The 42,467-nt window shown below is 55.0% G+C and carries 38 protein-coding genes and 1 pseudogene; 2 read left to right on the plus strand and 37 right to left on the minus strand.

What is annotated here, in order from left to right; translation table 11 throughout:
• The 27 genes and pseudogenes from fliP to LBO03_00370 all read right to left on the minus strand — a co-directional run.
• A partial coding sequence (gene fliP / locus LBO03_00240; GenBank protein MDR3348028.1) for a flagellar type III secretion system pore protein FliP occupies positions 1 to 722 on the minus strand: 722 nt, incomplete at its 3' end.
• 1 nt (position 723) lies between these two features.
• Positions 724 to 1,254 (minus strand): flagellar biosynthetic protein FliO, encoded by a 531-nt coding sequence (locus LBO03_00245; GenBank protein ID MDR3348029.1) that lies wholly within the window; start codon positions 1,252 to 1,254, stop codon positions 724 to 726.
• Positions 1,255 to 1,258: 4 nt separating this feature from the next.
• A complete protein-coding gene (locus tag LBO03_00250; protein MDR3348030.1) occupies positions 1,259 to 1,621 on the minus strand; it encodes a response regulator in 363 nt (120 codons plus the stop codon).
• Positions 1,622 to 1,667: 46 nt separating this feature from the next.
• On the minus strand, positions 1,668 to 2,780 hold the full coding sequence (gene fliY, locus LBO03_00255) for a flagellar motor switch phosphatase FliY (protein ID MDR3348031.1): 1,113 nt from the start codon (positions 2,778 to 2,780) through the stop codon (positions 1,668 to 1,670).
• Positions 2,773 to 3,774, minus strand: coding sequence for a flagellar motor switch protein FliM (gene fliM / locus LBO03_00260; GenBank protein MDR3348032.1), 1,002 nt, complete (start codon positions 3,772 to 3,774; stop codon positions 2,773 to 2,775). The genes fliY and fliM overlap by 8 nt, the downstream gene beginning before the upstream one ends.
• A 36-nt stretch (positions 3,775 to 3,810) precedes the next feature.
• Complete coding sequence (locus LBO03_00265) at positions 3,811 to 4,311, minus strand: flagellar basal body-associated FliL family protein (protein MDR3348033.1); 501 nt, start codon at positions 4,309 to 4,311, stop codon at positions 3,811 to 3,813.
• Between the two features lie 174 nt (positions 4,312 to 4,485).
• The gene (locus LBO03_00270; GenBank protein ID MDR3348034.1) at positions 4,486 to 4,680 is read right to left on the minus strand and encodes a flagellar FlbD family protein; all 195 of its coding nucleotides are present in this window, start codon (positions 4,678 to 4,680) and stop codon (positions 4,486 to 4,488) included.
• Between the two features lie 82 nt (positions 4,681 to 4,762).
• Positions 4,763 to 6,460 (minus strand): flagellar hook protein FlgE, encoded by a 1,698-nt coding sequence (locus tag LBO03_00275; GenBank protein ID MDR3348035.1) that lies wholly within the window; start codon positions 6,458 to 6,460, stop codon positions 4,763 to 4,765.
• 140 nt (positions 6,461 to 6,600) lie between these two features.
• Positions 6,601 to 6,993: a flagellar protein gene (locus tag LBO03_00280; GenBank protein ID MDR3348036.1), complete on the minus strand. Its 393-nt coding sequence runs from the start codon at positions 6,991 to 6,993 to the stop codon at positions 6,601 to 6,603.
• A gap of 42 nt (positions 6,994 to 7,035) precedes the next feature.
• Complete coding sequence (locus LBO03_00285) at positions 7,036 to 7,665, minus strand: hypothetical protein (protein MDR3348037.1); 630 nt, start codon at positions 7,663 to 7,665, stop codon at positions 7,036 to 7,038.
• 14 nt (positions 7,666 to 7,679) lie between these two features.
• Positions 7,680 to 9,167, minus strand: a complete 1,488-nt coding sequence (locus LBO03_00290) for a flagellar hook-length control protein FliK (GenBank protein MDR3348038.1) — start codon at positions 9,165 to 9,167, stop codon at positions 7,680 to 7,682.
• 53 nt (positions 9,168 to 9,220) lie between these two features.
• Positions 9,221 to 10,096, minus strand: a complete 876-nt coding sequence (locus tag LBO03_00295) for a hypothetical protein (GenBank protein ID MDR3348039.1) — start codon at positions 10,094 to 10,096, stop codon at positions 9,221 to 9,223.
• A gap of 22 nt (positions 10,097 to 10,118) precedes the next feature.
• Positions 10,119 to 10,679: a lytic transglycosylase domain-containing protein gene (locus tag LBO03_00300; GenBank protein ID MDR3348040.1), complete on the minus strand. Its 561-nt coding sequence runs from the start codon at positions 10,677 to 10,679 to the stop codon at positions 10,119 to 10,121.
• A gap of 3 nt (positions 10,680 to 10,682) precedes the next feature.
• Entirely contained in the window at positions 10,683 to 11,141 is a 459-nt protein-coding gene (gene fliJ / locus LBO03_00305) for a flagellar export protein FliJ (protein MDR3348041.1), read from the minus strand.
• 174 nt (positions 11,142 to 11,315) lie between these two features.
• Positions 11,316 to 12,584, minus strand: a pseudogene (gene fliI, locus LBO03_00310) (flagellar protein export ATPase FliI).
• The gene (locus tag LBO03_00315; GenBank protein MDR3348042.1) at positions 12,581 to 13,762 is read right to left on the minus strand and encodes a hypothetical protein; all 1,182 of its coding nucleotides are present in this window, start codon (positions 13,760 to 13,762) and stop codon (positions 12,581 to 12,583) included. The pseudogene fliI and the gene LBO03_00315 overlap by 4 nt, the downstream one beginning before the upstream one ends.
• Complete coding sequence (fliG, locus tag LBO03_00320; GenBank protein ID MDR3348043.1) at positions 13,755 to 14,768, minus strand: flagellar motor switch protein FliG; 1,014 nt, start codon at positions 14,766 to 14,768, stop codon at positions 13,755 to 13,757. Before fliG ends, LBO03_00315 begins: the two co-directional genes overlap by 8 nt.
• Before the next feature lie 159 nt (positions 14,769 to 14,927).
• The gene (gene fliF, locus LBO03_00325; GenBank protein ID MDR3348044.1) at positions 14,928 to 16,640 is read right to left on the minus strand and encodes a flagellar M-ring protein FliF; all 1,713 of its coding nucleotides are present in this window, start codon (positions 16,638 to 16,640) and stop codon (positions 14,928 to 14,930) included.
• A gap of 41 nt (positions 16,641 to 16,681) precedes the next feature.
• Positions 16,682 to 16,984, minus strand: a complete 303-nt coding sequence (gene fliE / locus LBO03_00330; protein ID MDR3348045.1) for a flagellar hook-basal body complex protein FliE — start codon at positions 16,982 to 16,984, stop codon at positions 16,682 to 16,684.
• Positions 16,985 to 17,084: 100 nt separating this feature from the next.
• Positions 17,085 to 17,519 carry a flagellar basal body rod protein FlgC gene (gene flgC, locus LBO03_00335; GenBank protein MDR3348046.1) on the minus strand — a complete coding sequence of 145 codons (435 nt, stop codon included), beginning with the start codon at positions 17,517 to 17,519 and terminating at the stop codon, positions 17,085 to 17,087.
• Between the two features lie 16 nt (positions 17,520 to 17,535).
• A complete protein-coding gene (gene flgB / locus LBO03_00340) occupies positions 17,536 to 17,985 on the minus strand; it encodes a flagellar basal body rod protein FlgB (protein ID MDR3348047.1) in 450 nt (149 codons plus the stop codon).
• An 89-nt stretch (positions 17,986 to 18,074) separates the two neighbouring features.
• Positions 18,075 to 18,845 (minus strand): GTP-sensing pleiotropic transcriptional regulator CodY, encoded by a 771-nt coding sequence (gene codY, locus LBO03_00345; GenBank protein MDR3348048.1) that lies wholly within the window; start codon positions 18,843 to 18,845, stop codon positions 18,075 to 18,077.
• Between the two features lie 79 nt (positions 18,846 to 18,924).
• Positions 18,925 to 19,845: a tyrosine recombinase XerC gene (xerC, locus tag LBO03_00350; GenBank protein ID MDR3348049.1), complete on the minus strand. Its 921-nt coding sequence runs from the start codon at positions 19,843 to 19,845 to the stop codon at positions 18,925 to 18,927.
• A gap of 488 nt (positions 19,846 to 20,333) precedes the next feature.
• Entirely contained in the window at positions 20,334 to 21,668 is a 1,335-nt protein-coding gene (gene trmFO, locus LBO03_00355; protein ID MDR3348050.1) for a methylenetetrahydrofolate--tRNA-(uracil(54)-C(5))-methyltransferase (FADH(2)-oxidizing) TrmFO, read from the minus strand.
• Complete coding sequence (gene topA, locus LBO03_00360; protein MDR3348051.1) at positions 21,646 to 23,748, minus strand: type I DNA topoisomerase; 2,103 nt, start codon at positions 23,746 to 23,748, stop codon at positions 21,646 to 21,648. Before topA ends, trmFO begins: the two co-directional genes overlap by 23 nt.
• Positions 23,748 to 24,794, minus strand: coding sequence for a DNA-processing protein DprA (dprA, locus tag LBO03_00365; protein ID MDR3348052.1), 1,047 nt, complete (start codon positions 24,792 to 24,794; stop codon positions 23,748 to 23,750). The genes topA and dprA overlap by 1 nt, the downstream gene beginning before the upstream one ends.
• Positions 24,795 to 24,922: 128 nt before the next feature.
• On the minus strand, positions 24,923 to 26,071 hold the full coding sequence (locus tag LBO03_00370) for a hypothetical protein (GenBank protein ID MDR3348053.1): 1,149 nt from the start codon (positions 26,069 to 26,071) through the stop codon (positions 24,923 to 24,925).
• Between the two features lie 457 nt (positions 26,072 to 26,528).
• On the opposite strand from LBO03_00370, the gene LBO03_00375 reads away from it, so the two are divergent.
• On the plus strand, positions 26,529 to 27,575 hold the full coding sequence (locus tag LBO03_00375; protein ID MDR3348054.1) for a nicotinate phosphoribosyltransferase: 1,047 nt from the start codon (positions 26,529 to 26,531) through the stop codon (positions 27,573 to 27,575).
• Here LBO03_00375 and LBO03_00380 read toward each other — a convergent pair.
• Both LBO03_00380 and thrC read right to left on the minus strand, forming a co-directional pair.
• Complete coding sequence (locus LBO03_00380; protein MDR3348055.1) at positions 27,539 to 29,164, minus strand: B12-binding domain-containing radical SAM protein; 1,626 nt, start codon at positions 29,162 to 29,164, stop codon at positions 27,539 to 27,541. The genes LBO03_00375 and LBO03_00380 overlap by 37 nt on opposite strands.
• A gap of 42 nt (positions 29,165 to 29,206) precedes the next feature.
• A complete protein-coding gene (gene thrC / locus LBO03_00385; GenBank protein ID MDR3348056.1) occupies positions 29,207 to 30,694 on the minus strand; it encodes a threonine synthase in 1,488 nt (495 codons plus the stop codon).
• A gap of 235 nt (positions 30,695 to 30,929) precedes the next feature.
• Between thrC and nadE the strand changes: the two genes are divergently transcribed.
• Entirely contained in the window at positions 30,930 to 32,807 is a 1,878-nt protein-coding gene (gene nadE / locus LBO03_00390; protein ID MDR3348057.1) for an NAD(+) synthase, read from the plus strand.
• Positions 32,808 to 32,824: 17 nt separating this feature from the next.
• Here the strand turns inward: nadE and LBO03_00395 are convergent, their stop codons facing one another.
• From LBO03_00395 to LBO03_00430, 8 genes are all read right to left on the minus strand, one after another.
• A complete protein-coding gene (locus tag LBO03_00395; GenBank protein ID MDR3348058.1) occupies positions 32,825 to 34,357 on the minus strand; it encodes a CYTH domain-containing protein in 1,533 nt (510 codons plus the stop codon).
• Positions 34,358 to 34,372: 15 nt separating this feature from the next.
• Positions 34,373 to 34,615 (minus strand): hypothetical protein, encoded by a 243-nt coding sequence (locus LBO03_00400; GenBank protein ID MDR3348059.1) that lies wholly within the window; start codon positions 34,613 to 34,615, stop codon positions 34,373 to 34,375.
• 35 nt (positions 34,616 to 34,650) lie between these two features.
• Positions 34,651 to 36,678, minus strand: coding sequence for a response regulator (locus LBO03_00405; protein MDR3348060.1), 2,028 nt, complete (start codon positions 36,676 to 36,678; stop codon positions 34,651 to 34,653).
• A 9-nt stretch (positions 36,679 to 36,687) separates the two neighbouring features.
• Positions 36,688 to 37,851: an FIST C-terminal domain-containing protein gene (locus tag LBO03_00410; protein MDR3348061.1), complete on the minus strand. Its 1,164-nt coding sequence runs from the start codon at positions 37,849 to 37,851 to the stop codon at positions 36,688 to 36,690.
• 99 nt (positions 37,852 to 37,950) lie between these two features.
• Positions 37,951 to 39,453: a lysine--tRNA ligase gene (gene lysS / locus LBO03_00415; GenBank protein ID MDR3348062.1), complete on the minus strand. Its 1,503-nt coding sequence runs from the start codon at positions 39,451 to 39,453 to the stop codon at positions 37,951 to 37,953.
• Positions 39,454 to 39,459: 6 nt separating this feature from the next.
• Entirely contained in the window at positions 39,460 to 39,954 is a 495-nt protein-coding gene (gene greA / locus LBO03_00420; protein MDR3348063.1) for a transcription elongation factor GreA, read from the minus strand.
• Between the two features lie 257 nt (positions 39,955 to 40,211).
• Positions 40,212 to 41,792 carry a phosphoglycerate dehydrogenase gene (gene serA, locus LBO03_00425; GenBank protein ID MDR3348064.1) on the minus strand — a complete coding sequence of 527 codons (1,581 nt, stop codon included), beginning with the start codon at positions 41,790 to 41,792 and terminating at the stop codon, positions 40,212 to 40,214.
• A 292-nt stretch (positions 41,793 to 42,084) separates the two neighbouring features.
• On the minus strand, positions 42,085 to 42,467 hold a 383-nt coding region (locus tag LBO03_00430; GenBank protein ID MDR3348065.1), incomplete at its 5' end, for a hypothetical protein.

Raw genomic sequence — 42,467 nt, forward strand, 5'->3', positions numbered from 1 at the left:
AAAAGCACTTTGAAAGGCAAGGAAATCATTGCCGGCGGCAGCATCATCATGCCCATGGACATCAGCGTGCTCGCAACAACCATGTCAATGACAATAAAAGGAACGTAGACAAGGAACCCTATTTGAAAAGCGGTCTTCAACTCGCTGATCATGAAAGCCGGTATAAGCGCAAAAGTGGAAACGTCGGCCTGGGTTTCCGGCCGGCTGTCGCCGGCGACATCAACAAAAAGCGCAAGATCGTTTTCCCGCGTCTGTTTGAACATAAAAGACCGAATCGGCTGGAGCGCGGCGTTATAAGCGTCTTCCTGCGAAAGCGTCCCCGCTATGTAAGGCTGCAGCGCCTTGCTGTTTATCTCCGAAAAGTATGGGGACATAATGAAAAAAGTAAGAAATATGGCCAGGCTGACCAATACCTGGTTGGGCGGCATCTGCTGCGTCCCCAGCGCGTTGCGCACGAAGGAAAGCACCACCACGATCCTGGTAAAAGACGTAACCATGATCAGTATGGACGGCGCCAGGGTGAGTACCGTGAGGGCAAAAAGTATTTGCAGGCTTGCCGTCAGATCGGACGGGCCGGCTGGATCGCCGATCGCTATATTTATATTTGGTATGGGAAGAACCGGCGCGGCGGCCGCAAAAGCGCTGCCCGCCAGGCAGATCGCGGCGGCGGCCGAAGACAGCAAAAGCAAACAGCCAAAGCCAAATGCTTTTTTTGTATTCATGCTAAAAAGGTCCCCTTTTTTTGCCGCCGGGCAAATTGCGGAGCATTGGCTTGATTTTCTTTTGCAGGTTGTCCAGCGCCCGGCTTTGGTAACCGAAAACGCCTTCCTGATTTTTACCGGACAAGTCTTCCTTTATCCTTTCTATGTCCACGGAAGAGGATATTTCCTTGAGCAAAGAGACGCTGTGCTCGGTAACGCCTAAAACCAACACGGCGCCGTTCAATTCGACAAAAACTATCCTTTTGTTATGATCCAAAGGCATGCTGCCCAATACATTGCCGGCGGCTCTCATCCGCGCGGCGCCAAATTTGCCGCCGATAAGTTTTGAGGCCAAATAAGCCAGCAGCAACACTAAAAAAAAGGCAAAAATCAACGTCAAAATATAAAAAAAAGTCGAATAAGGCGCTGTATTGCCTGTCAGGGCAGACCCCCGATTTTCCAGGTACCCCGGGGAACCTGCGGCCGCCCCGGCCAGCTTGTCCCCCAAGGCGGCGGCCGATGGCGGCAAAAACGCCGGAGCAAAGCGAAACACTTCTTTACCCTAACGCTTTGCGCATTGCCTCTACCACGCGGTCAGGCTGGAAAGGTTTGACGATGAAATCTTTTGCGCCGGCCTGTATCGCCTCGATGACCATGGCCTGCTGGCCCATGGCGCTGCACATAATGATCTTGGCGGAAGAATCAAAAGCCCTTATGTCTTTGACCGCCGATATGCCGTCCTTTTCCGGCATGGTAATGTCCATTGTCGTAAGATCGGGCTTTAAGTCTTTATATTTTTCCAACGCTTCCGACCCGTTGCTGGCCTCCCCGACAACTTCAAAATCGTTCTTTGTGAGAATGTCTTTGATCATCATCCTCATAAAAGCCGCATCGTCAACAACCAAAACTCTTGTCGCCATTTAAAATATCTCCTTTACAATCATAAAAATTTGCGCCCCCCACAATTTATTGCAAATTATTGACCAGCTCAAGCGGGTTGACTATCTCGGTTATCCTGATGCCGAAGTTTTCGTCAATGACAACTACTTCGCCTTTGGCGATAAGTTTGGTATTTACATAAACGTCAATAGGCTCGCCCGCCAATTTGTCCAGTTCCACGACCGAACCTGGGCCAAGATCCAGAATCTCCCTGATAAGTTTCTTGGTCCTGCCGAGCTCTACCGTAACTTGCATCGGCACGTCCATCAACAGCCCGATATTGCCGGCAAGGGCGGGCATGTTTTGCGGCTGCAGCGGCGCGAACTGCACTTGCTGCACCGGCACGCTGGCCACCGGCGCCCCCGATGGCTTAGGCGGCGCGTAAGCCGGCTGGGCGGGCGGCGGGGGCGCCGCAGGTGCGGAGGCGGCCTGCTTGGGAGGCGCGGCCGGGGGCGCGGCGGCCGCCTGGCTGCGCTGCATAAGCCTCTCCACCAACCTTTTCGCGACGTCCACCGACATCAGCTGCATCATTTCCGAATCAATGAGCGATCCGACTTCCATGCGGAAAGCGACCTTCACGAGAGGATCCGGCGCGCCGGCCGCCATATTTTCCACATTGTCCTTTTGCGCAAAGTCGATCAGGGAAACCTTGGGCGGCGAAATGTCGAACTTTTCCTTGAACATGGTGGACATGGCCGTCGCGGTAGCTCCCATCATCTGGTTCATCGCCTCGGAAACCGCGCTCATGTATAGTTCGGAAATTTCCGTCGGCGGATTGGTCCCGTCGTTGCCCATCATAAGGTCGGCAATAATCAGGGCGTCGCGCTCTTTAATGGCGAAAATATTCGTGCCTTGCTGGACGCCCTGCGTATATTGCACCTCAATGACCAGGTAAGGCGTAGGATATTCGTTGCGGACTGTTTCCATCTTGGTGATCGTAACGCTCGGGGTCGTTATGCTTACTCTGTTCCCCAAAAGAATGGATAAAGTAGTGGCGGCGCTGCCCATGGAAATATTGCCGATCTCGCCGATAGTGTCTATTTCTTTGCTGGTAAGCGCGGCGGCGGCGGACGGCGGCGGACCCTCGTCAGCGTTCAATAACGCGTTAATCTCCTCCTGCGACAATAATCCATCATTCATCGCTGTCATCTCCTTTATTGCTGCATACGCGCGTTACCTGCACAGCCATGTGTTTGCCGGAAAGGCCGGGACGGCATTTAAATTTTTCTTTCTGCCCCACGACAAAAGACAATTCGCCGTCAAATCTTGAGTCAAGCGGCAAAACGTCGCCGGGCGCGAGGCTTATCAACTCCTGCACGTTGATCGATGCCTTCCCCAAAACCACGCTTACGGGCACAGGCGTCTTGATCAGGCGTTTTTTCAGCGCGTATGTTTCCGTCACGTCCCGCCTGTTGGAAGAAGACGCGACCCAGAAGGTGGTGGTGAGCTTGCTCATTATCGGCTCCAGTACCAAATAAGGAATGCAAACGGTCATCAATCCTTCCGTCTGCATTATTTTTGCCTGCAAAGTAACAATCACCACCATGTCGCTTGGCGGCACAATCTGGGTAAACTGCGGATTGCTCTCAAGCGTATCGAGGCGCGGCTCCACCTCAATTACTTGCTTCCATGCCTCCTGCATCTGTTCAAGCGCTTTTGCCATCACCCTTGAGATTATGGCTTCCTCAATGTCGGTAAGGGCGCGCGCTTTGCTAAAGGAACCGCCCACCCCGCCGAACAGTCGGTCGATCATGGCGAAAACCAGCGAAGGGTTCATCTCGAACACCGCGTTCCCTTTCAGGGGCGAAAGCTGAAATATGCCAATGACGCTAGGGCTAGGCAGCGAGCGGATGAATTCTTCATAAGTAAGCTGGTCCACCGACGCGACTTCAATGTTGATCATGGTGCGAAGGTGCGCGGACAGATATGTGTTCAAAAGCCTGGCAAAATTTTCATGGATCATGTAAAGGGTACGTATCTGATCTTTGGAAAATTTGTCGGGGCGCTTGAAGTCATATATCTTGATCTTCTTCTGTTCCTGCTCCGTGCGCATTTCGTTAACATCAACCGTGCCGGTCGAAAGCGCGGACAAAAGATCGTCTATCTCAGACTGTGAAAGAACGTCCCCAGCCAAACGCCATCCCCTCCTCTCTATTTTGCCGGCAAAGCGTCATTGAATGACGGCGTTGGTTATATAAACGGCCAATACCCTGTCGGCGCCCAGCGCTTCGTTCAGTTCTTTTTTTATGGCCGCTTTCAGTTCATCCTGCCGTCCGGCGAGGAAAGCGTCAATTTTTTGGGAACGCAGAAATTTTATTATGTTGTCATTTATCTTCATTTCATCTTGCGGCGTTATTGACAATTTGCCGGTTTCGTCCTTGGTCGGCTCCACTTCGAGCGTCATGAGTATTTTCAAATATCGCCCGGTAATCCCGCCGATATTGATGACAACGCCGTCTTTGGGGTCGCCGATCTTTAAGAGCTGGCCGGGTTCGCGTTTGACGATAACCGTTACCGGCTGCCGGTCGCCGGCAATCTTTGCGGCGACAAAAAAGGATATGCCGCCCGCGAGCACAATGCCCAAAATAGCGAGTACGACGCCAATGACAATCGACATTTTAGGTTTGGGTATTTTTGTTTTTTTCTCCTCAGCAACTTTTTCTTCCGCCAAAATCCACACCGCCTTATTCAACTTTATTGTAAATTAAACAGAGCGTCCAGTTCTGCGCCGCTATGGCAAAGTTCTACGCGCGCGCGCCGATTTCCTGTCAAAAACAACTGTACACGCAAATATAATATAAAATTTATCTGAACATGTCAAACCCATATAACAAAGCTCGGCACGTTATCTGGCAAATTTACCAAGCTCGCGGCGAAATTCCAGGATTTTTTTGACTATCTCCTTGGCCGATTCCTCCACGATAAGTTTGCGGCCGCTGGTCAAGGTAATCACGGTGTCGGGGGTTTCCTCAATCGTTTCGATAAGATCGGAGTTGAGGACGAATTCGTCTTTCGACTGAAATTTTGCCAATGTTATCATTTTCATTCACCTTATTAAAAATTTTTTTGCCGGCCGCAAAAGCCCCGGCGGGGGCGGGCCGCGCCCCCGCCCCGGGCTTTTATCAGCGTTTGAGGTTCATAAGTTCCTGAAGCAGCTCGTCCGAGGTTGTTATAATGCGGGAATTGGACTGGTAGCCGCGCTGGGTTACGATCATGTTGGTAAATTCTTCGGCCAAATCCACGTTGGCCATTTCCAGGACGCCCGCCTGCAAGGTGCCGCGCCCGCCAACGCCGGCCTCGCCGATAATGGGGTCGCCGGAGTTGTTGGATTTGGTGAAAAGGGTGGAGCCCGCCCGTTCCAAACCCTGCTGGTTGTTGAAGATGCAGGTGGCTACCTGCCCCAAGTTGAGCTGCTGGCCGTTGGAATAGGTGCCGACAATGACGCCGGCGGCGTTGATGGTCTTGTCCATAAGGTCGCCCGCGGCGTAACCGTCCTGGTAAGGGTCGCCCAAATTGAAGCCGCCCGCGTACTGGACCAATTCGCCGTAGTTGGGATCGGTGTAGCTTACGTTGATGACATGGGGGTTAGGGTTGACGGTGTTGTCCGGGATATAGGAAAGGGCCGTATTGCCGGCGGCCGTTACCGCCGGCGTGTTCAGATTTGTCGCGGCGGCGGCTACGCCAACCTTTTCCGTCAAGGCGGCAAGATTTACCGCCGTGCCGTCGCTTAGGGTAACTGTCGGCAAATTGCTTCCGCCCGGAACAAGGACGGATGTAGCGGAATAGCTCCCCGATCCTACGGTCTGGCCGTTTTCGGAAAATACCAGCTGCCATTCGGCGTCGCCCGCCACGCCGGTGGAGTCGCCCTTGGTACAAGTGGCCTTCACGCCTATGGCGCGCACCGCGCCGTTATAGTCGGTAAAAATTATCACGCTGCCGGCCGTCTGCCCCAAGACGCCTTGTGAATTTAGGTTGACGGCGCCGGAAAACGGGCTGCCGGAGGTGAAATTGCCCGTACTGCCAAGATCGGGCAAAGTCATGCTTAAATCCTGCACGTTCTGGAATTTGCCGTTGGGATCGAAACTCACGATTTTGACGTTGCCGACAATGTCGTCTTCGTTCGGCGTCGGCGGGCTGGTTGATCTCTTGGCGCCCGTTATGCTGGTGTAAGCCAGCCACTGGTTGTCGCCGACCTTGGTGTACATGGTGCTCAGCCGGTGGGCGTACCCTTCCGCGTCATAGACGTCCTTGGTCGCCGATTTCGCTTCGCCGAGCACGGCGTCCGCCATGAGGTTGCCGTTGAAGGTTACCGTCTTGGTTATTTTCGGCTCCATAGTGGCGGTGATGGATATCTTCAGCGGCTCAACGGGCGCGGATGTATTAATGGCGCCGCTGACCTTGTCCGCCGGCCAGCCCATGACGCGCAGGCCCTCGTTGGTAACGAAATTGCCCTCGGAGTCAAAGTAGAAGTTGCCCGCCCGGGTGTAGTAGGACTGGCCGCCGTTGTTTACGATGAAGAAACCGTTGTTGTTGATGGCAAGATCGGTGTTGACGTTGGTGGTCTGAAAGCTGGTCTTGGTAAAGAGTATGTCGATGGAGGCGGTTTTTACGCCGAGGCCGATCTGTTTGGCGTTTATGCCGCCGACGTTGGCGCGCGGGGCGGTCGCGCCCTGCATGGTCTGGCTCAGGGAATCCTGGAAAATCGTGCGGCTGCTTTTGAAGCCGATGGTGTTGACATTGGCGATATTGTTACTGAGGACGTCCATTCTGGTCTGATGGTTGGTCAGGCCGGACACCCCAGTATAGAGTGAACGCATCATATCTTATAAAAACCTCCCGTTTGCTGCCGGGCGCCCCCGGCGCAGAATAGATACACGGCGTTTTGCCAACCATGGTTTCCCGCCTATGCGGGGAAGTCCCTTCAGCCCTTCCCCCTGAGCTTCCTTGTCGAAGGTCCGGCTCATATGACTATGGCGCTGTCGATGTTGGTAAATACGTTGTCTTTTGCCGACGCGCCGTCCAAGGCGGTAATCACGGTGCGGTTGCTGACGCTCACCACGAAAGCCATTTGATTGTCCATCAATATCAGCGATTCGCGCGCCCCTTTGCCTGCCGCTTTGTCAACGGCCATCCGCAGCCTTTCCATCTGTTCAAAGTCAAGTTTTATTTCCCTTTGCGCCAGCCTTTGCAAAGCGTGCCGGGAAAATTTTACCTGCCTTAGCTCCTTTTGCAAAACATCCTGAAAGTTTACCGCCGGCGCCGCAGCCGATTTGCCGGCCGATACCGTATTGGCGCCGGCATTGGCTGATAAAATGGGGTTAAACGGGTAAAGAATCTTGGCATCGCCCATCATCGGAAAACCTCCCTGCCCATACATTTTCCCGATACCGGCCTTTCAGTCCGCAACATCTGTAACGCCTGACAAAGCTATGAATTTGTCGTTTCCTTTCTCGTCTTTGCCTACCAGGAGGTATACCTGCGCGCCCGCCGCCCGGACTGCCTCGACCCGGCCGGTTTTGCCGACCGACTTGCCGTCCGCGTCCGGTTCATACCAGGTAACTTTCTTGCCGATCAAAGCCGATGCCTGGCTGAGCTGGGAAGTAACCGCCGCGTTGGGATCTTCGATAAGTTTGACGTCGGAATATTTGATCTCCTTGCCGGTCTGCGCGTCCACCACCAGATAGACACTGCTCCCGTCCACCCGAACCGACTCGACCACCGCGTAATAGGTTTTGGTCGCGCCGCCGGACATTTCCTGCCAGGTTACCTGCTTGCCGATGAGTGCCGCCGCCTGGCTGGCCGACATGGACGAACTCATGTTCTGCATTTGTTCCAGCATGGAGAAGGTGGAAAGCTGCGCGATAAACTCCTTGTCTTCCGAGGGGTTGAGCGGATCCTGGTTTTGTATCTGCGCTACCAACAACTGCAAAAAGGCTTCTTTGCCAAGCTCGCCGTTTTTATTGGCAACGCTGCCGGTCGCGGCGGTTGCCGGCGCCACGCCGGTAATGCTGCTTACTGTCGCCATTTTTTCTCCTTTCTTTACACACGGTAGTCAACGCCGCCCGTGCCGCTTTGCGTCTCTCCTTCGTAAGCCGCCGCCTCCGCCGGCGTTTGTTCTTCGGCGGTCAACCGCAAACGGCCGATTTTGTTCGCTTTGCCTTCCGGCTGGCTGCCGGGCTGGTTTTGGGCAAAAGAATGAAAATCGCCGAGCCCGGCGTAAACGCCGACGTCGTGAACTTTCAGGCCGCTGCCGGAAAGCTCCTGCCGGATGGCCGGCAACGCTTCCTGCAAAATGCCGCGCACTTCGGAGTTGTTGGAATGAAAGGCCGCAGATATAGCGCCGCCGTTTTCGGCAATGATCCTGACGGTCATCTCGCCTAAATTCTGCGGCCTAAGGCGTATGGTCATTTCCGTGCTGCCCGGCCTTTGCGTAAGTTTTGCCTGTTCCACCAGGTGGTTGGCCAAATCCTGCGTGTCCCGGACGTCAAGCTCGCGCCCGGCAAAATGAAGTTTTTGCGCGAAACTGTCCTTAGCCGGCGCGTTGGCGGCGATTGGCTCCTGCCCGGCCGTTTGCGCCGCAGTTTCCGTTTGTGCCGCAACTTCCGTTCCCGCCGTTTCCGCTTCTTCCGCAGGTAATTTCAGGGAAAGCGGCGCGGCGGCTTTAGCCGGCGCCGAACGCTCCGTCGGCCGGCCGGCCTCCTCTATGCGGCCGGGGGCTTTCACGGCAAAATCCGGCGCGATTTTCTCCCCTGGCGCGGCAAGTTCCGGCCGGACATTTTCCGTCGGCCAGGCTTTTTTGTTTTCCGCCGGGGCGGCCAATACCGGCGCGCCGATGGCGGATACCGCTTTTTCCGCGGGCGCTTTCGGCAAAGGATCGCCCGGGGGAAGGACAGCGGCGTCTTTTATGACCACTAAGCGGTCGCCGAACAGTTCCCTGGCGTTCACGCTTTTTTCCGGCGCCTGCTCCAGCGCCTGTTCCGGCATCCGCTTCGGCGCGGGCGCAAAATGCGGCGCCAGAACTTCTTTGAGATCCAGAACTTCTTTTAGCTCCGGAACTTCTTTTAGCGGCAAACTTTCTGCAGGCGCTTCAGGCGCGGCCGCGCCCACCGCCGTTTTAAGCGGAGCGGGACGGATGCCTTCCTCCGGCAAAACAGCCGGCTGCTTCATGCCGAGCAGAGCCTGGCGCATACCGCCCGCCTTGCCAGCCAAAGACTCGACCACGGCTTCGGCTTCTTGCAAAGCGGCTTGCTCGGTAAATTCCCCGCCGTCCGCCGGGATCAATTGTACGGGCACAATACCGACCGGGAAGAAGTTCATGGCTGGCGCGGCGCCGGCCGTTTCTTCCTGCGAATTTTTCTTTTTTCCGCCGTCAGGCACGGCGTACAGCAATTTAAGCGCTTCGGCAAAAGGCATCGCGGCGCCTTTTTCCACGCCGGGGTCGCCGGCAGCCGCTGCCGGCGCGGCCTGCGCTTTTGCGCCGGCAACAATGTCCTGCGCCGCCGGCATAAGTATAATTCCCGTTTCCATGTCGTTCACCTCCTTTCTCCGTAAGCTTGGCGACTGCGTATATAGCGGACAAATTACAGCACCCCGGCGGAGAGGGTTGCTTCTTCCGTCGGCGATGGATGCAATTTGAGGATGTTTTTCGTGATGGCCGAGGCGCGCTCGGGCTCAAAACCCGCCAATATTTGCGAGGCCAGGGCATCCGGCATGTTGCTGAGGATCAAAATTATTTCGTCGTTTTCCATGTTTTTCAAGATCCTTACCGCATCGGCAGCCGGCATGGAAGAGTAGTAGAGGGCAAGTTTGCCCGCCCTTTTGTTCAGTTCCTGCTGGCGGGCGGCGATGGCCTTTTTCAGTTCATCGTCCTGCCTTTTGCGCTCGGATTCGCGTTTTCGCGTCTCGTCCTCGGCATTGGCCGCAGCCGGAGGCTCCTGCCGTCCGCCCTTTTCCCCCGCGGTCCGCTTTTCTTCCTCTATCGCCGCCAGGCGCTCTTCTTCCGCTTTTTTCGCTCTTATCTCTTCTTCTTCTTTGAGCTTCAGCGCTTCCTGCCGCTCCACGCGGTACTGTATGATTTCCCCGGCGGCGGAAAGGACGGAAACGGCCCATTCGGCCACCGGCAGCAGCTCGCGCGCTATCTTGTTGTCAGAGGCGCGCAGCGGCGGCATCATGCTTTCAAAGTTAAGCGCCGTCCCGGCGTTTAACAGTTTATAGTAGTTAGCGGCGTAGGCCCCTCCCAAAAAGAGGGAAAACAACAAAGTGAAAGCCAGCACCGGTTTCCACAGGCGCGACGCTATGTATTTTGCTATTTTTGTGGGCGCAAGCCCGTTTTTCAATTCCGAGAGCGTTGCGGCGGCGCGCTGCTTTTCCTCTGCGTAAAACTCGCTTTTGAGCGACGCTGCGTTCGTATTTTTTTCTTTGTCCGGAGTCTTTTTGTTCGGAGCATTGTCCGCCAAGGCAAAATCCCCTTTCGCGAAATTAACCGTCAGAGGCTATGTCGTCCAGGATGTTGCGGACATAGGCCTGAGTTTCTTGATAAGGCGGAATGCCGCCATAATTGCGGACAGCTTCCGGCCCGGCGTTGTAGGCGGCCAGCGCTTTTGCCGTGTCGCCGCCGAACATTGCCAGCATCTGCTTAAGATACCTTACGCCGCCGTCAATGTTTTCCTTGGGGTCAAAGCTGTCGGCCACGCCAAGGCTGCGCGCCGTGCCGGGCATAAGCTGCATGACGCCGACCGCGCCGGCGGAAGAGACGGCGTCATGCCGATAACCGGATTCGGCGTTGGCCACGGCCAACACCAATTCGCTGTCAACTCCATATTTTTGCGCGGTCTCCACCAGCATACGCTTTATGCCGTTTTTTCCATGGGCCGCCCTGGCCTTGCCCGGCGGCCTATGCGTTATCGCCGGCGGCTGCTTTTCTTTTTTCCCGGCCGCTTCCAGATATTGCGCAAAGGCCGCGCTCTCCGGCGCTTTCGGAGAAAATCTGTTCTCGATTTGCGCTATGCGCTCCCTTATTTTCATCATGCCTTCCAGCATAAATCAGAATTCATCCCCTTCTTGCCGCCGGTAGCGGGTAATCGCGATCTCATCGAGTATTTTCTGCTCGGCAAGCTGCAATTGGATTTTATACTGTTCAAACCGCCTCTCACGGAGCTTTTCAACCGATTTGCGGTCTTTCATGGCTTTTTCGGCGGCTTTGAGCGCGTCCGCGACTTCCCGCGCCAATTGTTCTACCGCGTCTTCCTGCTTTTTTATCTCTTTATCCATAAAATCAAGGAATTTGTGCCACAATTGCAGCTGCGCCACCAAGACTTCGCGCTTTTCCCTCTGCGCCTTGAATTCGTCCACCGCCGCCCGCCGCCGCCCGTTCAGCTCGTCCAGAAAATCCCTGGCGGCCTTCAAGCGGGCGCGCGCCTGCGCCAGAACGATGTTGGCTTCGTCTTCGCGCCTTTGGCGGATGGCAAGAAGCGTTTCGAGTTTAAATACAAATGGTTTCACGCCGGTTCACCCAAAACGCCATCAGCTTAGTTTTATGTCAAAAGCGCCGCCGCGAAAATCAGGCCGCAACCCGCTTCCTTCCTGCCGGGCGCCGGGCGCGGGCGAAGGTTCGCTTGCGCTTTTCGCCGGCTGCGCGGCGAAAAGCGCGCAAAGCCGCTTGATACAGGAACTGTAGTCGGTTCTCTCGTATACGCCCTGGCGCAAAAATTCCCTCGAGGGATTGATGAACTTTATGGCCTGGTCAATTTCGGGGTTGCTCCCCGCCATGTAAGCCCCTATATTGATAAGATCCTGCGCGTCGTTATAGACGGCGAGGACTTTCCTAAGCTCCTGCGCGGCGTCCCAATGCTCTTTGTCCACTATTTCCAGCATTATCCTGCTCACGCTGGCCAGTATGTCGATCGCCGGGTAGTGGTTTTGCGCGGCCAGCGAGCGCGATAAAACTATATGCCCGTCCAGTATGCTGCGCACCGTGTCGGCGACAGGCTCGTTCATGTCGTCGCCTTCGACCAGCACGGTATAAATGCCGGTAATGGCGCCGAGTTCGCCCGCGCCGGAGCGCTCAAGGAGCTTTGGCAGGATGGCGAACACCGACGGGGTATAGCCGCGCGTGGCCGGAGGCTCGCCGACCGTGAGGCCGACTTCCCGCTGGGCCATGGCGAAGCGCGTTACCGAATCCATCATCAACACTACGTTTTTGCCGTTGTTTCTGAAATATTCGGCGATCGCCGTGGCGGTCATGGCGCCTTTTATACGGATAAGCGCCGGCTGGTCGGAAGTGGCGACAACTACCACGGATCTTTTCAACCCTTCCTCGCCCAGGTCGCGTTCGATAAACTCCCTCACTTCACGGCCGCGCTCGCCGATAAGCCCGATTACGTTTATATCGGCTTCGGTGTTCCTGGCGATCATGCCCAAAAGAGTGCTTTTGCCAACCCCGCTGCCGGCCATGATGCCAATGCGCTGGCCGCGCCCCATCGACAAAAGCCCGTCTATCGCCCTTACCCCGACGGATATTTTCTCGTCTATCCTGGCGCGGGAAAGCGGCGGCGGCGGCGGCGCTTCCAAGGGATAAAATATGTCGGAGTCAATTTCGCCCTTGCCGTCGATCGGATTGCCCAGTCCATCGAAAACGCGGCCAAGCAACTGCTCGCCCACCTTTACGGTCAGGGTCTGCTCGGACGCCACCACTTCGCATCCAGGGCCGATGCCCGTCATTTCCCCCAAAGGCATCAGCAGGACGCGGCTCTCCCTAAAGCCTACGACTTCCGCCCTTAAAGGCGGCAGATGGGACGCCCGGGGATAAATATAGCAAGATTCGCCAATAATCACGTTGGGGCCATCGGTTTCTATGACCAAGCCGATGATTTGCGTCACTTTGCCGGTAAGCAGCATGGGACGCGAGGCCGCTACGGCGTTTACTATGCGATCGCAATCTATCATTGGCGCACCACCGCCTCAATGGTTTTTCGTATTTCCGCCACCTGCGTTTTAAGGCGCGCGTCAACATCGCCGCTGCCGCCAGTGCCGATGACGACGTCGGCCGGGCCGAAGCTGTCGTCGGCGGCAAAAGATATTTCCTGTTTGTTGCCCAGCGCCTTTTTTATATCGCCGCAGGCCGCGCACGCAATTTCGTAGTTGTCCGTGCTCACGGTAACAAACAGCCGCGGCTGGTCGGCCACTTTTTGCGCCGCTTCTTTTACAATCTGCAATATTATGAAGGGGTTTTCGCTGATTTCCTTGTTTAATATCTTTTCGGCCACCGCCATAGCTATTTGCACGATTTTGTCGTCGGCGTCGCCGATTATTTTCTCTTTTTCTTTTTCCGCTTCGATGATTATGTTATTGGCTTTTTGCGTGGCTTCGGCCAGTTGAACGGCCATTTCCCGGCGCGCGCCTTCTATCCCCTCGGACCGGCCGGCCGCTTCCCCGGCGTCCATCCCTTCTTTTTTGCCTTCCTCGCGCCCGGCCAGCTTTCCTTCGGCCATCCCTTTTTCAAAACCTTCTCTGTACCCTTCGTCCCGGCCCGCCTTAAAGCCCTCGTCCCGGCCGCCGGTTTTGGCCTCTTCAAACAGCTCCCGCGCTTTTTCTTGGGCTTCGGCAAGCAGCTTGCCGGCCTCGGCGTTAGCTTCGTCTATTATGTCCGTGGCGACGTTTTTGGCCAGTTCCTTTTTTACTTCCCCTTCGGATATTTCCGCCGACAGTTTCATGCTCAGCGTTTCCGCTTCCTGCTTGGCGATTTCCAAAATCCTCTCCGCCCTTTTCTCGGCGAGCGCGATTATTTTCCGCGCTTCTTCCTCCGGCGAAACATACGCTTTCGCCGCCGCAAACGCTTCCTCGGGCGCGCCTTCGTCCCCTTTCGCGCTTTCTTCCGCGGCCGCCTCTTCCGGCGCCTGTTTTGACTCATCGGCGCCGGTCACGGATTCCCCGTTTTCATCTATGTAATATTTTTTGTATTCGTCATCGCCGCCGTCCGCTCCAACGTCTTCCGCCGCTTCAAAAAAGCGCAGGCAATCGTCGTCGCCGCCGTCGCCGGCGTCTGCGGAAAACGCGCCTTCCGAAAGTTCAACGAGAAAAGGGCGCCCTTTTTCCACGGAAAAGGATTTGATAACTCTATGCAATTACCTCGTCTCCCTTGCCCCGCGAAATAACGATCTCGCCGCTGTCTTCCAGCCGGCGGATGACATTTACCACTTTCTGCTGGGATTCTTCCACGTCCCTGATACGGACGGGGCCCATAAATTCGATCTCTTCCCGGAGCATTTCCGAAGCGCGTTTGGACATGTTTTTGAATACTTTGTTGGACACTTCCTCGGAAACGCCTTTGAGGGCCAGCCCCAAGTCTTTGGTTTCGATTTCGCGAAGTACCATTTGCAGGGAACGGTCATCGAGCATAACGATGTCTTCAAAGACAAACATGCGCTTTTTAATTTCTTCCGCCAATTCCGGATCCTGCACTTCGAGGTTCTCCAGTATGGCCCTTTCCGTGGTGCGGTCAACCCTGTTGATAAGTTCGACTACCGATCCCAGGCCGCCGGTGGTGGTGAAGTCCTGAGTGGCCATAGAGGCAAGCTTGCGCTCCAAAATACGCTCCACGTCCCGTATGACGTCAGGGGATGTCCTGTCCATGGTCGCGATCCTTTTGACAACATCGGATTGCACTTCCGGCGAAAGAGCCGAGAGAATCATGGACGCTTTGTCCGGCGGCATATACGCGACGATCAGCGCCAAGGTCTGCGGATGTTCGTTTTGTATGAAATTCAAAAGCTGCGAAGGGTCGGCGGTACGGATACAGTCAAAGGGGCGTATCTGCAAGCTGGACGTCAGCCTGTTGATTATGCTGACCGCCCGTTCCGCGCCAAGCGCTTTTTCCAATATTTCCCGGGCGTAATCAATGCCGCCCGTGGACATGTAATCACGGGCAAGGCACAATTCATAAAAGTCGGAAATTATTTCATCTTTAAGTTCCTGCGAAACTTTGCGCTGGTTGGCTATCTCCATGGTGAGTTTTTCTATCTCTTCTTCTTTCAGCGACTTCATGACGCTCGAGGATATATCCGGCCCGAGCGTAATCATGAGTATGGCCGATTTTTGCTTTCCACTGAGGTTTTCGATCAATGTTCCCATAAAAGAAGCCTCCAGGAATAAAATTTATGCCGGCCACCGGCCAAAATACGATATAACATTCACAAGCCGCCGGCAAGCGCGAAAGACCGCCGAGGATCTAACAAAGCGGCGCGGCAACCCGGCCGCAAAGGCGCCGCGATTTCAAGTCAGGGGATGGCATCATGTTTCTTCCATCAGCCAGCTGCGCAAGGTAGCGGCGAATTCGTCCGGCTGGGTCGACGCCCATTCCACAATGGCCGCTTTTTTGGCGGCAATTTCTTTTTCTTCCTGGGTCAGCGGTTTGTCCATCGTCAAAACCAATTCTTCTTCTTCTCCATCCGCGCTTTCCGCCGCATCTTCCATGCCGCCCTCGCCCCGCTCGGCTCGCATCGCCATAGGCTGCGCGGCCAACCTCTCCTGTTCCATGGCCGTCCGCGCCGCCGCTTCGCGCTCTTGCGCCGCGACCCGTTCGCGTTCGGCCTCCGCCGCCAACGCGGCCGCTTTTTGTTTCTTGCGCCGCGAATAAAGCATCCAGCCCAACAAAAGCAAGAGCAGAAGCAAAACAGGTGCCCCGTACAAAGCGTAGCCCATTATCTGCCGCTCCGTCTCCTGAAGCTGTATCTGCGTCGCGGTCGCCGCGTTAAAGGGTATGCGCTCCACGGAAACCAAATCGCCGCGCGCCTCGTTAAAGCCGGCGGCGGAAGCGACAACGCGCGCGATGCCATCCTGCTGCGCCTGCGTGAGCGCCTCGTCAATAAAGACCGCTACGGTAACGCGTTTGATGGAAACAGGCTGCTGAATGATCTTTTCCTTTGTTTCGGTTATTTCGTAGTTCCTGGTGGCTTCTTTTTTCTCGTAATTTGACTGCCCGGGCTGGGCACCGGCCGGATAGCCGGGAATGTTGCTGGTGGTCCCGGGCGGGCCGCCCGGCTGGGCGTTAGAGCCCTGGTAATTCTCGGACACTTCCTGCATGCTGCGGAGTATGCCGCGGTCTTCAACGGTAGGCTCAAATATCTGCCGGTCAATAAGGCGCCGGTCAAAGTTAAGTTCAACGGTAACGCGCGCCACCGCGCGCTTTTCCCCCAGCGAATTGTCAAGCAGCGTCTGCACGTTCTCCTGCATTTCAGCCTGTATCTCGCGCGTCAGGGAAAAGTAAAATTTGGAGAGTTTGTTCGCCTCGGCGTTGGCGTTGGCGTTGTTGTCCCGTTCGGCGGCCGCTTTGTTCAGTTCTTCGTCTTCCGGCAGATTCAAGATTTTGGCGAATCCGTCGATTATGGTTATGTTTTCCGGTTTCAGCCCCTGAACGCTATGCGAAACTAAATTGACTATGCCTTCGACCTGGGGTTTGCCCAGCGCGGCGTTGCCCTTCAGTTGCAGCATTACAGAAGCGCTCGCCGGTTTTTCGTTCTTTTTGTAAAGGCTGTCCTCCGGCAGGACAATATGAACCCGCGCGGCCTCGATTTCCTGTATTTGTTCGATCGTCCGCGCCAATTCGCCTTGGACCGCCTGCAAATAGTTTACTTTGTTTTGGAATTCAGTAGTGCCAAACTTGCTTTCCTCAAAAAGCTCAAATCCCTTCTTCCCGCGCGGCAATCCGGCCGAGGCCAGATTCATGCGCACTTGGTAAACCTCGTTTTTCGGCACCAGCACAGATGATCCGTTATCCGCTATTTCGTAGGCTATTTTGTCTTCTTTAAGTTTGTTGACTATGTCGCCCGCGTCTTTGGCTTCCAGCTTGGTATAAAGCGGGGCATATTCCGCCCTCCCGCCGAACCAATAACTCCATCCCAGAACAACCGCAAAAACCGCTGCCATGCCCGCAACGGAAAATATTTTCTGTTGTTTGCTGAAACTATTCCAAAGACGCAAAAATTGCTCTTTGAACTCGGCCATATTCTACTTCCTTTCAGAGGGCAAATGCGAATATTTATATATCATACCTGCATACGCATGATTTCTTGGTATGCTTCCACCACTTTGTTGCGTACCTGCACGGTCAACTGCAAGGACAAAGCGGCCTTTTCGGCCGCGATCATCACTTCCGACAAGTCTTCGACCCTGCCGGCGACCAATTCAATATTTTTCGCCTGCGCGTTTTTTTGCAATCCGTTCACTTCGTTTACGGCGGCGCGCAACAGGTCGGAAAAACTCGGCGCGCTTTCCGGCCCCTGGCGATCCACCGGTTCCAAAAGACTGCCGCCGCCGGGAATCGGCGCCAAAAGCCCGTTTATTTTCATAAAATTCTGCCTCCCCCGTATAACTGCCTTGTTTTCATCCTTTGACCGAACGGCACTTATTATAAAGAAAGATCATTTCAGTAAATAATCCGGCAAACAATCAGCGCCCTATTTCTAGCGCTTTGGCCGCCATGGCCTTGGATGACGCGATGGACGCAACATTAGCTTCATAGGAGCGCGATGCCGTTATCATGTCAACCATTTCGGCGACTACGTTTATGTTCGGCATGTGCACATAACCTTGCGCATCGGCGTCTGGATGATAAGGGTCGTAGACCACCGGCGAAGGGGAGTTGTCTTCCACTATGCCGACAACCCGCACGCCCTTGCCCGCTTCCAGTTTCGCGGCCAGCATCCTGCCAAAATCGCTGTATTCGTCGCGCGGCATGTAAACTACTACCTGCCGGCGAAACGGCCCGCCTTTGTTGGTACGCGTGGTATTGGCGTTGGCAAGGTTGTTGGATATGACGTCAAGGCGCAGCCTCTCCGCCGTCATGCCGGAACCGGCAGCGTCAATCGCGCCAAACATGCTCATTGTTCATTCACTCCCGTCATCTATTTTCAATTACTGTGCGCAGGGCGGTAAAATATCCGCCTATCCGCTGCGCTATCGCTTGGTAATAAATGGTGTTTTTCGCCATGTCGGCCATTTCCGAATCTATATCGACATTGTTTCCGTCCGTCCTCATGGTGTTCTCGTCGACCGTGCGGACAATCGCCCCCAAAAACGGCGCAGGCAAAACCTCCTTGCGGGGAACTATATGACGGCTGTTCGTACGCGCCATTGCTAATTTCCCTTCCGGCGGCGCCGGTTTTTTTTCCTTTTCCAGATAATCAAGGTAGTCTTTGAGATATGTTTCAAACAAAACTTCGCTGCGTTTAAATAGTGGCGTATCGACATTGGCAACATTATTGCTTAACACCCTGTGCCGCAAGCTGGAAACGCTTAAGGCGCCCTCAAGCGTACGGATATCCGCCGCCTTAGCAATAAAATCCAACAATCGCCTCACCTCCGGCCCTTCAATCTTCCCCGACAACATTAAAATCCACGTGTATTATAATACCACAAAGGCACACATATGTAAAACACTTAACGTATCTTCTTCAATTCAGGCAACAAAAGGTTGTTCAGTATTTTTATGTAGGTCCCTTTCATGCCGAGCGATTTAGATTCTATGACGCCGGCGCTTTCAAATTTGCGCAGGGCGTTTACGATTACCGATCTGGTGATGCCCACCCGGTCGGCGATTTTGCTCGCGACCAGCAGCCCTTCGTTGCTTTCCAGTTCGTTCAGGATGTGAATCATCGCTTCCAGTTCCGAGTAGGACAAAGTTGCCAGCGCCACTTGTACCGTGGCTTTTTTCCTGGCGTATTCCTCGATCTTTTCCGTGCGTCCGCGCAATATTTCCACGCCGACCACCGTAGCGCCGTATTCAGCCACCAGCAGGTCGCCATCGGTATATTCGCTGTCGAAGCGGCCGAGCACAAGCGTCCCTATCCGCTCGCCATTTCCGTAAATGGGAATAAGCGTTGTGCGCTTGTCGCCGAAAAGACATTCCGTTCCTTGGCTAAAAGCGCACGCGTTTTTCTTCAGCGCGATATTGGAGGTGGTTTCCGTTACCTTCATGAGCCATTCTACATAATTTTCCGGAAATTGCCGGATTTTTACGACTTTATCGAGCATTATGCCGCATTCGAACCCGTCCAGCAGGGAGTAGCCGAGGATTTCGCCATTTTTCGACGATATGTACACGTTCGAGCTTAAAATATCGCCCAACAGTCCAGCCAAGTCATTATAGTCAACGTTGCCGGATTTTTGCAGAAGTTTACTAATCTTTCTGGTCTTTTCCAAAAGGTTCAGCTGATCCATATGGCAACTTCCTTCCTATAAGATATAAAATTGGGCGCGGACATATCTTTTCGGGGCAGATCCGTAAACCCTACGCACGCGGATGCGTCTTTTTATAAACGCCGGCCATGCGCTCGGACGTAACGTGCGTATAAATCTGGGTCGTAGACAAGTTGGAGTGCCCGAGCAGTTCCTGAACGGAACGAAGATCCGCCCCGTTGTTCAGCAAATGCGTGGCAAAAGTGTGCCGGACGCTGTGCGGGCTTATTTTTTTGTTTATGGCCATGATTTTTATGTATTTGTCGACTATGCGCCGCACGCTGCGGTCGGTCAGCTTCCCGCCGCGGCTGTTTACAAAAAGGGCCCCGTGTTCGTCCGCCCGGTAACGGGCGATAATCAACGGCCGGGTAAAAATGGCGTATTTTTCCAGGGCGTCCACCGCCTTGCCGCCTATGGGGACAATTCTTTCCTTGTCGCCTTTGCCCTGCAGGAGGACATACCTGTTGGCGCAGTCCACATCGTCCATGCGCAAGGCGACAAGTTCCGAAACGCGGCAGCCGGTGGCGTACAAAAGTTCCAGCACGGCCATGTCCCGCCGGCCCAGTTCGTTGTCCGCCGGCAGCGAAAAAAGTTCTTCGATTTCGGCAAAATCAAGAAAAACCGGCAATTTCCTGTCAAGTTTCGGAGTTTTGACTTTCGTGAAAGGATTGCCCGCGATTTTTCCCTCGCGCGCCAGATAGCGGCTGAAGGAACGCAACGCGGAAACTTTCCGGGCGATGGTCCTTCTGGCGTATTGTTTTTCATTGAGAAAGGCCAAGTACGATCTGATGTACAAAGGACTCAAAGCCGAAAAGTCCGCCCCGGCAGGGTTGTCATTGAAAAAAAACGCGAAAAAATCATCCAAGTCGTTAAGGTAGTTTCGCAAGGTGTGCAAAGACGCATTTTTTTCTATGTTTAAAAAATCCGCGAAGCCCTGAGTTTCTTTTTTATGGTTTTCTTTTGTTATAAACATGGCATTTCAGCGTAAAATAAACGAATTCCCCCTTGCTTTTCTCATGGTTTTCCGTTCATGCCCGCAAATGTTAATTATTACAAATCCGTTATAATTATAACAAAATTTGCTCGTGTATACAATACAAAAATAGAAATTAAATTTTTTAATGAAATTTGCAACGTTAGAGCCTGTTAACGCTGCCGTTCAACGCCCATTTTTTGCGTGGCGTATTTTCCGCCATGCGTTGCGCCAAAGCCTCGCGAAACCTATTGGTTCGCCCGCGTTTGCGCCGCGCCGGATAAAAAATTCGCTCAAAATCCGAACATTCCGGATAATGCCAACGGGTTCTAAGCGCCGCGAAAGTTCACGGCAATCCCGATTCCGTGAGCCGATCATTGTCAGTCGGATTCCGCGCCCAAAAGCGCGGCGGGGGACACTAACCGACGGGCCAGTCGGACAGCGGCGCGCCCGGGCGCGAAAGTACGGCCATTGGGCGCATGCCGCCGTTAAAAACCTTCCGCCGCGCAAAACCGGGCGAGCGTTTGCAAGGCCCGCGCCGCTATTTGGCTGTTTCGGTTTTTTCGGCCGCGCACTTTTTCCGACAGCGGCGGGAAAAGGCCGAAATTTATGTTCATGGGCTGAAAATCGTTGGCGGCGGGGTTGCTTATATAGTTTGCCAGAGCGCCCAGCGCCGTTTCGGCGGGGAAGGCGGCAAAATCCAGCCCTCGCGCCGCCCTGCCCGCGTTCAGGCCGCAAACGAGCCCGGACGCGGCCGATTCCACATAGCCTTCAACGCCGGTTACCTGCCCCGCGAAAAACAGCCGCGGGTTTTTTCTTAGACAAAAAAAACTGGTCAGGAGTTTAGGCGAATTTATAAAAGTGTTGCGGTGCATAACGCCGTAACGGAGAAATTCCGCTTTTTCCAGTCCGGGGATCAAAGAAAACACCCGTTTTTGCTCCGGCCATTTTAAGCGCGTCTGAAAGCCTACCATGTTATACGCCGTGGCCGCCGCGTTGTCCTGCCTAAGCTGCACTACCGCGTAGGGCGTCTCGCCTGTCCCGGGGTCAGGCAACCCCACCGGTTTCAGCGGGCCGTAACGCATAGTGTCTTCGCCCCGCGCCGCCAATTCTTCTATCGGCACGCAGCCTTCAAAAAAGGGCGGCTTTTCCGCGAAATCTTCCCGGCGGGCAAGTTCGGCGCCGACAAGGGCGCGGCGAAAAGCCAAGTATTCTTCCCGGGTCAGGGGGCAGTTCAGATAATCGCCGCCGCCTTTTCCGTAGCGGGAGGCGCGAAAGACTTTGTCTTTGTCGATGGAGTCATAAAAGAGCAAGGGCGCCGCCGCGTCGTAAAAGTATAAATATTCCTCTCCGAGCAAGGCCCGCGCCGCGCCGGCAAGCGCATCGGACATCAGCGGCCCGGCCGCGACGATCACCGGGCCGTCGAAAGCGGAAAAATCAACGGCTTCTTCCCGTATAATGTCGACAAACCGGCTATCGCCCAAAACTTCGGTCACATAGCGCGGAAATTCTTCCCTGTCCACCGCCAGCGCGCCGCCGGCCGGTACCCGCGCATGCGCGGCCGCCCGCATGATCAAAGAGTCAAAACGGCTCATTTCTTTTTTCAGCAGCCCGACCGCGTTTTCGACATTCTCGGCGCGCAGCGAATTGCTGCAGACCAGTTCGGCGAAAAGGCCGGTTTTGTGCGCGGGCGTCATTTTTCCCGGCCGCATTTCATAAAGGGCGACGCGCACCCCGCTTCTCGCCAACTGCCAGGCCGCCTCGCAGCCGGCAAGTCCCGCGCCGATGATAGTTACGTGGCTATTTTTTCTTTCTGAGAGCATTTTTGTTTGTTCCGTCCGCACATTCATTGTTGATGCAAACAAGTTTCGTCTGTCCGGAGCGGTTGGTTTTTTCCACCAGGATGCCGGAACACTTGGCGCATCTTTTTTCGGTTGGCTTGTCCCAGGTAACAAAGGTACATTCGGGGTATTTTTCGCAGCCGTAAAATTTGCGGCCGCGTTTGCTTTTAAGTTCCAACAGCTCATTGCCGCACAAAGGGCACTTTATACCGATTTTTTTCAGGATGGGCTTGGCGTTGCGGCAGGCGGGAAAGCCGGGGCAGGCGAGGAAATCGCCGAAACGTCCGTGCTTTATCACCATGAACCGCCCGCATTTTTCGCATTTTGTGTCAGTAACTTCCGGCTCTATTTCCACGGCGCCGATCTGGTCTTCGGCGGCGGCAAGGTCGTTGGCGAACGGCCGGTAAAAGCCGTCAAGCAATTTTATTTTGTCGGCATGGCCTTCCGCTATGTCGTCAAGCCCTTTCTCCATGTGGGCGGAAAATTCCACGTCGACTATGTCCGCGAAATATTCGCTCAAAAGCTGGACAACCGTAATGCCAAGCTCGGTCGGGAAAAATTTTTTGTCTTCTTTTTCCACATACCGGCGCTCAAGGATGGTGTTTATGATGGGCGAGTAGGTGCTTGGGCGGCCTATGCCGTTTTCTTCCAGTTTTTTCACAAGGGCGGCCTCGGTATAGCGCGGCGGCGGCTCCGTGAAATGCTGCGCGGCGGGCGGCACTTTGTCCAGCAAAAGTTCCTGCCCGGCTTTTAGCCTGGGCAGAATTACTTCTTTTTCGCCCGCTTCGCCGTCCTTTTTGTCATAAACAGCGAGAAAGCCGTCGAATTTAAGTACGGAGCCGGTGGCTTTAAGTTCCAGGCTGCCGGCGGCGATGCCGGCGGAGGTAGTGTCAAAGACGGCCGGGGCCATCTGGCTGGCCGCGAACCTTTGCCAGATCATGGCGTATAGCCGCAATTGGTCGCGCGACAAATAGGCTTTTACGCTTTCCGGCGTTTTTAATATGTCGGATGGCCTTATCGCTTCATGCGCGTCCTGCGCGCCGCTTTTGACGCTGTACACCGGCGGCCGGGCCGGGCAGTAGGCTTTGCCGTATCTGTTTTCAAGGTAGGCCTTCGCTTCTTTTTGCGCGTAGTCGGCTATTCTGACCGAGTCCGTGCGCATGTAGGTAATCAGGCCGGCCGCGCCGCTTTCCCCGAGGCTGATGCCTTCATAAAGCTGCTGGGCCAGCATCATGGTTTTTTTCGTCGTAAAGCCAAGCCGCCGCACGGCGTCCTGCTGCAAGCCGCTCGTCGTATAGGGGGGGGCGGGGTTGCGCCTGCGTTCCTTGAAGGCGACTTGCGCTACTTTATATTTTTCTTTTTTCAGGCGCTCTTCCAGCGCGCGCGCCTGCCGTTCGTTGGTTATTTTCAACTTTTTGCCGCCGCTTTTGACAAGTTCCGCAGTAAAAAGGGCGCCTCTGGGCTCCTCCCGCAATTTGGCCGCAAGCGTCCAGTATTCTTCCGGCTTAAAAGCCTGTATTTCTTTTTCACGGTCGCAAATCAGTTTGACCGCCACGGACTGCACACGGCCGGCGCTTAGCCCTTTCCGGATTTTGCGCCATAAAAGCGGGCTGAGTTTGTAGCCCACTATGCGATCGAGTATGCGCCTCGCCTGCTGCGCGTCCACCATCGCCTGGTCAATGGGGCGCGGTTTTTTGATCGCTTCTTTGATCGCGCCGCCGGTTACTTCGTTGAAAACGACCCGGCAGGACGAATTTTCCGGCAAATCCAAAATAAAAGCCAGATGCCAGGCGATCGCCTCCCCCTCACGGTCGGGGTCGGTCGCCAGAAGCACGTTGCCGGCGCTTTTGGCTTTGTTTTTCAATTCCTTGATAAGCTCGCCTTTGTTGCGTATATTTATGTATTTTGCCTGATATTGGCGTTCCGTGTCCACGCCGAACTGGCTTTTGGGCAGATCGCGCAAATGTCCCATGGAAGCTATGACGCTATAGTTTTTGCCGAGGAATTTGCCGATGGTTTTCGCCTTGGTCGGCGACTCAACTATTACCAGTGTTTTGCCCATTACCTGCCGCCCCTTTCTATTCGCCGGTACATACCCGCGTTTGCTTCTATCCGTCCGGAAATTTCCATCTCCAACAGGGAAAATGCGGTTTCGGCAGGATCAAGCCCCGTTGTTTCAATTATTTCGTCAACGGAATAATTTTTGCCGGAAAGTAGGCTGTCGTGGATTTTTTTCGCGTTCCCTGTCAGCTCTTCCGGCCGCACGGCGGCCGTCCGGGACGAAGAAACGAACAGCCTCCCCAAATCGGCGATTATATCTTCCGGGCAGTCGGCCAGCTTGGCGCCCTGTTTTATCAAGTTGTGCACGCCGGCGCTGCCGGGGGAATATATGCTGCCAGGCACGCAGTAAACTTCCCGCCCTTTTTCGGCGGCAAAATCGGCGGTAATCAAAGAGCCGCTCTTTTTGCTTGCCTCAACGACCAAGACGCCTTCGCAAAGGCCGCTGATGATCCGGTTCCGGGCGGGGAAGCGCCATCCGGCGGGCGGATCGCCCGGCAAATATTCCGTAACAAGGGCGCCGCCGCCGGCGACTATCGCTTCATAAAGTTTTTTGTTTTCTTTCGGATAGCAAACGTCTATGCCGCAGCCAAACACCGCGACTGTCCGGCCGTTTTCCGCAAGCGCCCCCTGGTGCGCCGACGTGTCGGCGCCCCTTGCCCCGCCGCTTACTATGACGAATCCCGCCCGCGAAAGGTCGGCCGCAAATTGTTTGGCCGCCGCTATCGCATAAGCCGATGCTTTCCTGCTGCCGACGATAGCGATTTTGTCCTCGTCCGCCGGCAAGCGTCCCTTAACGAAAAGCGCCAGGGGCGCGTGTCCCGTCTCCAGCAGCCGCCTGGGGTAATTCTTTTCATAATAGGCGGTTATGGACACATTTTCCTTTTGGCAAAATTCAGCAAGTTTCAACGGGTCTTTTTTGCCCCTTTGCCTGACAAGGTTGTCCGCAGCGTCTTCATGCAGTCCCGCCGCGCGCAGATCGCGCGAAGAAGTGCCCCATATCAGCGCGGCGCTGCCGAAGCGTTTGAGCAGCGCGGCCATCTCGCCCATCCGCAGTCCTTCCATATTGCAAAGCAGGCTTAGACAATATTTTTCCAAAGGGCTCTCCCTTTTCAAAAACCAATTAAATACAAATTATAACAGTTCATGTTATTTTGGCAAGTTTTTTATTTAACATTTTATTTGTCCCCAAGGAAAGCGCATATCCTGAGCGCGGCGTCTTTGGCGGCGAAGGGCTTGCCCAACGCCCGCTGATTTTTCTTTATCTCGCCCATGAAAGATTTTTCCCGCGCGGATCCGGCAATAACCATGCGGCAGGCCTCTTCCGGGCTTTTGGCCAAAAGCGCCAGTTTCCGCTCGGCCAGGCGTCCTGCGTTGACGAATTCCTGCCCCGGCAGCGGCCGGTAAATTATCAACGGCAGCCCGACGGCGATAACCTCGGCCGCCGTCAGGCCGCCCGCCTTGGAAATTGCCAAATCGGCCGCTTTTATGTATTGCGCGAAGTTTTCGACAAATCCCAGCACTCTAAGATATGGCAGCGCCAGGCGGGAAAGCTGGTTTTTAAGCCGACCGTTTTTGCCGCAAACAGCGACGAAAAACACGCGCGGATGCTTGTCCGCTTCCCGCCGCCAGGCGGCCATTATTTCCCGCATGTCCAACAGCCCTTCCCCGCCGCCGCTCATGACGCAAACAAAAGCGTCGCGCGCAAAGCCCAATTTCCGCCGCAGTGTTTCTTTGCCGTCGGCGCAGGCCGGGCAAAATTCCCTGTCTATCGGTATGCCGACGTCCCAGACCGCCCGGCCCGGTTTCATGTCCGCCCGGCAGTCGGCGAACATTTCCTTGTCGGCGCCAATGTAAACGTCCACTTCGTCATACGCCCACCATCTGTGCATGGCATAGTCGGTGATTACGCCAAAAAGCGGCATGTTTTTGCCGCTTTCTTTTTTATAGAGCGCCGCTACGCCGGCGGGCGCGAAATGAGTGGCGATCACGGCGTCCGGCGCTTCCCGCTCGAAAAAACGGCGCGCGCCGGCGTAAAACAACCGGTTTGCAACGGAGCGCAGGGCGAGGGAGCTGCCTTTGTCTCCCCATTTGTACAAGAAATCATAGCTTGACGGCCATATTTTTAACATTCCCATATATATTCGCAACAACAATTTTCCGAACATTCGGGGCGCGAAGTCAAAAATATCGCCGGACACCAGTTCGACGCCGCCAAAAGCCTCCAGTTCGCGTTTGAGCGCGCTGGCGGCTTTCGCGTGCCCCGACCCTATGGGGGCGTAAAGTATGATTATTTTCTTTTTTCCGTTATGGCCGGGCAAACCCATCCTGCCACGCGCCTTTCCGCAACCGGCGGCGCCGCGCGCCGCCGCAGCCGTGTTTATGCCGCTTTGGGCCGGCCGCATTTTTTTATTGCGCATAAACATATTTATATGTATCATATATGTATGTTGTTTTGCAACAGTTTATTTCAGCTTTTGCCGCGGCGCCCCGGCAAAAACAGGGTCAGCCGGCGGCAAGGCCAATGCGGTATCCTTGGGGCAATAAATATCGCAAATATATTGACAAGGAGTTGTGCGGCATTTAGCTTCCCCCAATACTGTTCCAAAGATTAAAACATAAACAGGATTTGCGAGATGATTTGCCGCCTTGCGCGGCGCAAAATCCAGGCGGACCTGCGGGCTCGGCGAGGCTTCTATGCAAAGCGGGGCGCTAAATCGGCCGCAAAGACAGCATGATTTCAATCCGGGAACAGCATAAGCTAAAACGCCCTATAAAACTGCCATGAGGGAGCGCCTTTGCGCAACAAGTTTCGATATACCATACGAATCGATCAAAAGCGGTTTTTATACCGACGCTTATTTCCTGCGCACGGCGGAAATATTGAAAGCGGCCAAGCATCGCCCCACCGTGCTTATGCAGGTGTTTCAGCGCGGACATAGCGTGCTTTGCGGCGTAGACGAGGCCATCGCCGTGCTGAAAACCTGCGCCGGCGGGCCGCTGAAAATCAAGGCGCTTTATGATGGCGACGAAATTGAGCCTTGGGAAACGGTTATGTCTATCGAGGGAGACCTGGCCGATTTTGCTTATCTGGAAACAATTTATTTGGGCATTCTGGCCAGGCAAAGCAAAATCGCCACCAACGTCAGGCGGGCAGTCGAAGCGGCGGGCGGCAAAACCGTGCTTTTTTTCGGCGCCCGTTATGACCATTACCTTATGCAAAAAGGCGACGGCCACGCGATAAAAATAGGCGGCGGCATTGGCGTGTCTACGGACGCCAACGGCCTGCTCGGCGGCAAAAAAGGCCTCGGCACCATCCCGCACGCGCTCATCGCCGCTTTCGGCGGCGATACGGCCAAGGCCACGCGCGCTTTCGATCAGTATATCGACAAAACGGTCAACCGCACCGCCTTGGTAGATTTTGATAACGACTGCGTCAACGCTTCCCTGGCCGTGGCGCACGAGTTAAAGGAAAGGCTTTTTGCCGTCCGCCTAGATACTTCCGGCAATCTCGTGGATAAATCGATCATTCCTAAGATGGGCGCTTTCATGCCCAACGGCGTTTGCGCCGAATTGGCGCAAAACGTACGGGCGGCCTTGGACAAAGAAGGGTTCAGCCATGTGAAGATCATGGTTTCCGGCGGGTTTACGGCGGAAAAAATCGCCGATTTTGAAAAAAATGGGGTGCCGGTCGATATATACGCTGTCGGCAGCGCTTTTTATGACAAAAACATCAATTTCACTGCGGACGTAGTGCTGGCAAACGGCCGTCCGGCCGCCAAGGCGGGGCGTTCTTACCGCCCCAATCCCCGGCTTGAGGAAGTAACCTGACTAAAGGGGACGTCCTCGGCGTCAAAATCCGCGCGCGCGAGCGGACGCCATTTTTTCTCCGCCAGAAGGAAAAGGACCGCCAGCGGTTCCGTTAACTTTGCGCCGGCAAAATATCGCCTGAAGGTTTCTATCTGATATTTGTTGCCAATTTCGCGCCAATTGGTAAAAGTATAGCCGGGCAGGTATTTGCCCGCCCTTTCGCCGTTGCGCCAAAAGTTTTCCGTAGCCGCTCCCCGCCCGTTTTTCTGCCAGATTATAAAGTCCGGGCGGAAACTTTTTTCTTGGTTCAAAACAATGTCAGCTTTCAAAGTTTCCTGCGCGTCCGGCCAAGCGTCCGGCAGCTTTTCCCTGACGAAAGCGGCCAAATGCCCGGCTGCGGCCTTCGGCCCGGCCAGCGCCGGAAGAAGGCCGCCTTCTTCCAGCCAAGCGGCCAGCGCGGCGTAAAAGCTATAGGCGTCCCCCCGATATATTTCCTTGACCAGAAAGTCCAGCGTGTGCGAAAATTTGCCGGAATTGTACGTTTGCGCAAAAACGCGCCCGAAAATTTTTATCTGCCGCAATTCGGCGTACCCGATGTATTTGCTGCCCAACACCTCATACGGCGGTTCCGGCATGAAAATGTAGCCGTGCCCGCCGTTTTCCGTCGCAAGCGGCGACCCTTTGAGTATTTTTAAGAATCCTATTTGCAGGACGTGCGGCGACAGCGCGTAAACTTTGTTGAAAGAATGCCGGAAAAGTTCCGCCGTTTCGTAAGGCAGTCCTGCGATGAGGTCAAGATGCAAGTGTATGTTGCCGCTCGCGCGCAATTTGCCGACGGCGGAGGCGATTTTCGCGAAATCCTGTCCGCGCCCGATGGCGGCCAAGGTCTTTTCCTGCGCGCTCTGCACCCCGATCTCAAATTGGAACCTTCCCGGCGGCGCCGACTTGAGAAAGTCCAGCGTTTCCGCGTCAAGGATGTCGGCCCTTATTTCAAAATGAAAATTAGTCATGGTTTGCCGCGCCGCCAGATAGCGCATTGCCGGCAAATAATGCCTGCGGCTGAGATTGTAGGTTCGGTCGACGAATTTTACCTGCCGCACGCCCGCTTTTATAAACAGTGCCAGATCGTCCAGGACTTTTCCCACCGGCGCGAAACGCACGCTGCCGCCCGCGCCCGAAAGGCAATAGGCGCAATGGTACGGACAGCCGCGCGCGCTTTCGTAATACAATATGCGGCCGGAAAAGGCGCCGCCTGCCAAATCATAGGGGAATTTCAGCAAAGACAGATCCGCGAGCGTCCGCGCCCCGCCTTCTATGCGCACACGTCCGTCCGCGCCTTTCCAAGCCGCACCCGGCACGCCGCGCCCGTCGCCGCCCCTTTCGCGTTCTTTGAGCAGCCCGCTGAATATTTCCTCCCCTTCGCCCTGCACGATAAAGTCCGCTTCCGGGCAGCCGGCAAATATCCGCTCAACGTCATGGGAAACCTCCGGCCCGCCCAAAACTATGGCCGCCTCCGGCAAAACGCGCTTGATCATCGCAGCCAAGGCAAAAGACAGCGCCCTGTTCCAGTGGATGTATTTGCTGTTAAAGGTTGTGAGCGCTATTTTCAAAAAGCAGCCTCCCCGCAAAAAGAAAAACCGGCTGCCCGCCGGTCAAATCGCCAAAATCTCCCGCACGGCGCCCGTCATTTGTTCAGCCGCCACCGCCTTGCCGTGCAAAACCGGCAAACGGTCAAGCTCGCGCATGGCTTCGGGTATTTTCAAGCCGGAAAGCCCCGACAGGGCCGCTATGGCGGCAAAAGCGCCCATGTCCGGCGCGCCCGGGTCCAGGGCTTTTAGCACGGGCAAGGCGAATTTGAAAGGGCTGGCGGTGGACAAAACAATGGCATAGCCCGCGCCGCCCGTCTGTCGGCGATGGTCGGCGCAGGCTTTCCACGCGACCGCCGTGTGCGGATCCATAAGATATTTATGCGCGGCAAAGGTTTCGGCGATGGTTTTTTGCGTTGCGCCGTCGTCCGCCCAGTACCCGCTGAAGTATTTTTGCAGAGCCTTTTTGTTTTCCGCGCCTATGTCGTAGGCGCCTTCCTGCGCGAGCAGCTTCATCCAGCCGGAAACCGCCGGCGCGTCTTGGCCGGTCAAATGGTAAAGCAGCCGTTCCAGGTTGCTTGACGCCAATATGTCCATAGAGGGCGAAATGGTTTTGTGAAAAGTTCTCCTGCGGTCATAACGGCCGGTATTTATGAAATCGGCCAGAACGTTGTTGGCGTTTGAGGCGCAAATAAGGCGGCCTATCGGCAGGCCCATGCCAAGGGCGTAAAATCCCGCCAGAATATTGCCAAAATTGCCTGTGGGCACAGCGAAATCAATCTTTTCGCCGGCCTTGACGCGGCCGTTTTTCACCGCCAGCGCGTAAGCGTAAAAATAATAGACAATCTGCGGCGCGAGCCGGCCCCAATTGATGGAATTGGCGGATGAGAAAAAAAGCCCCTTTGCCGCCATCTGCCCGGTTAACTGCCGATCGCTGAACATCCGCTTTACTCCGGCCTGCGCGTCGTCAAAATTTCCCTTTACGGCCAGCACAAAGACATTGTCGCCTCTTTGCGTTACCATCTGCCGTTCCTGGACAACGCTTACGCCGTCCTGCGGATAAAAAACGACTATTTTTGTCCCCGGCACGCCGGCAAAGCCCTCCAGCGCCGCTTTGCCCGTGTCGCCGGAAGTCGCGGCGAGTATGACGATCTCTTTTTGCCCCGCTGACTTGCCGGCCGCCAGGACGAGAAGGCGCGGCAAAAGTTGCAGGGCCACGTCTTTGAAGGCGAAGGTCGGGCCATGCCACAGTTCCAAAACGGCGGTTTCCTCCGTAATTTCTCTTAAAACCGCCGGGCCGCAGGGGAAGGCGCCCTGCCCATAGGCCGAATGGACGGCGCTTTTAAGCTGCGCGTCGGCATAGTCGGTCAGATATTTGCGCAAAATACATTCCGCCGCGTGAACGTAGCCTTTGGCGGCAAAACTTTCAATTTCCCCCTGCGTGACGGCGGGAAGGGTCTCCGGCGCAAACAGCCCGCCGTCGGCGGCGATCCCTTGCGCGATCGCCCCGGCCGCTCCGGCTGCATCGCCGCCGCGCGTGCTTTTATAAAGCATAAAACGACTCTCCTTTAAAAACCTGTCCTGCTTTAATATATCAAAAAAGCCGCGCCGTGGCAATTGGCATTATCGTTTTGTACCCGGGATTGACAATCCCATGTCAGTGGCCCAGACTATATACATACAGCAAGGCGCTGACAACCGCCTTGCTGCGGCGGCGGGAATTTCTCGGCCGGGCAAGGCGCCGGCCCGCCAGCAGTCGTTGTATGCCGCCCATAGGGAGGATGAGACCATGCAAATGAAAATAGCCCTGGCGCAGATGGAAGTGCTGCCAGGGCGCCCGCGCGTCAATCTCGCCCGCATGTTGGATTATCTCGACAAAGCGAAAAAAGGCAAGGCCGACCTGGTCATCTTCCCGGAACTGGCGATACCCGGATACCTGTTAGGCGATTTATGGGAATACGAGTGGTTTTTGCGCGAGTGCGAAGAGTGCGGGCATGAACTCATCGGCGCCAGCGAGGGCATAGCAGTCATTTTCGGCAACATAGCGGTGGATTGGGCAAAACACAACGAGGACGGGCGGGCGCGCAAATACAACGCCTGTTTCGTCGCGCAAGACAAAAAAATGGCGCGGAGCGCTCTGCCTTATCCTTTTTATATCAAGACCGCCCTGCCCAATTATCGGCAGTTTGACGATGCCCGCCATTTTTACGGCAGCATCGGCCTCGCGCTGGAGTCTGCCCGTCCGCCGTCCGACTTTATCCGCCCTTTCAAAATCACGGTCAGGGGCCGGGAAATATCGCTTGCCTGCATGATTTGCGAAGACGGCTGGATAAGTTTTTATCCGGTGAAGCCGCCTTTGATCCTGGCCGAAGCGCGGCCGGACATGTTCATAAACATCTCGTCCTCCCCTTTTGCGCTGGGCAAAACCGGCCTGCGGCACAGGCTTTTTTCCGATCTGGCGCGAAACTCCGGCATCCCCCTGCTCTATGTCAATCACACCGGCATACAAAACAACGGCAAAAACATTTACACTTACGATGGGGCAAGCCGCGCGTTTTCCCCTTCAGGCGACGCTACTGTGCAATGCCCAAGTTTCGTTGACGGGCTTTTTTTCTGCCGGTATGACAAAGGCCGCTTTCTCCCGGAAGAAAACACCGCTTTGCGGCGGCCGCCGGAAACGGGCTGGGAAATTTACGCCGCCGTCGCTTACGGGACAAAGAAATTTCTCGCGCAATGCCAAATCGAAAAGATTGCGATCGGGCTGTCCGGCGGCATAGATTCCTCGGTGGCCGCCGCCCTCTACGCGCACATACTCGGCAGCAGGCGCGTCCTGCTGCTCAACATGCCCAGCCGCTACAATTCGGCGCTCACTATCGATCTCGCCCGGCAACTGGCGAAAAATCTCGGCGCCCCTTGCGCCAGCGTGCCGATCGGCGAAAGCGTGGAACTTACCGCACGGCAAATCGGCGCTATCCGCGTAAACGGGCGCCCTCTCGTTTTATCAGATTTCGCGCTGGAAAACGTGCAGGCGCGCGACCGTTCCTCCCGTATTCTCGCGGCGGCCGCAGCCGCTTTGGGCGGCGGCTTTTCCTGCAACGCCAACAAGAGCGAACTTACCGCCGGCTACGGCACGTTCTACGGCGACCTGGCCGGTATGCTCGCGCCGCTGGGCGATCTGTGGAAACACCAAGTGTACGCGCTGGGCCGGTACTTGAACGCGCAGGTTTTCAAGGCGAAAACAATTCCCGAAACAATCTTTCATATCGCGCCGAGCGCCGAACTTTCCCCCGCCCAGACCGTGGGCACGGGCGGCGATCCGCTCCACTATCCTTATCACGACTATTTGTTCAGCGCTTTTGTCGAGAAAAATCTTTCCCCGCTGGAAATTGCCCTCTGGTACAAAGACGGATCGCTTGAGGAAAAGATCGGCTGCGAAAAAGGCCTGACAGTCCGCCTTTTTCCAACGCGCGACGATTTTTTCGCCGACCTAGAACGTTGGTGGCTCGCTTTGGGCGGCCTCTCCATTGCCAAACGCATCCAGGCGCCCCCGATAGTTACGGTAAGCGAACGGGCTTTTGGCTTTGAACGCCGGGAAACCCAGATCCCCGCCGCCCTGCCGGCGAAATATCTGCTTTTAAAACAGCAATTGCTCTCTTTAAGACATTAGCCGCCCCGGCGGGCCGGCTATTCGGCTTCCGCTTCCCCCGGAATTTTTCGGGGAAGGCAAAGCTCTTTCAGGCGTTCGGCGAGACGGGTTTCATCTACGGCAAATTCCAGCAAATATGAACCGTAAAGTATCCCCGCGTCCCGGTACACCAGCCGGCTGTCGGACGGCTTGAAGAGGGAAAACAGCGACTTGCCGGCCTGCCCGAGCTTTGCCTTGTTTTTGAGAGCCGCCAGTATTTTGGCTAAGTTCTTCGCTTCCCGGGCGGCGCCTCTACGCAACGCGCCGGGCAGCATTTTCCGGCTATAGGCGAGAGCGTAGCAGCAGTCGTACAATTCGGCGCTTTCGCTTAGGCCGTTTTCCGTCAGGGCGGATATTTTAGCCAGCAGCCATTCCCTCTGCCGCGCAAGGTGCGCGGCGGCGGTTATCTCCTCGTTGCCTCGCCACGGATCGTCCGCCATCCACGCCCACAGGGAAAAGATATCCGCCGCATGCGCGCCGCGCGCGAAGGATGCGGTTAATTTTCTCCAGGCTTGTTTTTTCTTTTCCCCAATCGTTTTCGCGAAAACGTCCGTCATATTGATGTCAGGGGAGTTTTCTTGAATCACGCGCCAGCGCTTTTCAAACCCCGCCAAAAGAAAAGCGTCCCGCATCTCTTCAAGCCAAAGGTTTATCCTATCCGCCTGCCGCGTATATTCGCGCTCTTTAAGCAAGGGCCCGGCAAAAAGCAAAAGCTGCTTTAGCCTATATGTTTCCCGGCAAAAAGCGGCCAATTTCTTTTTGCCGCCGCCGGCGGCATCCGTCAAAGCGGACAAAGAACGCCCGATTTGGGCGATGAGCGCGCCACGCAAAACATTCTTGAACGGTTTTTTAGCGTCAAGTTCTTTTATCCGCCGCTCACTTGCGGACGGTTTTGCTTTTTCCCCGGCCAGCGCGCAGCCGCGATCGTATTTGCTGCGCTTTTCCGTGTAAAGCGGCGCTTCCTTTAACAGCAAAGATAAAAACTCAATAAGGGCAGGCGCTTTGCCTGACAAGAGTTCAAACTCCACTTCGGCGACCGGCGCCGTCTTTTCCCCGGCGGCGATCCAGCCGGTGTCCACCGCCATTTCAACCACAGTTTGGCCGGGAAGGGCGAGTTCGCAGCTGCGCCTTTCCACGGCAACGGTGAAAAGTTTTTCTACGCCGCCGTCTTTGGCGGCCATGCCCGGCAGATCCGCCAGAAAGCTGATTTTGCCGAACCCGCCGAGATCCGGCTTGGCTGTAGGCAGCTTGACGCTGTATTCCATGCGTTCGGAAAGGCCGCCGCTGTTCTTGTTTTCTATTTTTGCCGTGCCGACGAACCCGCCCGCTTCGGCGCGTACGCGAAACGCCACGCCGGACTTGGCGAAGCGGCGCTTCGGCGTGTCGTAATAGCGGCTTTCCAGTTTTTCTGTCCTTTCGCTGCCGGGCACTATATATTTTTTGACTGTTTCAAGTTCAAAAATGCCTTCAAGGACGTGTTCCGAGAAGGCAATCAGTTTTATTTCCGTTTCAATGTTGTTGCCGACGCCCATAAGCCACACCTCCGCTCATCCGCGTATATCGGTAAAGAGCACCGCCGCTTCGGCGGCATCGTACACTTTCGGCGGCAGGAGCCGAAGATCGTCCGTCCGCCAGCCGCCGCGCCGGGCGAGCAGGCCCAATGCCTCCTCTTCGTCGCGCGCCAGCACGACCGCTACCGCGTCACGGTATAAATCCTGATGCACGCACGGTTCATTGATCATGCTGTAGCTGTGAAATTCCCTGTTGTGCCGCCAGACGTATATTTTCATCAGGCACCCCCCGCGTTCCGTTAACGCTAATTAGCTCAAGGCCGGCCCTTTTTTAATATGGCGAGCAGTTCCCCGATTTTTTCAGATGCTTTTTCATACTCAAGTTCCCGCACGAGACTGCTTATTTCCCGGAGATAGCCGCTTATGCGCCCATCTTCCGCGCAGTCTTCCGTTTGCGCCGCAATTTTGGCGGCGGTGTCGCCGATGCCGTAAAGGCAGGCGTCATCCAGCATTTCCAATTTGTCGATCAACATGGCGCCGCCGCAAAGCGCGAGCGCCTTGTCATCCCCGTAAACATCCGGCGCGTTGGCCTCCGGCGATTTTACGGCGCCGTATTCAAGCGCGATTTTTTCCGGCGGCAGCCATTTGGCGAGTATCAAATTCAATTGCGCCGGCTCAATCGGTTTGGAAATAAAGTCGTTCATGCCGCTCGCGATGAAAGTGTCGCGCGCTCCGGTTACGGCGTTGGCCGTCAAGGCGATTATCGGCAGGCGTTTGTAAAATTCCCCTTTCATGCCGCGTATCCGCTTGGTGGCTTCTATTCCGTCCATGCCCGGCATCATGTGGTCCATAAATACTATGTCGTAGCGCTTGCTTTTTACCTTTTCGATCGCCTGCTCCCCGCTGTCGGCGGCGTTGCCCGAGATGTTGTGGGCGGCCAGCATCCCCAAGGCGACGGTAATGTTTATATGGTTGTCGTCGACAACTAGGATGGCTACACCGTCTTTGGCCATGACCCGCGCTATTTCGCCGGAGCGTTCAATGTTGTCCGGGTTGCCTGCGACCAGCGGCAGCAAAACCGTAAAAACAGATCCTTTGCCGTATTCGCTCTCTACTTCCAGCTTGCCGCCCATCATGGACACAAGGGGTTTCGTGATGGACAGGCCCAGCCCCGTGCCGACTATGCCCCGGTTCTTCTTTGCGTCGAGCTGGCTGAACACTTCAAAAAGTTTCGGCATGTCTTCCTTCTTTATGCCAATCCCCGTATCTTTTACGCTGAATTTTATATATTCCCGTCCGCCCTCCGCATGCCGTTCGAGCGCTAAAGACACACAGCCCCTGCGGGTATATTTGATCGCGTTGTTGGTTATGTTCGTGAATATCTGCCGAAAACGCACCGCGTCGCCATAAACCACCGCCGGAAGGCTTTCGTCGATGCTGCTCGTAAATTCCAGTTCTTTGGCGTTGGCGGTGAATTTGCTCATCGAACAAATGTTGTCGTATAGCTCCGCCAAGTTAAAATCGGCAGGGACAATTTCCAGTTTGCCTGCCTCTATTTTAGAAAAATCCAAAATATCGTTGATAATTCGCAGAAGCGCCTTGGCCATTTTCTTGATGTCGGCAAAATACCGCTGCTGCAAGCTGTCAAGGTTGTCAACGCGCATAAGGTCGCTCATCCCGATAATGGCGTTCATGGGCGTGCGTATCTCATGGCTCATGGAAGCCAGGAACCTGCTCTTGGCGCTGCTTGCTTGTTCCGCCTGCCTTTTGGCCAGAATCGTATCGGTCTCGTCGTGAAACAAAACCATTATGCCATCAAACGTATTGGCCTCGTCGAACATAGGCGTGGCATGTATGGCGTATATGCGCAGGCTGCCTTTGCCGTCGATGTCAACGGTTTCTTCGGCCCGAACGGCTTTATGGCTTTGCATGGCATCTTCAAGTATGCCGCCGACCCGCGCCGAAAAGTCCGTGCCGCCAAAACCCTTGAACACCTCGGTGAATTTCGCCCCGTTGATAAGGCCGAAACTGCGCAAATTCAATAAATTCAAAAACGTGACGGTGCAGTAAGCGAAACATCCGTTACGGTCAAGCAGTATGATGATATCGGGGCTGTTTTCAAGCAAAAGGTCAAGATATTTTTCCTGGCGGGACTTTTCCGCCAAAATGGCCGCGCTGACGCGGGAACGGACGACATAGGCGTTTTTGTTTTGCTCCATGATAAAGTTCATGGATTTCAATTGCCTGTTCAGCCGTTTCATTTCCACGCGCAAATTAGCGTTTTCTGTCTGCAATTGCTCCATCGGCGTCAGTTGCTCGCTTGATTGCCGCGTATTGGCCATACATTTCCCTCATAAAATACATATTATTAAAACATTGTTGTTGAAGCGGTTAAACATTTTTCCTTCTTTATCGAATACCGGGCATATTTCCCCGCCCGAATAGGACGCCTGGTAGACTGTCGGCGCGCCGGCCATACATTGCGCGATTTTTTCCATCTCCGCGTCGCCTTCCGCCCCCAACACGAAGCTGCGAGCCGCGCATGAGTAAATGAGCAGGCTTTTCCCTTTCGCCTTGGCCAGCGCTTCTTGCAGCGTATTTTCCGCTGAGCTTACCACATCGTTGGCATCCATGATGGCGATGCTCAAAATGGCGCCGACCGGCATCTCGCCGCCGAAAAGGATGCCCCCCTCCTTGTCCGCCAGCCGGAAAGCCGTGCGCATGAGCGCCGGCGTCCCGTCGTTAAGGTTAATTAATATCGGCATGGTGCTGATGCCGCGTATGTTGCCTTTTTCAATAAGCCCCATGGAAACAAAATAGTCGGCCGCGCTTATATTGTTTACTCCGCGCAAAATATTTCTTTCGGCGGCGGTAATAATCGCCTTTTGTTTGAAAACGCGGTCTTCCGACACATAGGCCACGAGAAATTCCGGGGAAATGTCGCCGCCGGCCGCCACGATGACGATTTTATCGGTATCGTACTGGTCATTGTAAATGGTGTATAAATTCGTCAGGTCAATTGTCGTGCCAAAAGAGCGCGTGCCAAAAACAGGCGCTCCCCCGGACACTTTGTCCATCTCCGCGACGAACTCGTCCCCGCTTATAAGGGGCGAAAAAGGTACAAATGTCAGGAGCAGCTTGGGCCTTTCCGGAAGTTCGGCCTCTATCCGCGCATACAGATCTTTGACCGCCCCGGCGGCATCATTGCCGACTTTCTCCGAAATCCCGGCGGCAAAGCAGACATCGTCGGAAGTAAGCACAGACAAAGTAAGCAGAAGCTGCCCGAATTCGCCGCACGCCACCGTACCGCTGGTGGTGCAGCCTACCAAGTCGAAGGGCAGTTTGCCTTTAAGCGCCTCCACGACGCCGGAATCCAGAAAATCTTCCGGGCAATGGACGATCCCCACGGAGTTTTTCAGTTGGCTATGCGCAAGGTCAAGCTGCCCAAGCAATTCTTCCACCGCCTCGTCCACATAGTCAATTTCTCTGGTACACGCTGTCAGCATCTTTATCATGGTCGCACCCCGCCTTTTTTATGAAAAGACCCCTGTATTTCTTCCTGTCGCTACGCGCCTGCCCCGCGCCCAAAATCGCCGCCGGCCCATGATCCCGCGCTACAGCGTCCTCATTTGCGGAAAAAACAAGACGTCCCGAATAGACGCGCTGTCGGTCAGGAGCATTGCCAGGCGGTCAACGCCGACGCCGAGGCCTCCCGTGGGCGGCATGCCGTATTCGAGCGCCGTTATATAGTCCTCATCCATCATGTGGGCTTCTTCGTCGCCCGCGTCGCGGCTTTCCACTTGACGGGCAAACCGTTCCTTCTGGTCTACCGGGTCGTTGAGTTCGGAAAAACCGTTGCACAATTCGCGGCCAAAAACAAAAGCCTCAAACCGGTCGGTCATTTCATCGTCCCCCCGGCTGCTTTTGGCCAAAGGCGACACTTCTTTGGGATAGCCAGTGACAAAAGAGGGCTGAACCAGCTTTGCCTCAGCGCAATGTTCAAAAACCGCGTTGATTATCTTGCCCGCGCCGAAATTTTTTTCAATCGCCGCCCCTGATTTTTGGGCGTTCGCCCGCAAGTCGCCAATGTCCAAATGGGGCGAGAAGTCAAGGCCGGTTTCCTGCCGGATGGCTTCCGTCATGCTGATGCGCCGCCAGGGAGGCGTAAAATCTATCTCCTGTCCCTGATAGGTTATACTGGGCCGGCCGGTTGTTTCCTTGACAACATAATGTATAAGTTCTTCCGTCAGCTCCATCATATCGTTATAATCGGCGTAGGCCTGATAGGCTTCCATGAGCGTGAATTCCGGGTTGTGCCTTGTCGACAGGCCCTCGTTGCGGAAAACCCGCCCGATCTCGTACACCCGCTCCAAGCCGCCGACGATCAGGCGTTTGAGATAAAGCTCCGGCGCTATCCGCATAAAAAGGTTCATGCCCAGGGCGTTATGGCGGGTAACAAAAGGTTTGGCCGCCGCCCCGCCGGCAATGGCATGCATCATCGGCGTCTCCACCTCAAGAAAATCGCGCCGGTCAAGAAAATGCCTGAGCGCGCGTATTATTTTGCTGCGCGCCGTAAAAGTGTCCTTGACGCTTTTGTTGACAATAAGATCAATATATCTTTGCCGGTAACGGGTGTCTATGTCCTTCAGGCCGTGCCACTTTTCCGGCAGGGGGCGCAAGGATTTGGTCAATATCTCCAAAGATTCCGCCTTTACGCTCACCTCGCCCATGCGGGTGCGAAAGACCGTTCCGCCAATGCCGGCAAAGTCGCCTATATCCATGAGTTTGAGCAGTTTGTAGTCGTCTTCCCCTAAAGCGTCTTTGCGCAGGTAACATTGAATGTTGCCGGTACGATCCGAAAGATCAATAAAAGTCGTCTTGCCGTGCCCACGTATGGCCATGACACGCCCGGCCACTCGCACCCGGTCCGTCTCGGCAAAACTGTCAAACCCATCGGCAATCGCCGCCGCCGTATGCGTGGGCGCGAAACGCCGGCCAAAAGGCTCGTGCCCACACGCCGCCAATTCATCCATTTTCTGGCGGCGCGCGTTCATCTGCTCGTTTATGCCGCCCACATCAGCCGTCTGCTGCCCCGGTTCTTTTTTCCGTTCGGTCAAAATAATTTACTCCTTAGCCGACATGCGTTTTATCGACATGATCTTATACTTTATTGTCCCGTCCGGAACGGCCACCTCCACCGTTTCGCCTGATTTTCTGCCTATAATCGCGCTGCCCACCGGCGATTCGTTGGAAATTTTATTGGCCAGGGGATCCGCTTCCGCCGAACCGACCAGCGTATATTCAACGGTTGATTTCAGCGCTACGTCCCGCAGTTTCACCGTCGCCCCCAAGGTAACCATATCGGTTTTTATTTCGCCGTCGTCAATCACCTTGGCCGTGCGGATCATTTTATCAAGGGTGATTATCTCCCCTTCAATAAAGGCCTGCTCGTTCTTGGCGTCTTCGTATTCGGAGTTCTCGCTTATATCGCCGAAAGAGATCGCCTGTTTTATCCGTTCCGCGACTTCCAGGCGCCGGACGGATTTTAGCGTCTCTAATTTTTCTTCAAGTTTCTTCAAGCCTTCGGCCGTCAAGATGGTCTCTTTTTCCGTCATAATATGCCCCTTCCCAAATGGCCGACTTCCCGGCCGACGCAAAAAATCGCTTTGTCGGCGCTATCCAAAACTTTGCCGATAATTTGCTTTATTGGTTAATTATAGGATTAGAGCGCACGCTTGTCAACTTTTACCGGCAAGAAGGCGCGCGCGCGCGGAAAAACTGACATTTCCCAAAGCCGGCCCATAAGCCTGCCAAAGGGCTTCCGCGCGTACGGAAAGTGCGGCATTGCCTTTTCTTTGCTTTTTGTCGCCTTGTTTTATAATTTCACAAAATTGACCTTTTTTATGCCGTCAACCCCGCTGATCATATTCAGCACCTCGCGGGGCACTACCGAATCGACCGCCATAAACATCATGGCGTTGTTGTGTTTGTCGCGGCTGACTTGCATGGTCGCGATATTTACCTTGCCTACGCCCAAAATTGTGCCGATTTGCCCGATCATGCCCGGTTTGTCCTCGTTCATCGCCACCAGCATGCAGGGGCTTGGATTAAGGTCAAGGCTGTAGCCGTTCACTTGCAGTATCTTGCATTCGTTGCGGCCGAAAACGGTGCCGGTAGCGGAAAAGCTCTTGGACCGCCCGCTGACTATGACCTCTACGGAACTTTTCAGATCGGAGCCGCCGACTTTTTTGCTTTCAAGCGCCTCTATCCCCCTGTTTTGGGCTATGAGCGTGGAGTTTACGTAATTTACCCGTTCTTTCAGGATCGGCTCAAACAGGCCCTTGAGCACTGCCCGCGTAAGCAGGGATGTCTCCAAGTCGCTGGCCTGCCCCTGATAAATGATTTCTATTTTCTCCACCGGTTCTTTCTCCAGTTGATGATAGAATTTGCCCAAAACCTCGCACAAATATAAATAACTTCTCGTCCGGTCAAGTTCGTTGGGCAAAAGATTGGGCAGGTTCACGGCGTTGGTTACCATCTCGCCGCGCAGGGACGCAAGCACTTCCTCGGCAATCGTCCGCCCGACGTTGGCTTGGGCCTCAAAAGTATCGGCGCCGGCGTGCGGGGTAACCGTAACATTTTCGCAGTCGATCAGAGGCGACACGGCCTGCGGCTCCCCCACTAAAACATCTATGCCGGCGGACGCCACCCGCCCGTCTTTCAAGGCCGCGCCCAGCGCGGTTTCATCGATAAGCCCGGCGCGCGCGCAATTTATTATGATGACGCCTTCTTTCACCGCCGCCAGTTCCGCCGCGCCGACAATGCCAATGGTTTCCTCGGTCTTTGGCGTGTGAATGGTAATAAAATCGGCCCTTGCCAGAAGCTGCTTGAGCTCGGCGCATTTTTCCGCGTTAAGTTTCGCAAAGCGCGTGTCGCTTATATAAGGATCATAAGCGATGACCTTCATGCCGAAGGCTTGCAGGCGCGTGCAAACCAGGGCGCCAATACGCCCAAGGCCGATGATGCCGACGGTTTTGCCCAAAAGCTCCCTGCCCATCAAGCCGTTCCTGCTCCAAACCTTTTGGCGTAGCCGATCCCGGTGCCGCACGACATTGCGCGCCGCCGCCAGCATGAGCGCTATGGTCAGCTCGCAGGCGGAAACGCTGTTGGAATCAGGCGTGTTTACGACAATAATGCCTCGGCTGGTGGCTCCCTGCATATCGATGTTGTCCACTCCGTTGCCGGCCCGCCCGACCACTTTCAATTTGGCCGCTTTTTTGTAAAGTTCCTCGTCTACGGCGGTGTTGCTGCGCACGATCATGGCGTCATAGCCATCTATGACCTTGAGCAGTTCGTCCCGGGAAATATCCATCCGCAAATCAACATCTATGTCCCCGGCCTGCCGCAACACTTCGACGCCGGCATCCGCCAGCTTTTCCGTAACAATTATCTTCACCGACAATCCCTCCCCAGATGCGTTTACGCTGTTGCCCGCTCAAAACAAAGCAGCAATATATAAAAAACCGCCCTTAAAGATTAAGGACGGGGTTTCCCACGTGGTGCCACCTTGTTTTGCCGCTCGCACGGCCTCATGACGCTTTAACGGCCGTCAGCCGCGCCGGTTGCTGCCCCGGAACGAGTTCGGAAACGGATTCGGCTCCCGCCGCGCCGGTTCACAGCGGCCACCGGCTCTCTTTAGCGTGCTGGGAGCTTACTGCTTTTCGTCATCACCAAACATATTGTTTTTCTCATTTTATAATATATTTCGCGATTGTCAAGCATTTTGTGTTTATTTGCATGAAATCAATTTTCAAAGTTCGCGCAAATGCCAAGCGGTAAAGTTTCAAGAGAAGATGAAATTGGATCGGAAGAAACCGCAAAGTGAAGGCCGAACGAACAAGCGGCCCGGCAAGGCCCGCAAAATGCCGGCAGGCTTTGCGCAAGCGGGAAGGCATGATTGCCCATCGCGGCGCTGTACGGCAGGCTTTGCGCAAGCCTTGGAACGGGTGCGGGAGGTCGATGCGTGGATGTTCTTCAAGTGGTTCTTCAAGACGTGGGTGGCGGCGGAGACCGCCTCCTGTCGCGATGGAGTCAGACGGCGGAGCCAACTTTTCAACGCCTGCAATGCCGG

The sequence above is a fragment of the Acidaminococcales bacterium genome, assembly GCA_031290885.1.
In the GTDB taxonomy this organism is placed as follows: Bacteria; Bacillota; Negativicutes; order Acidaminococcales; family JAISLQ01; genus JAISLQ01.

What these genes read in the sequence shown, in the direction of transcription:
- LBO03_00270 (MDR3348034.1), bottom strand. Translation starts at nt 4,680, where the DNA reads ATGATAACATTGGCAAAATTTCAGTCGAAAGACGAATTCGTCCTCAAC.
- LBO03_00290 (MDR3348038.1), bottom strand. Translation starts at nt 9,167, where the DNA reads ATGGAAACGGGAATTATACTTATGCCGGCGGCGCAGGACATTGTTGCC.
- fliG (MDR3348043.1), bottom strand. Translation starts at nt 14,768, where the DNA reads ATGGGAACATTGATCGAAAACCTCAGTGGAAAGCAAAAATCGGCCATA.
- dprA (MDR3348052.1), bottom strand. Translation starts at nt 24,794, where the DNA reads ATGGGCGAGATGGCCGCGCTGCTCAAACGCTTCGGCAGCGCCGCGCTG.
- LBO03_00370 (MDR3348053.1), bottom strand. Translation starts at nt 26,071, where the DNA reads ATGGGTTTGCCCGGCCATAACGGAAAAAAGAAAATAATCATACTTTAC.
- flgC (MDR3348046.1), bottom strand. Translation starts at nt 17,519, where the DNA reads ATGAGCATGTTTGGCGCGATTGACGCTGCCGGTTCCGGCATGACGGCG.
- fliE (MDR3348045.1), bottom strand. Translation starts at nt 16,984, where the DNA reads ATGAAAATAAACGGGCTTTTGGCGCCGATTCCCGGCGGCGGCAGTCTT.
- LBO03_00400 (MDR3348059.1), bottom strand. Translation starts at nt 34,615, where the DNA reads ATGAAAATATACGTCTGGCGGCACAACAGGGAATTTCACAGCTACAGC.
- LBO03_00280 (MDR3348036.1), bottom strand. Translation starts at nt 6,993, where the DNA reads ATGATGGGCGATGCCAAGATTCTTTACCCGTTTAACCCCATTTTATCA.
- LBO03_00375 (MDR3348054.1), top strand. Translation starts at nt 26,529, where the DNA reads ATGAGGGAGCGCCTTTGCGCAACAAGTTTCGATATACCATACGAATCG.
- LBO03_00275 (MDR3348035.1), bottom strand. Translation starts at nt 6,460, where the DNA reads ATGATGCGTTCACTCTATACTGGGGTGTCCGGCCTGACCAACCATCAG.
- LBO03_00285 (MDR3348037.1), bottom strand. Translation starts at nt 7,665, where the DNA reads ATGGCGACAGTAAGCAGCATTACCGGCGTGGCGCCGGCAACCGCCGCG.
- LBO03_00405 (MDR3348060.1), bottom strand. Translation starts at nt 36,678, where the DNA reads ATGGCCAATACGCGGCAATCAAGCGAGCAACTGACGCCGATGGAGCAA.
- xerC (MDR3348049.1), bottom strand. Translation starts at nt 19,845, where the DNA reads ATGTTTATAACAAAAGAAAACCATAAAAAAGAAACTCAGGGCTTCGCG.
- fliY (MDR3348031.1), bottom strand. Translation starts at nt 2,780, where the DNA reads ATGAATGATGGATTATTGTCGCAGGAGGAGATTAACGCGTTATTGAAC.
- LBO03_00395 (MDR3348058.1), bottom strand. Translation starts at nt 34,357, where the DNA reads ATGGGCGTCGGCAACAACATTGAAACGGAAATAAAACTGATTGCCTTC.
- LBO03_00250 (MDR3348030.1), bottom strand. Translation starts at nt 1,621, where the DNA reads ATGGCGACAAGAGTTTTGGTTGTTGACGATGCGGCTTTTATGAGGATG.
- fliF (MDR3348044.1), bottom strand. Translation starts at nt 16,640, where the DNA reads ATGGCCGAGTTCAAAGAGCAATTTTTGCGTCTTTGGAATAGTTTCAGC.
- LBO03_00300 (MDR3348040.1), bottom strand. Translation starts at nt 10,679, where the DNA reads ATGCTGGAAGGCATGATGAAAATAAGGGAGCGCATAGCGCAAATCGAG.
- LBO03_00410 (MDR3348061.1), bottom strand. Translation starts at nt 37,851, where the DNA reads ATGATAAAGATGCTGACAGCGTGTACCAGAGAAATTGACTATGTGGAC.
- nadE (MDR3348057.1), top strand. Translation starts at nt 30,930, where the DNA reads ATGCAAATGAAAATAGCCCTGGCGCAGATGGAAGTGCTGCCAGGGCGC.
- topA (MDR3348051.1), bottom strand. Translation starts at nt 23,748, where the DNA reads ATGGGCAAAACACTGGTAATAGTTGAGTCGCCGACCAAGGCGAAAACC.
- trmFO (MDR3348050.1), bottom strand. Translation starts at nt 21,668, where the DNA reads ATGCTCTCAGAAAGAAAAAATAGCCACGTAACTATCATCGGCGCGGGA.
- thrC (MDR3348056.1), bottom strand. Translation starts at nt 30,694, where the DNA reads ATGCTTTATAAAAGCACGCGCGGCGGCGATGCAGCCGGAGCGGCCGGG.